Genomic DNA, 57,671 nt, shown 5'->3' with positions numbered 1-57,671 from the left:
AGTTAATAAATATAAATATAAATATGCACAGTTCGTATACACTATGCTTGATCCTAAGCTAAAGCACCCGTTTGTTTAAGTACAATTTATCACAATGTGAGTCTGTATAATTCATTTATTAGTGAATTATACTTTCAGTTCTGATTATAAAGTCTATTTTGTTAAGTAGAAGTGACACTTCACAACTTTAGTGAAGAATAGTTCTTTTAAAATTAAATAACTTTATTGTCTTTTTACAATTTTCTCGGTATTGTAAGCGAGAAATTAGCTTTTTCTTCAAAATGCCAGTCAGTGGTCGGTGTATACTATAATAAATTATAGTCTAACCTTAACCTCAGTGCCGTCCTTAGCTTTGACATCTACTAGCACGATCCCCTTATAATTTTTCAGCTCCTTGACGATAGGCTTTAGCGTTTCTTTTTCTATTAGTGGAAAGGTAAAGTCCATTTTTTTTCTTTCGAAGTGCTCTTTTGTCCATTTGTTTGCATGTTGCTGAATGAATTTTGAAGACAAAATTGAAATAACAATGTTTAAAATAGCATACGGAATTGGAATGGTAAACCGAACGCCTTTCGCTTTCACTTTTACATGCATCATAAGCAAATCACTAATCAATGATGACCGAAACGGTATCCCCGTTTGCCGATTTAATATCAACAATTTGGCCATCTAATTCGTTTTCGATTGCTTCAATAATAAGGCTTATGTCTATATCTTTAACGTATTTTTCCGATTGAGGGATACTCGCTGCGATGCTATGTCCAGCCACTAATACTGCCTTGACAAGTTTTATAGGCAAATTGACCGTAACGTTATCATTTTCGGCTGATACAACACGAACTTTTAATGTTTTATCTAAATATTTAGTCGGTTTTTCAAGAAGCTTATTACCTGTTTCTTCTTTCTCTTTTAATATTTGAATCAGTTCTGATCCCTTATCTGCATCAATCTTCCCTTCTTGAACCATTGTTAACACTCTTGTAATTTCCTCTTTCATGTTAAATTCCTCCCTATTCCTCTTTTAAGAGCTTAATGGCTTCTTCTGGTGTGATTTCGCCATTTTCCAACATGGTGACAATTTTTTTCTCGTCTACTTCATTTTTCTTCTTCTGCACATATCCAAGAGATGAAATGATGTCTGTTAGCTTGCCTCGAACAGTGGGATACGAAATGCCCAGCTCCTTTTCAACTTCTTTGATATTCCCCCTGCATGTTAAAAATACTTCCACAAAATGAAGCTGATCCTTTGATAAGGATGCCAGCTTAGATAATTCAAACTCATTTTCAATCGTAGTGTGACAATGAGAGCACTGCAACTTTGTAATTTTCAATGTTTTACTGCAGACAGGACACTCTGTGATTACTTTATAAGCCATAATGGAATGCAATTCCTCCCTTTTAGTTGACTCGATTATATAACAAGTAGTTAAAAATATAAATAGTGAAATTAATTTTTTTAAATTAAAAAATCAATAATGTTAATTTGTTATTTAATATTATTGATTTTCCGTTTTAATTATTCATTCAATTATAATCTTTACCATAATGGTTGGAATTGTAGACATTCCTCTTGGTGAAAATACCCAGTTACATAATGAGCACGATTACTTAGACTTTGAGATGCTGATTAATAATCCATGGATATTTGATATTAATATTCCAACTGATGATGATTCAGCAGTCGTTAGCTTGATGTAGTATGAAATGATTTAGAACTTGAAAATTATTAAGCTAACGGGTTGATTAATCTCCGATTATGCATTGATTTGAGAATTAGTCTATATTTTAGTTATTCCAAAATAGGGCGCTATTGTTGAATAAAACTTAGGTTTTCAAACGACTTTATTGTTATATTTTTAAGTACAGTGAAGTATCTTATAGCGAAAATTAAAGAACTATATTTTTACCCCCGTCCTAAATTTAGAACGGGGGTATGCTTGTTTTAGGTTTTAAAATTAAATAACTTTATTGTCTTTTTACACTAAGAAGAACTTTATATTGTTATACATTGCAATTTATTCTATTCAACTATCCTCCCTCAATAAACTAAACACAATCTCACGATTGCTCTAGAATTCTTAGGATTTCATAGTCATATCATTAACCGTTATCTATGTAAGCTCGGCATTACTCCTCAAGGATAGGGATTTATCGAAAAAAGTGTATGCTAAACTAGCCAATTATAGGAAAAAATTGGTTTAAGCAATGTTATGATCGCACTTTTGGATATCCACATGTCTCATGGAGGTCAACCCTCCCATGTCTCACAGAGTCGATGCTCCTACATTCCTTCGTTCAACCTTTCCATGAGGTGGATGTCGGTCATGCTGCCCCACAGGATCTAAGTCCTCACGTTAGTTGCTTTGCCGACTAATCCGTGCTTCACTTTTAAATGAGTGTTAATTAAATGACCGTGTAACCTTAAAATTCAATGAACTATGCGACTGTTTGATGTACTACAAATGTTGCCATATGAGGGATATCCTTTAACATCTTGTCTTCTTGAAACGTAAATTGTTTTTTACCGATTGAAAACAGAATTCGAATAAGCTTGTTACACAAGGCTATCAGAGATTGCATTTTCTTTAAGGGATTGTGAGAACGTGTTGTGTAATATATATGAAGAGCTTTAAAAGCCTTGTTCTTTGCCACCAGTATCATGGCTGCCCGGAATAAGAGAGCCCTCAATTTCTTTCGTCCCCGTTTGGTAATCTTGGTCTGTCCTTTGTGCTTTCCGGATGTGTTTTCTTTTAAACTTAAACCTGCTAATTTTACGATTTGGCGAGGATGTTGATAGTCTCTGAGGTCGCCGACCTCTGCGAAAAACCCTGCTACTGTATCTCGACCGATTCCTGACACCTCTAACATCTGTGTGACACCTGGGATATGTTCTAATAACTGATCTAATTGATGATCTAATTCTTCGAATTTCACTTGAATAAAATCATACTTCTCTAGTAAAGCTCTCAACTCTAATTTTGCCATAGCTGCCCCTTGACGAATACCAATCGAACGATTGGCTGCTTCTTTGAGTGCTCGTATCTTCTTTAAGCCTATACTGCGTTTTACCACTTGTCTTAAGGAAAGTAAGAGCTCTTCATCCGTATAATTTACAAGTTGATGTGGCAAGGCTTCTAGCTTTAGAAAATGAATAGCTGCCTTGCCTTCCCAACTTTTGAACACTGTCAAAAATTCGGGAAAGTAACGATCAAGCCAGTTATGAACTTGTCCCTGAACGACCTGTAAGTCAACGTTGAGAAGATCGCGAAGTTTTTTGGCCACTCGGAGTTCTGCATAAATTCCTTGTGGAATTGTTGGTTCGGCATATCTTCCGTCTTTGACTAATTGTGCGATGACTTTTGCATCTTTCACGTCATTCTTTGTAGGTGAATTATCGTCTAATTCTTTACTTCGTTTAACATGTAGTGGATTGACAGATACGAACTTAATATTATTCTCTTTTAGAAGATGAGCTAGATTTAACCAGTAGTGACCGGTTGGCTCCATGCCTACAATCACTTGATTTAACTTACACTCTTTAACAAGTTGGTTAATCCAATCTAGAAACGAATGAAATCCTGCTTTCGTATTTTCAAAGAAACACGTTTTACCCAGTTCCAATCCTCTAAAATCCTGTGCTCTCGCGACATGATTGTGCTTGGCTATATCTACTCCGACAATTAAGGTTTCAGAAGTAATTTGAGTGATTTTATGATTTTGGTTATAATTCATTGTGAGACCTCCAAATAGATGTTTTTGTCCTTTTTTAGCTGGCCAGCTTAGGACACATTCATCTTATCAAGAGGTCTTTTTTCGTTCAAACCTCATTTTCAGTTATTACAGGAATGCTGCCCCTTAAGTTCATTAAGAAATTCAACAACACCACTAACATGGCCTTCAAAAAATAGCCCCTACTCAATACGAGAAAGGGCTATTGATTATTCAGCAAACAATTTAGTGGAAGTTGCCTTACCTGCTTTCTTAACTGCAGAAACTCCTCGTGCCTGTTCACATGAACTTGGCTGTTTTTTGTTTGTTTAACTTCGTTATTACTCTTGTTTGACTAATTGTCTGTTTTTATTTTTCAATTGACGATTTTCAATTGCTACTCTAACAACATGTTCCCAAGAATTTGCATAAATTTCTTGGTTGAATTTTCTTTCTACCTTTTTTAGAGCAGCCTTACCCATCTTTATGGTTGTATTCGGATGATTGAACATTGAAATCATCGCTTCTGCTAGCTTATCTATATTATTTTTTTGAACTAAAACTCCATTTTCTCCATCGTCAATTAATTCATTAGGGCCATATCTTATATCATAACTCACTACAGCTGTAGCATTAGACATGCTCTCTAATACAGAAAGAGAAAACCCTTCCGTTTTTGAAGCTAAGATACTGAAAAGTGCACTTTGATAAATTTTAGATGGTTCTTGGGTGTATCCATTTAATTTAATGTGATTTGTAAGATTAGCATTATTGATTATCTTTTGTAGCTTATCTTTTTCAGTACCTTCTCCCCAAAACTCTAACTTCGCATCTGGAACTTTCTTTACAACGATTTCAAATGCCTTAATAATATGATCTAAATTTTTAATGGCTGAGTACCTACTAATAACCACTGCTAGTCTTTCTTCTTTAACTAAACCATGGCGGCCAAACCATCCAGTTTTTATATTTGTCTTCATCGCATGAGGAATAACATGCAAATTCGTTCTTTTTCCAAATCTATTTTCAATATCTATCTTTTGTTGTTCTGTAAGAACTAAAGCAGCATCAAGAGTATCCAAATGATCAATACCTGTTTGAACAGTTGAAGCAATATCAGAATCAGATTCCCATGGTGCTGTAAGGTGACTACTGTGTAATCGCCAAATTTTAGCAGCATTCTTATTCTTTACATTTATCATTAATAAGTCAGTTTTTCGAGCATCTGCAACTAATACTGGGTTATCCACATCTTTTATAACTCGTTCTATCCAATCTAATTTTAGTTGATCATCATTGCTATAAATAACCTTAATATCTCCATTTTTCTCGTGCCAATTTACTCGAATGGCCTTGCCGTTTTCGGGATTGACCCACTTTGATAAGTAAGCTTGAGAGCTGCTATTGTAAAAAATCATTTGTCTTGGTTTATTAGAAGCAAAATCCATAAAAGAAACTTTTCTTATCAAGCCAAACTCATCATACACTTCTTTTTTGATTCGATATCTATGTTCATTAAAATAATCAATGAAGTCTAAAAGGCCGTCTTTATGAAACTTTTTATATTTAGTGTAAAGTCCATTTTCGTATACTCTAAAAGCATTATGTCCAACGTGGGGATCTAAATATCCGGTTTCAGGCGTAACTTGTGTAATTGTTGAATCTTCTTCACTTCCACAAAGCTCTTCATAGAGATTTAAAACTTTAACTTTTTCGTTTAGTTGTCCAAGCTCTATTAATTTTTCTCGAATTCTTTCGTATCTAGTATCAAAATTGAATGTGAGTATATGCGTTTCATAGCCCATTTCTGCAAATGTATTGGCTTGAGCTAACGAAGCCTTCGTTAACCCACCGCGCTGCACATCCAAAGAACCTATTAGAAAAAACATTGTTGCTTTCATTTTTTTTTTTTCTCCCGTCAATTATAAAGAATTTTATCCGTTTACATTATATAACAACTTTCTCATTCATACCTACCAAATAGGTTTCTTTACACTCAAATAAATGAGATTTTAGTACTACAAGAATGATAAAGAGATATACAACAAAAGTTTGATTCAATAAAAAAAGCCCTCTCCATTTGGAGAAGGCCTTTTTATTATGCTGAAAACAATATGGTACAGTTTAATTTAGAAAGTCGACTTTAATTCATCCTATTAATATATAGCGCCAGCTTATTTCAATAATTTATCTTTCGGATTTAAATCTATTCTCTATTTCTTTAAACTCCTCACTATCAATATCTGGTGGTTCATCCTCGTCTTTGTTTAATTTCCAACCAATAAATCCAGTAACCAATGCAAATATGAGTGTACCTTGCCATTTGATATCAATATTTACCATAAAGGTATCGATTGCCTCGATCAACAAAAAGGTGAGGACTGTATTTAAAATAAAGGGTAGCCATCCTTTACTCGTTTGAAGTATACCAACAGATTTTAAAGCTTTTGGTATTGCTTCTGTAATAAACGCAAGAGGTATTTCAAGGAATAAATACATAATAAAGAACAATAATAAATCCAATAAGGAATTATATTGAAATCCCATTATTTTCAAAAAGATGTATTCAAACAAAGCAATAAAGAGTAATACTATCAGGACGATAGATATAGAGACACCTATAGTTTTAAATTTATTGATATGAAATGCCTCCTTCACAATATTCTCCCTAATACTCGAATAAGAACAGAGAATTATTAAAGGAGATTACTCGTTCCTACACAGGCAACCTAAAAAAAGGTTCCCTGCTTGTTTTTATTACTAATCATCATTAACGAACTTATATGCATTCACTTTTCCTTCTCCGAAATAATTATACGCTTACTGAACTAAACTGCCCCGTTAGCTGATTAAGGAACACTATTTTTCATTTATTAGTATTCCGCCTTTTGACTGATAAACTCTCAATGACTTTCCTTGTTCAGTTTGTGGATAATACTCCACTTCACAGTAGTAGTTACCTTCTTTTACACCCTGATAATTCTTAGGAAACATAATGCTATGCTTTCCAAAGTTAGCCTCTGTATGTCCCCCTCTTGTAATATCGAATATGACGATCTCACAATCCCCTTTATATTGTTTCTTCTTATCAGCTAAAACGTTAGGCAGGTCTAACAAAGAATAAACAAACAGGAATCCTGATAGGAGAAATAAAAAGGCGACTCCAAGAATGTCCTTGATCGGTGTCTTATACGAATCTCCGTTTTTCTTTTTCAATTTATAAAAATGCCAAAAATAAGCCGACATCCCCACAAGCATTACAAATGACAAGATTAGTAAAGAGAAATACTGTGCCAATTTCCTTCAATCCCTTTTTTATAGTTTCTTCTTATACATTTCCCGAATCAATGATGTTTCAATTAACCCGTTGCCAATAACCAAAAAAAGGAATGAAACCTTATGGAACTATACTGCCCCGTTAGTCCATAATAAAAAGGCTGCCTCAGCCCCCCTAATTGAAGTAAAGCAACCAGTTAGTTTGATTTGTTTTACTGAAAAACAGTTTTATTGAAAACATTATACCCTTTCAAGAGGGCTATGAGGTAAAGGTGGTAATTGAATTCTAACCAGGTCTCCGGGGTGAACCTCACCACTTTCCAAAACTATGCTCATTATTCCTGCTTTACGTATCAAGTTCCCATGCTTATCCCGGTCTAAAACAGCGTTCATAAGTCCTGATTTAAATTGATCAATTTGGACACATGGATTTCGTAAGCCCGTTACTTTAATAACTGCTGTATCCCCAATATATAGTAACGAATCCCTCGGTAATCCAAGCAGATCAATACCTTTTGTGGTAATATTTTCACCCATTTGTCCAGCTGTAACATTAAACCTATCTTTCAATTCATCTAATAATTCTGAGTGGATTAGGTGAACTTGTCGCAGGTTAGGTTTATTTGGGTTAGCCGCTACACGTGAACGATGCTTAACTGTTTTACCTAAATGGGCATCTCCTTCAACGCCTAAACCTTTCAACAGTTTTATACTATTGCAATTTTCCTTACTGAATGTGTGTTTATCACTTTTACTTACAGCTATTACTACTCCACTGGCTGAGCCAATTTTTTCTTCATTCATTTTCATTCATCTCCTCCTAACGCTTATATTTAACATATTTATCCAAATAACATCCCCTTTAGTATAAGTACATTCCTTCACAATCTCAATAGTGTAGAGCCTTTTGAGACACAATCCAATCACCTACAAAATAGAGTTCATAATGTCTCATATGACTTGTATCAGAATGCTTATCTTTGTAAATACGCATTTCCTGATGCTGCCCCTTATTCAAGAATATGGCCCTAAAATGAAAAATAAGCGCTTATCCTTGTTCCAGAATAGCGTCCTTTAATGGAATAGCTTGAATTTATCCTCATTCTTATAAAATTCAATTATTTTAGTTCCACTAACGGACTCCTTTCGTTTAATTACGCTCGTGCGGAAATTGGTGCAATTCCATATCAGTTTCCCGGCCTAATTTGGTACTAATAGACGGTTCTAATCATATTCTTATAAGAAAACAATAAGAGGGAGTGCAAAGTCAGTTGATAAAAGTTAAGGTTGGTTTACGGCCCATTGTAAGTAATATAAACTTACCTACTGTTTTAAAGACAACCATACTTCCAGGTGACTCAATTGAAAGATTATTTATTGCAACTCAGGTAGGAGAGATCTTTTACATAGGAAACGGAGTTATAAGGACTTTTTTGGATATTCGCCCGCGAATCATGAAACTAGGTGCTTCTAGCGGCGGATATGATGAACGGGGATTGCTGGGGCTAGCGTTTCATCCCGAATTTTATTATAACGGTCTGTTTTATCTTCATTATTCAGTAGCTGGAACACAAGGACCAGGTGCTCTTCCTGAATCTTTTAATCCTGACCCGTGTGATCCTAAAACTTTAAACCTAAGGTGGATAAATAGAGAAACTCAATATGATCATATTGATACAATTGAAGAATGGATTTTACAATCGAATGGTCAACCCCAAAAACGGCGGACATTACTTAACTTAAGAAGACCATTTTCAAATCATAATGGGGTCAATAGTTTAAACTTTTCACCTGAAACAGGAAAACTTGTTTTAACAACCGGGGATGGTGGATCAGGCCATGATCCATTTAACTTAAGCCAGGACGATTTGGAAATCGCCGGTAAAATAATTGAAATTGATGTAGATAAGAATATATCCTTCAATAATCCACCCATTGTCACACGTTTTAATGAACTTCCCACAACTATTCAGGAAACGCTCATGGTAATGGCCAAAGGGGTTCGCAATATACCAGGCATTTCATTTCAAAGGTTTTATAATCAGTATATTAAATATGCGGGAAATGTCGGCCAGAATTTGGTCGAGTCGATATTTTCATTCGTTCAATATAAACCAATATCGGTTACTCAGCTTGTTCAAGTTTCTTTCATGAATTCTGAACCTGACAAAGAAGGATTCATTAACTTTGGCTGGCGAGGTTGGGAAGGTGCTTTTCCTACTTCTATTATAAGTGGCTGCACTGAAAATCAGACTTTGGATGAGAAAACGATTGCTTATTACAATGAAGCAGTAACACTTTCAGGGAGTCGTCTTCAGCCTTTAACCAGTTATTTTCATAAAGATACCAGACCCGATAAGTTTGGAGGAACTGCACTTACAGGAGTGCAAGCCTATATGGGGAATACAATCCCTGGTTTAACAGGAAGCGTTGTGTTTACCGATCTTGCCCGGAAAGATTCTCAACCTCAGGTTAGAGGGGCTTTAGCTTATACCACCGTAAGACCAAATGGTGAACAAAATGATTTTAGTGTGATACAAACCGATTATGATTTTGGGTCTCAATCAGCCTATTATGTTAGTTTGGGAACGAATCTGAATCAAACCAGATTATATTTAGCGGTTTATGGCTCTATGAAAGTGACTGATTATAACCAAGGCACTGTTTTTGAAATAGTCCCATGAATCATAACTATAAAATTATACTTAATCTTGATAAATCTCTTACATGGATTTAATGAATCGAAATGATAACCATGTGATGGAGAATCACTAAATTATAATCATTTTTAATCTTTTAAAAATGATTAAAGCAATTTCAACCCATAACCAGCTATAAAGGAAGGTAAGTAAAAAGCCAATTGTAAGAAATGAAAAGGAAACAGAGACGGCTGGACCTAAAACTGGAAAGTGAAAAATAGATATTAGACTCATAATTCCTAACATTAAAAGAATGGCACTAGTTGCAATAATACTTAACCTCTTCCTAAAAAGGTAAAAGGATGCCCCTATGCCAAGTCCTAACAATCCTGTAGTAAAAGGAAATACAATTAGTTCAGTTGGCTGTAGGATGAATAACAGCATAATTGTCAGAAAGTAGGACATTGCTCCAAATGGAATGGAAAACATGGAACATAACAGGATAGGTGCAGTGGCAAGCGGGCTTATAAAATATCCTATCCCTGGTAAAACTCCAGCTGCCTGCAGTATAGCAGCAATACAGGAAAAAATAGACACTAAAATGAGTTTCTTCGTTTTTTTATGTTTATTGAATATTATTTGAGATAAACGAACCTCATCAGAAATAGGTTTTAAAAAATACAACTTTCCACCTCATTCTAAATGGTTTATACGTTACGATACATTATATTACCATTTATTAGAGGTGGAACAATTATTAATAATCTAAACATCAATACCCTGTGTAATGAAAAATCTCTTCAAGACTTAACCGATAATATAAAAGAAAGAACAAATGTTCAACAAGGGAATTCAGCTGTTATGATGAGGTCTGGGGAATTAAAATAATTTTCCTTTGCCTAATAAAAAAACAAGGCCTTATTTGGCCCTGCCTCTTATTTGACTATTACTTTTCCAACCATTCCTTCCTGGAAATGGAACCGGCATATCAGTTCATATGTACCGGGCTGTTTCGGATTCACGGTAATGTTTTTTTCTGTACCTGGCTGGACCTCGGCGTCAATTCCGAGCTTTTCCACTGTGAAGGTGTGCTCTTTTGTACCTTTGTTTTTCAATATCAACGTTGTGGCTGTTCCATTCGGAATAGTGATGACTTTCGGATTAAAGAAATCATCGTTCAACTCGACCTCAATCGATTTCACCGTCTCGATAGGTTGAGTTACAACACCGGATTCGGCAAATACGCCGAGTGAGCCTAGAGATGTCACAACTACAACCATTGCAAGCGCAACGACCAATCCTGTTACCCACTTTTTCACAGACATTCGCAATTCCTCCTTTCCTAACTACTATTTTTTTCTAATTCATAAAATATTATTACTATTAATTTTGTTGCAACGTGTTTTCAAATAGTAACTTTTTTATCTGAAACATCGAAAAGAAAAAGATCGCCTCTAATGACGATCTTCTGGAATCTATTCTTATTCAACTAAACTGCCCAGTTAGTTCCGTAAGAAAAAGAGCTGCCAAAGCAACTCCCTTATTTAAGTGGGTTGATGTGGGATACACCAATCGAATCCTTCTTTTTTTAAATGCGAGTTATATGTTACTCCATTTATGTTTCCTACTCGGTAAGCGAACTACTTATATTAATACGAGTCTTTTCCGTCTATACTTGAATTAAAGTGTGACAATAATCGGACCATTTTTAGTAAGGATAATCGTATGTTCCAATTGAGCCACATAGCTTTTTTCTGTAGCATAGGTCCAACCGTCTTCTTTTTGGAATACTTCTTCTTCAAAGGTTGAGATAAATGGTTCGAATGCGATAACCATCCCTTCCTTTAATATTTCATTATCCCATGGATCATAATAATTACAAATATGGTCAGGTGCTTCGTGTATTCTACGTCCAACACCATGTCCTGTAAGGTTTTTGATAACAGTGAATCCATGCTGTCTCGCTGTTTCGAATACTGCTTTTCCGATTCTACTTTTTTTGGAACCGGGTTTTGCTTTCTTAAGACCTGCTTCAAATGCCTTTTTAGCAACGTCGCATAATTTCGTTAATACTTCTTCTCCTTCTCCTACTACAAATGAGATTCCTGTATCTGCAAAATAACCATTCTTTGAAGCAGATACATCTATATTTACTAAATCCCCTTCCTGAATAACCCGATGACCCGGAATACCATGTGCCACTTCTTCATTAAGACTAATGCAAGTATAGCCAGGAAAATCATATTCACCTTTTGGAGCTGAAACTGCACCTGCTTTTTCTAAAAGTTCTCCGGCTATATCATCAAGTTCTTTGGTCGTTATGCCAGGAATTGTTCTTTGTACCAATTCATCTCTAATGGAGGCAATAATTTTGCCAATTTCCTTCAAACCATTAAAATCTTCTTCTGTTTTTGCAATCATTTTTTTCCTACCTCATTATCTTTTATCATCAATAAACTATATAAGTATTAATTGTACCTTTATTTTCTCGAAAAATAAAAGCAATGTAAATTATTTGGTACAATACCCATCAGCTGAATTTTTCTTCGATCATGAAATAGACCACAAAAAGGATCTAGTACATATGACTATACTATTAATTGGATTTAACTTCCACTTTTCTTATAGAGCTAACCAGCCCCTTTAGCTTCATAAAAAAAAGAGCTGCCACTTATGCAAGTCCTTGTATTTTCCTCTTCATTCTTTCAATGAATGGAGAAAAATTTCGTGGGGATACTTCTGTTGGATATAGCGTATAAGTGCAGTGACGACTTGCGGACCGGATTCTACAAGTCTACCTTGTTCAAATGCAGAGAAGTTATCCCCGCCTGAAGCTAAATAATTACTAACCGCTACTTCATATTCGTTGTTTGGCTGAATCTCTTGACCCTTCATGTCTTTCAGCGAAACAATGCGGTTGCCAATTGGAGCATTTGGGTCCCAATTATACGTTAAACCAACCGTTTGTAACCTATTTTCATAATCTTTCGCCCACTGCTGTTCTAAAGCAAGTTTTATTTGGTCTCCTGTTAAGATTAACTTACTGACACTATGACCAAAAGGCAAGTCTGTATAAAGGTCTTCTACAGTGATATCCCCTTTTTTTAAACTTTTCCGCATTTCGCCTTGGTGGACAAAAGCTATATCTACCCCCATGGCTTCCCGCTCAGATTCTGCAATCATTTTCGCTAATGGGGATTCACCGTTCGCATCTTGTTTTCGTGTGATTTCTTCAGGCATTTCTCCTATTATCTGATTAAAGTAGCTCCCCAACCTTTTTCTATATTTATTTAGAAGAGCAACCGTTTCTTTATCTGGTTTTATTTGATGATGTGAAGTGACAATAACCTTTGCTTGTTTCTTAACAATATTTTTAGTATGTGGGTCAATTTCAAGATTTACTTGAGAAAAGGCTTTCCCATTAGAATAAGCTTGAACGATCAGTTTACCGGCTACAACAGTATTGGCATATTCATGGCTGTGACCGGCAAAAATGACATCGACCTCATCATCGATTTTTGGAGCCATCTCCACTAAAGCTCCACTGGAATTTGCCCCTGTCTGATCTGATTTAGCTGCATCATGTGCCAGTACAACAATTACTTTGATCCCTTTTTCCTTTAAAAGCTTAACGGTTCGGTTAATAGCTGAAACTTCATCCGTAATTTCTACTTCTTTTCGATTTTCAGGTGCCACATATAGATTGGTCTCTTTTGTGACCACACCGATAAATCCAATATTAATTCCGTCAATTTGTTTAATAACATACGGTGATAACAAGGGAGTACCCGACTTTCTATCGATGATATTTGCAGAAATGTAAGAAGTATTGGCACCTTGAAAATAACCTGTTTTTTTATTGAATCCTCCATAAATAAGACGTTTCATTTCATTTACGCCTTGGTCTAATTCATGATTTCCAGGTGTCCCGACATCAAAGTGCAGGAGGTTTAAAAATTCAATCGTGGGTTCGTCATTAAATTGAGAAGAGATTGGAGGACTCCCTCCTACCATATCACCAGCATGAACAAGTAGTGTATTTGAGTTTTTTTGTATATATTTTTTTAAATAGGCAGCCAGGTATTCAGCCCCCCCTGCCATGGTTCCTGAAACCATTTGATATTTGTTTAGTTGGCCGTGAAAATCATTAACGCCTAACAATTGTACTTGAATGTAGCGGTTGGATGTGGAATGATTCGTTGTGGAATGATTGGATGAGAATGCTGTGATTTTATAAGTTACGAAAATGATGATAAATACCAAGATGAACAAAGAAGATATGGCCTGAAATTTTGACAACTCCCGATCCCTCCCTCTAGATGTAAATTAAGAATAACTCTGGAATTTTATATCCGTATAAAGGGACCGTGATTTTTTGTTATATTTTATATATCAATTATTAAATTAATCCAGTGCATGCATATCTTTTTAAAAATACTCATACGGCTTAACATTTAGAAACCTGTTAAGATTTTGACTAGCTTAATTGAAAATATAATGCAGCGTTATATAAAAAGGCTCCAATTTTTCTTCCATTAACCTGATAGTGAAAAAACGTTGCTGTTAATGACAGAATCGCACCCGCTAGCCAACCATGAAGCGCAAAACCGGCGCTTCACCACAGAGAATGAAATTAGGTTTGAAATCTGCTCCATTAGTAAAAGAAGTTCAACAAAAAGAGTGTAAATCCTTATTGGATCAACACTCCCGTTAGTGCAGTAACATTCAACGTTTTTTTAGGTTTGCCTTCATTAAAAAGGAAATTTTTTGCTCATCTGTATTTTGGATCTGTTCCAGGTGATTAATAACTAGCTCTTGTCGATGTAATGAATGGTTTTGACTTAACTTCGCTTTTCCCTCTATCTTGTTGATTTTTATTTTGAAGCCTTGAATTCCTTTGCTCATCCCAGCGAGAAAATCAGCGTCTAAATCTTGCAATTCGTATGAGCTATCAGGGGCTTCATACTTCAATACCATGTCATGCAAGGAATCCGTTAACTCCTGTTCATCCTCAATAAGTTCGGCTTCGCCGTATACATGAACAGTCTCATAATTCCATGTTGGTACTGCTTGATTCGTCTCATACCAAGAGGAAGAGATATAACAGTGAGGACCATGAAAAACTGCTAAGACTGTTTGATTTTTAATATCTTTCCATTGAGGGTTCGAACGAGCAAAATGACCATACAAATAGTTTTTCTCCTTATTCAAAAGCAGTGGTAAATGTGTAGCAAAAGGTATGCCTTCATGCATTGAACACAATGTTGCAAAACCATTCTCCTCTATTACATCGTAGGCTACTGCTAATTCTTTTATTTCAAATTGCTTAGGGATATACATAAAAAATCTCCTTTCCACCTGATATAAACTTTTAAACATTGATTCGTAAATATTATTTAATCGAGTACCTCATCTAAGAAATATAGTATTATACAAACTGACATACAAAAAGGTACAATTGTAAATAAATAAACATGTCAAAGGAGGGCGTAAATGATAAATACCATTTTTGCTTTTAAAGATGATTCTCCCAAATACAAACAAATTTACGAGCAGTTTAAGTTATTTATTGATCGGGGTGACATACTTGCTGATGAACAATTGCCTTCCATTCGTCAACTTGCAGATTCCCTTCAAGTAAGTCGCAATACGACATTAATGGCTTATGATCAACTTGTAGCTGAAGGATATATTCGTGGAGAAGGGAGAAAAGGTTATTTTGTAAATGAATTAGAGCCTCTTTTATCCCAAGAAGAGTTAATTCCTCATAATAAAAAGCAAAGAGAGTCAGTTACACCTACCCTCATTGATTTCCGAGCAGGTGCCGTAGATCAAACACATTTCCCTCTAAAAATTTGGAGGAGGATTGCCAATCACGTATTAACGTTGCAGGAGAGCTTTCAATATGGGGAACCCTTTGGTGAGGTGTGCCTACGTGAACAAATTGCCACATACTTACTCCAATCCCGTGGGGTGAAAACAGATGAAAATGCCATTATTATCGGCAGTAGTACTCAACAAATGCTTATCAATCTTGGACATATACTGAAAGATGATTTTCCAAGCGTTACAGTAGAAGACCCTGGATATGATGGCGCTAGGGAAGCTTTTCAATTCCATTGTTTTACGATTGATACTTTACCAGTTTATGAAGCAGGTGCTGATTTTTCACAATTGGAACAAATGAAATCACGATTAATCTATGTAACACCATCCCATCACAGTCCATATGGGGTAAGCATGTCCATTCAACAACGGCAAACGCTTATTCATTGGGCTAACAAGATGCAAGGGTATATTATCGAAGACGATTATGATAGTGAATTTCGCTATACGCAACAACCATTTCCAGCTCTCGCTTCCATTGATTCTGCAAGAGTCATTTATCTAGGAAACTTCTCAAAGTCCTTTCTTCCAGGAATTCGTTTAAGTTATATGGTATTGCCAGAACCACTTTTAAACCGTTATAAAAACCAATTTCTTCATTTCGAGAGTACCACTTCACTTCTAAGCCAATTCACAATGGCTAAATTTATGGAAGAGGGAGAATGGAATCGCCATATTAAACGTATGCGTCTTGTTTATAAACGAAAAATGCAGCACTTTGTATCAGTATTAAAAGAGCAATTCGATCAAAATATATCCATTATTGGTGAGCAGTCCGGTTTGTATTTATTAATCAAAGTACATCTGAAACGATCAGAAGAATGGCTAATAGAGCGTGCTTCCTTTCATGGTGTTAAAGTGTATCCTACCTCACTCTACTTTATTAAAAATAATACCGATAAACCCATTATTAAACTTGGTTTTAGTAATCTATCTTGTGAGGAAATCAAGCTTGGCGTGGAGCTCCTAAAGAAGGCTTGGTTATAAAAACACCCCGTAATTGTAGCTTATGTCTCTTTTACTAAATGGGGTAGCTTCAGGAAATGCGGATTTACCACGTTAACCAGGAAATCACAATATTAAAAAGCCCAATTTCTCAGCATTAAAATTGAGAAATTGGACTTTTAGTTATTCCAGAGGAACGCTCGATTAAATGGAAAATATGAAAAAGCTACAAAATGGCACCTCAGCTATTTTACTAAGCACCTAGTTAAGGAAAGTATAAAGAATTTAAAGTATTACACCTGAAAAATCCCCTTTTAATACTTCTTTTTCATGCTGATTTTTACATAAAAAGAATGCAATAATAGCTGTTCTATTATTTTCTTGCCTTTCATATTTTTCAATTTTAACCTCACAAATTATTGTATCCCCCGTAAACACAGGTCTTAAAAACTCAAAATTCATAGTACGAGCCATTACGTGATGATCTCCACCTACTTTTGTTGGTAGAGTTGCCGTTAATAACCCTTGAATTACAAGTCTTCCCTGTTCATCTGGGGTTATATGATGCTTCCCTTCATCACCTGAAATCTCTGTAAATAATTCAACATCCCTTACTGTAAAAGTCCGTTCAAACGTAATGATATCTCCTACTTTTAATGACATATAAATCCCTCCTGAAGGTTTTATGAAGTTGATTAATACCCGCGGACAAAACGCGAATTTTATATCTTAATAACTAACAGCGTCATTGAAGTATTGTTTTGGTAATTTGTTTTCGGCTTTTGGATATAAGATATTTATCTGAGGAAAGGGAGATAACTACGCTACATAGAAACCAGAAGCGTTTTTCAGATATCCTTATGTGAGAAAATCTTGAGGTTTCCAATCTTTCGGCTTTATGTTCTTATTCATCCATTTCTTTTGTGGTGCTTGGTATGGGGTGGAGGCAATTAAATGATTATTGTGCCAGCTTGCTGCTCCGGAACGAATCATTTCATCGAGCAGGATTGGGATAAATTCTTCTGGCTGAAGTTGGAAAGAGTAGCGTGCAAAATCTTGGAACCAACCACACTTTAGTAGGTAGTTATCGAGTTCTTCTTTTGTCAATCCGTTTTTAATGATTAATGTGAATGAAAAAATCCTTTTGCAGGCATGCCATGCAACTTTTTCTGGCATTCTGAGCCACTTTTCAAACCGTTCCCTTGCTGCATCAATTGCAGCTAGAGGATTCTCTATTTGTGGTCCATGTCCTGAATATGCCTGTTGAATTCGAAGCATGGACAAACGATCCAAACTTTCTATCGATCGTTGGATAGATGAAACACCCTCTCGAAAGATATTTAACCATCCGATATCACCTTTGTGGAAGAGATCCCCGCAAATTAATACTTCTTCTTCCGGTTCATATAAAGAAATATGTCCTAACGTATGTCCTGGTGTGTGCAAGATTTTTAACGTTCTGCTTCCTGTATTAATATCATCGTTATCTGAGAACTTTAGATCGACTCGATAAGGTTCTACAGGCTGATCTAACCATTCTGAACTACAGGCTTCTGAGTCGCAAGAATTAATTAATTCTGCTTCCCATTTATGAGCACCAATCCTTACTCCATAATTTTTTTGAAAATGAAAATTGCCTCCTACATGGTCACTATGATAGTGCGTGTTCACAATAAGGTGTAATTCTTCTGGTGAAATGCCTACTTCTTTAATTAATTGCTCTGTATCTTTCGCATCACTTCCAAAACCAGTATCAATAAGGACCGGGAGCTGATCCTTAATAAGGATCATGTTTGCACTTGGAAATTTTCTTTCAAAGAAAATAATACTGGATTTTTTAATAAGCCATTCCTCCTTAAATTCAAATAGACTAACCAATAATAATCCAACAAACTACTAATCAATTTAAATGTGAAATATATTCAAAGGCTGTTGTTCCGTATACGCTTTTAAAGTGTTTATTTAAATGGGTTAAATCAACAAAACCACATTCAGCTACAGCTGAATGAATATCTCTATTTTTTTCTATTAACTGCTTTGCATATTCTATCTTGCAGTTAAGAAAGTATTGATATGGTGAAATGCCAGTATGAGTCTTGAATAACCGGATAAACTTAAATTTCGATAAATCAAGCTCTTTACATATCTCGTCAAGTTTAGGTATAGTTTCTAAGTTGTTGTGAAGCATATCCTTCGCTTTTCTAATTAGAGTGTTATCTTTCTTATAGTCTGTAGAAAGATCAGTTTGAATAAGGTTATCTGTGAGGGATAACAGTAATTCACTGCACAATGCCTCACCTTTTCCGCTTAATATTGCATTAGAAAGACTTAGTATTCCTTGTTTAAGCCTATAATCATACACAATGGGATTTGAAAAGCGTATGATATCCTTCTTCTCAATAACCTCTAGAAGCAATTGTGGCTCAATATATAGCATCACATAATCAAGGCCTGTCTCATCATGTGCCATTCCGTCATGTGCCTGTTCCGGATTAAAAAGCATAACGCCATTTTGATAAGACAAGTGTAAACTGCCATCCAAGTTATAGTGTTGAATACCACGCAATGTGACTCCTATTGCATACTCTTTATGAGAGTGCTTCTTATATGTGAAATCAGTAATACTTGCTGCCAAAGCCGTAATACCTGCCGATTTTTTATAGATAAATTTATCCATTTAATTCACCTCTTAAGTAGCTTACCTACATCCAGATCATGATTGCAGCATAAACTAAAAACAATGCCATCAATATATTAACAATCTTTTTATGCTTCTGTAAAAACTCCTTGAAGATTGCACCAAAAAGTACCCATGTAATAAATGCTAAGAATCCTATAACAGTTATAGCGATAACGCTTATTGTAACCGCAGGCATTGAGACGTAATAGGGCATAATATAGGTAGGAATGACAGTCATTGTAAATAGTACTACCTTTGGATTTAAAAACTGCGTAAGAAATCCAGACATAAAGGTACCCGTTTGGTTTACAGTTGGTTTTGATGAATCCATTTTGTAAACTTGATAAGCAAGATACAACATATAAAAGCTTCCGATTATCTGCATAACAATTAAAATTTTTGGTATGATCGTTGCAAGTATCGTATTTAACATAGCAGAAATAGCAAGTAAGAAACCAAAAGCAATCGTTGCTCCATACGTATATTGCATTGCCTTTTTTGTCCCAGAGTTATGCACGGTGGATAATATGACGATATTAGTAGGTCCTGGTGTAAATGTAACAATAAAACAGTAAAATACAAAGGATGTAATATTCATGAGGTAAACTCCTTTCAAGATATCCTCATGCAATTGTACATCCTAACTTTAAAAGCTTATAGTATGTTATTGCAGGGTTATATATTGCTTCTGTAAAGATAACTCTATAAATTCAGGGTGCTGATACGTCAAAACCCTGACTTCCTTACGTAAGCAGGAAACCAGGGTCTTTATACAATTTCTATGAGATGAACTGAAAATTTACAACCATCAAACTTTAATCTGAAAGTATTTTTGTTGCAGCCTTTCTTTACATAATGGGGGACTGTCTAAATAGTTGATTTGAAGATAAAAATTTCCTTGTGATATTGCAAAATTTTAAAATTCCATTTTCTAATTCACTATCCGATAAATAAGAAAAGTTTAACCTTAAATGATGGTTTTCGGGTTCTCCTGCGAAACAAGCTGAACCAGGAAGAAAGTAAATATTCTCTTTTTGACATTCGATTAATAAATGGTTCGTGTTCCACTCTGATGGAATGGATACCCATATATTTAATCCACCTGTTGGTTCAATCCATTGAACTTCATTCGGCATATGGGAATTGAAGAGTTCTAAAACTTTATCCCTTCTTAATTTCAAAGCAAATCTCAGCTTTTCCATATGGTCCTCCATCCTTTTCGAATGAAAAAATGGGAGAATTGCCTTTTGTGTTAATAATGGACTACCAAGGTCCGTATTCACTTTAGATGCCACTAAACGATTAAACAGAGTTCCATTTGCGGTTAGTAGTCCTATCCGGCAACCAGGAACCAATGTCTTGCTTAGCCCCTTTAGATAAATGACGAAACCGTTTGTATCAAGACTTTTTATAGGTGATGGAGGTTTCTTGTCAAAAAATATCTCACTCCAGGGTTCGTCTTCTACAATGATTATTTGATGTTCTTGGGCAAATATTAATAATTGCTCCCTTCTTTTTCGACTTAAAACCCTTCCAGTTGGATTCTGAAAGTTAGGGATGGTATATATCATTTTGGGTTTATATATTTCGCAAACTCTTTGTAAAAGGTCCATTCTCATTCCTTCTTTATCTAATGGAACAGGAATAATAGTAGCCCCACGAGCACGAAATGTATCAATTGCATTAGGATAAGTGGGTGCTTCTGTAACCACCACATCACCTGGTCCTATAAAAGTTTTCGCCACCAAATCTATTCCTTGTTGAGTGCCATTAGTTACCAATATATCTTTATGGTCAATATTTAAATCTTGTTTGCGAAGATACTCGCTCATAGCTTTTCTAAGTTCCTCATCCCCTTGTACAGGTCCATAACTTGATAAAATACTGGGATTCTTTTCTAAAGTTGAATGGATTTCTTTCTCCAGATAATGATTCGGAAGTAAAGATGGACAAATCGCTGCAACAGAAAACTGAATACAGTTTTCAAATGAACCATAATGGGTACCAAATTGAGTTCGGGGAAGATAATCTAAAACGGATAATTGCCACTCGAAATTGTTCTTTTTATTATTTTCTTTATCTTCTGATGTAATATTAGCTTTAACAAATGTCCCCTTTCCTTGTATCCGTTCAATTAACTCATTTTTTTCTAACAATGCATACACTCTTACAACTGTAAGTACACTTACCCCTAATTGTTTTGCTAACGCTCTAACGGAAGGCAAACGTTCATCTTCCGATAACCCCCCTGACCTTATTCTATCTGCTATATTCTCATAAATTTGTTGATTAATCGGGATATTGGAGTTCCTGTTTATTTCAATCTTCATAATAAAGCCTCCATCAGCACTGTGTTGAAAATTAAGTGTTATATGATCAAGTTGACTGTTATACATATATACCCATTAATATAAGGATATTCAAGTATAACACCTGAACATTTTACGTTCAATTTGATTAATCTAGGAGGAAAAAATTATGAAGTATTATGTGGTTGATGCATTTGCAGAAAAAGTCTTTGAAGGAAATCCTGCTGGGGTTTGTGTTATGAATGAATGGATTTCTGATGATATTATGCAAAAGATTGCTATTGAAAATAACCTTTCTGAAACGGCATTTGCAGTAAAAGGTGCGGAAAACTATAAACTTAGATGGTTTACGCCTGGAGGAGAAATCAACCTTTGTGGTCACGCAACTTTAGCAACTGCTTTTGTCATTATGAACTATGTTGAAAAGCAATTGAAAACCATTCAATTCGACACGATGAGTGGGGTACTTACAGTAAATAGAAAAGATGATTTGTATGAACTTGATTTCCCAACTGTCCCTTCAAAGGAGATACCTCTTACTGAACAAATGATTGATGCTTTGGGAACCACACCGATAGAAGCATATCTAAATAGAGATTTGTTATTTGTATTAGAGTCAGAAGAAGCAGTGAAAAATCTAAGTCCTGACTTTTCAAAACTAGAACAGTTGCCAGAGTGTCTTGGAGTTATTGTTTCTGCCAAAGGAAATGATTATGATTTTGTTTCAAGAGCATTTTTCCCAAAGTTAAAGGTAAATGAGGACCCAGTATGCGGTTCTGCCCACTGCGGTTTAGTGCACTTTTGGGCAGAGAAACTAAAGAAACGTGAAATGGTAGCAAGACAGTTATCCAATAGAGGCGGTACACTTTTTTGTAAGCACGAGGACACACGGGTAAAGATGGCTGGAAAAGCAGCACTCTACTTAATAGGGGATATTAATATTGGGTAATGACTATGGAAGATATGAAATATAGTCAAACCAACGTTCTAACCAAACAAATAATAATAGCTTGGCGTTTTTGCCAAGCTATTATTTTAGCTGCAAATCAACATAGTTATTTAACAGGGCCTTGTAAAGTTATTTCTTATTCAACTCTACTGCTTCGTTTGTTGAAGAAGGAAAAGAGATGCCGCAGCACCTCCCGTTATTTAAACAAAAGCATCTGAACAGATTATTAAAAGTGTGTAACACCAACGCAAGAGAAGCTGTTCATGTCATAGATGGTCTGTTACATCATGAGACCGATTTACATATTTAAGAACATTATACAGACACGGCTGGTTATACGGATCAAATATTTGGGTTAATAATATTTTGGAATATACATAATAATCCACCTTTCAAAAAAAGTTATATGAGTGTTTTGGTCATTATAAAGTCTATTTGTTCTTCATCACCCATATAAAAAGAGTGGGCTCCAGTTTGAACAAACCCCAGTTTCTTATAAAAAGAAATAGCATTTTCATTTTTTTCCCATACGCCTAGCCAGATTTTCTTTTTATTACGTTCCATCGCAATTTCCATAGCTATATTTAGCAGATATTTACCAAGCCCATGTTTTTGAAATTTTTTCTTTATATAAATCCTCTCGATTTCAAGTGATTCAGCACCCATCTCTTCAGACTGAGCATCATTGGTATTGACCTTTAAATATCCAGCGACTTCATTATCAAAATAAACAAAAAAGAATTGCGAAGAAATATTGGATAATTCTTTTTCTAATTGTTTTAAGTTAAATGCCTTTTCCAAATAGGCATTCATATTTTCGGGTGAATTCTGATGCTTAAATGTCTCATTAAATGTTTCATAACTAATTTCTTGAAGTTTGCGTGAATCTACAAGGGTACACTTTTTTATATTTATAGTCATATATGTCGCTCCTTTATATAATCAATAATTTCTCTTGTTTCCCTTTTTTACAAATTCCCAGTCTTTTTCTATATTTTTTCTTACTCTTTGAAGAAGATTGAAAATGGTTTCTACTTCTCTTTCGGAAAATCCCTCTAATGAAACGAAATTGGAATAATCATTTTCTCTTTTTATAAAAGGATAAACATTTTTCCCTTTCTCTGTTGGAAAAAGTTTTTTAATTTTTTTGTTATGTTTATCTTCCTTCTTTTCAATAAAGCCACTAATTTCAAGTTTTTTTATAGCACGAGCTGCTGTTGTTCGATCTACTTTTATCATCTCAGTTAACTTTTCTTGAAAGATTCCTGGGTTTTCACATATTCGCACAAGGTACAAATACTGCCCTTTTGTAAGGTCATATTCTTGAAATTCTATATTACTTATAGAATCTAATGCCCTTGCAATCATTCCAATTTCACGAAGAACTTCATTCATAATTAACTCCTCAGCACGTATTTTTGTTGCAAATGCAATAAAAATGACATATATTAAATCTAACCTAACTTTGTTGCATTTGCAATAAAAAATAATGATAAAGAGGTCGAGTAAAGTGAAATATGTTTTTTATGTATTAGGAATTTTAATATTAACCCTTGGTATTTCTTTCACTATACAATCAGACCTCGGAACTTCACCTTTTGATGCACTATTGGTAGGACTGTCTATAAATGTGGGGCTTACTGTGGGAAGTTGGGAAATAATAATAGCTTTAATATTGATATGTTGTAATTCATTTTTAAAAAGACAAAGACCAGAGGTTTTGGGGTTGTTAACAGCATTTATAACGGGTATTGGTATTGATATGTGGCTTTTTTTATTGCACAATTTGATAACACCTGAACTATGGTACAGCAAAGTTGTTTGTTTTGGAATCGGCTTAGTTCTTGTAGGATTAGGAACTGCAACATATTTACACACAAATTTTGCACCGATTCCAGTTGACCGATTAACATTAATCATACAAGAATTAACTAGAACAAATATATTTTTTTCGAGAACATTCATTTACCTAATATTCTTGATAATGGCAATGATTTTAAATGGACCAATTGGCGTTGGAACTCTATTAACCGTTTGTTTAGGGGGGCTAATACTTAATTACTTTATGCCATTTACTGAAAAAGTATTAGACCGCATATTAACACACTCTAGTACATCACCAAATTATGATAAAGATAAAAAGCATTCAATATAGAATGCTTTTTATCTTTCTTGTCCAACTAACCTGCCCCGTTAGTCGCATAAGAAAAGGAGCTGCTGATCAGCTCCTGGTAATGAAGTAAAGCACCCGTTAGCCATCCATGCAGCACAAAATCAGTGCTGCACCACAGAGAATGAAAATGGTTAGGAAGTGTCAATACTGATACTGACCTTAATCCAGTCACCCCTAATCCATAGACTTATTAATTATCGCTCTCCTCTTTTTTTTAACGATTGAGCAGGGTCTTATTAAGTATTGTCATTTTTCTAATCTTGAAGAAACTTATTTTCATGGTAGTTCATTAAGAAAAGTACCTCTTCTTTTTTCTATTTCTAAAATAGCCTCCTATTGTCGCTCCAAGACCCGCAAGTAAAACAACGAGTATTAATTCGCCAATATAATTAGAAGGGTTAATTATATTAAAAATAATTGTGCAAAGTGCTCCCCATAGAAGAAAAAGTAGCAAATCTCCAATTGTAAATTTCATAGTAATTCTCCTTTGTTTGTTATAAATCTTTGTTTTTCGATATATAAATTCTAATTCATTCATCACTCTTTTGGTTCAATTATTTCATACTAAACAGTTGCATAAAGAAAAAGCTGCCTTAAAGACAGCTCCGATCTTCAGCTAACGCACCCGTTAGTTAAATTAGAATAGTGGCATTTCAATTCCCATTTATGTCATTGAAGATATATAAACCTACACCCAATATAAAAATAAGAATAAACACAATCCACTTTGTATAATACCAGCCCTTTATTCTATCAATAACCACAAAAAGAGTAATAATAATAATAAGAGATATACCCAGGGATACACCCAATACTGTCCATATGTTCCTATATTGGATAGGAAGTAATTCAGTTAATAGATAAAAACTTCCAAAAAAAAACAAAATGCCTGGAGGCTGTTTCCTTTTATATTTCTCAGTTCGTTTGGGATATAATTCCATTTATTCTCGGACACCTCAACTATAATTCCTAAAGTGATAAAGCTTAATTAAATCATATATTCTTCAACTCTTGAAGCTGTTAGTGGAACAAGGTACTTACATTTAATCCCTGTAATTTTATTATATCATCTAAATAAACTAAACTGCCCCTTTAGTTCCATTAGAAAAAGATGCCTTAAAGACAGCTCTGATTTTCAGCTAATGCACCCTTTAGTTCAACAAAATCACTTAGCCTTATTATGCAGTTCAAATGACTCTTCAGAGCCATCCCATTTTACATTTACTTTTATAACTTCGCCTTCACCTATTATTGCTCCATTTTCTGATCCACCTCTAATTGTAAATACTTTTTCACTAGGTGGTTCTTTGTATGCCTCAGTTTTAGTTCCGCTTGAAGTGGTTGTTTCATAAGTATATTCAAGGTTTTTCATGGAAGATAACTCTTTCAAAGACCCCTTATATTTTAATACAAGTTCATAGCTATCTTTGCTAGAATGAGTGGTTTGTTCGTCATTCTCTCCCCATAATTCAGTTCCTTCATAAGAATATACAGCTTCCCAATGTTCGCTTTCTCCTGTAAATTGATAATTATGTTCAGTCTTTTCCTCCGAATTAGTATCTTTTTTAGTGGTTTCCAAGTTAGTGGTATCCGAATTAAAATCTTTGTTAGTGCTGTTGGAACCACAAGCTGTTAAAACCATCATTAAAAATAATACAGTAAAAATTTTCTTCAACTTAACTCCTCCTCAATAATAAAATTGCATTTCTTTTCAATTTTACCATTTAAAGGTTTTTGATTGAGTTTCGATTGAAAATCTTTTATTCCACTAACCTGCCCCTTTCGTATTATAAGGTCAGCCAGAAAATATTTCTGGTTGACCATTTTTTATATGGTTTTATTATAACGGTAGCCGGGGCAAAACGTACCTGCTCGTGGGGATAGACCCCGTCAACTAAACAGTTTGCCCCCTACTTGTAGAAACATGATTAGGCTGGTTGGGACGTAGATCTCGTATAACAAGCGAAGCTGTGACACTGCAAGGAGAAATAGGGGTACCGGTAATCCACTAGATTAGGAGGAGATTTAGAATGAATCCAGTCGTTGGTCTGGATATTTCAAAAGGGGAAAGTCAGGTTCAAGCATTTTTGGATAAGGGGAAACCTTATCAAAAGAGTTTTAAAATAACTCATACTGTTGAGGGGCTTAATTTACTTGTAGCGTTTCTTGAGGATGTAAAGAAAGTGTCTGGTCAGAAGCCTTCAGTCGTTTTAGAAGCCACTGGACATTATCAAACTCCAGTCGTTCATTACTTGGAAGAACGAGGATATTTATTGATTATCATTAATCCATTGATTTCATATAAGGCAAGAGGATCAAGCTTAAGAAAGGTAAAAACAGATGCCATTGATGCCTATCTTCTCTGTGAGTTGTTTTATAAAGAAGAGTTAGAGCCATATAAAAAGCGTGGAGTCCAGTTATTGAACCTTCGTAATCTCACAAGACAACATGAAAACATAACTGGCGTTATGATTCAAACAAAGCTTCAATTTCAGGCAGTGCTTGAACAAGTGTTTCCTGAATATAAAGGAGTTTTTGGAGATTTATATTCTGTGGTGTCACTCTTAACTCTTTCAGAGTTTCCCTCTTCAGAGGACATTTTGAAGGCAAGTGAAGAAGCAATTACAGCAAGGATATTTGAGTTATGCAAGAGTAGATCAATTAAATGGGCAAATGAAAAAGCGATTCAGCTTAAAGCTGCGGCAGCTCGTAACCCTTTTGAAAAGACAGTCTATCAGAGTCATATTTTAAGCCTTGGTATGTATATAAATATTCTTCTTCAGTACAAAGAGCATCTATCAAAGTTAGAGGCAGAGATAGACGCCCTCGCTAAAGAAATTGAAGAATATACGATCCTCAAATCTATCCCAGGTATCGGAGAAAAGATCGCGGCAACGATTATTTCTGAAATTGGTGAGATAGATCGATTTAATAATCCTAAAAAACTTGTAGCTTTCTCTGGAGTTGATCCTAGTGTATTCGAATCCGGTAAGTTTACAGCTACCAAAAATAGAATCACTAAAAGAGGTTCTAGCAGACTTCGACATGCCTTATATATGGCGGTTCGTTGTGCTATTCGTGATTGCCGGAAGTCTAAGACAACTGATGAAATTATCCCTCGAAATAAGAAGCTACGCGTGTTTTATGACAAGAAACGCGAGGAAGGAAAGCCTTATAAGGTAGCCGTCATAGCCTGTGTAAATAAGCTCTTACACTGGATTTTCGCTCTATTAAAGAACAAAATGACTTTCCAAGATATTGTTTAAAATTTATATTTAACTAAAAAGAACAAAACCTTCCAAATGAGAGTCTGAAGGAAGGTTATTTGGTATGCCTATTATTAGTATATCACGTATGTTTTTATCTTTTTATTGAAAAATGTTGACAAACTATTAGCTGGTTTAGTTCCATAAGAAAAGGAGCTGCTGATCAGCTCCTGGTAATGAAGTAAAGCACCCATTAATTTAATAAAATAAACTTACGAACTAATTTGTAAAACATAAAAAATTGAATAAGCAAATAAATAACTAACACCAGTCCAAATGATATTCCATTCATTCCTGTATACTATTTTCTCTAGACACACTAGTATGTACTCTCCAAAGGTTGTAACTAAAGTAAAAACTAAAAATGTAATAAGAATAGGCATTTTTTTATAGTGAATAACGCAAATAAATAAACAACCAAGTATAGGATAAAGACCTAAATCATACGGAATTCCAGTTAAAGATGATTCTTGAAATACTATATCCATCCTCCAAAAGTAGTTAAATCCAATTTCATTTATTAAAAAGCTAGTAGCTGTACCAATCGGATAAAAAATAATGAACAATTTCTTCTGATTTCTAAATAAATATACCCCTACAATCCAAGGGAGGATAAATCCAATAATAATATGAAAAAGCATATTTAACCTTCCTTTTTTTAGGATCGCATATATAGCTATTCTGCCCCGTTAGTTCCATAAAGAGCTGCCAAAGCAACTCCCTTATTGAAGTAAAGCACCCGTTACTTGAATTAGAAATTTAATTAGCTTTTCTTGGTCCTCTTAAAAAATAAATAACCTAATACACCTAAAATTAATGATATACCTCCGAAAACAATAACTTGATATATAATATCCCCTAACATTACCTGATCCTCCTATTCAAAAAACATTTCCCTAATCTATATACTAGATATTTCCTAAAAAGGTTTCAACTGATAGTTTGATTCTAAAAGTCTTATTAAACTAAACTCCCTCTATAAACATTGATGTATCAACGGTTTGCACCACTCGGTGTATTAGGGGAATTATTTTTTTATTCTACTTTTAAACAGAGTATTGAAATTCTGGTTTTTATTACTAAATTGAGCGTACGCTTCGCTAAAACTAATGGAAATCATTAGCTATTTTCTCCACTATGTGATGCACAATAGATCTCTGCGAAACTTATGATGACGTACCCTCCCATGTCTCTTAGCGTCATTTGCGCTTACATTCCTTCGTTCGGTCTATTCATAAGGCAGAGGCCTGCTAAGCTGCCCCGGGGACTCTTGGTCTTAGTTTAGTAATGTTGCTGGCTTCTCCGTGTCATCCTTCTTGTTATAAATCGATAGTTAGAAATGCTTACACTGCCTCTGAGAGGCAGTAGAGATCCTTCATCATATTCTGCTCATTAAAATGGACTTTCTTTTTACAAATACCATGCAATACTTTCAACAATTTACCACAGAGTACCACCATCGATTGCTTTCCGCGTAAGGGATTTTGCTGGCGTGTTGTGTAATATTCATGAAGCTGTTTAAACCCCTCGTTGTGACGAATGAGAGGTACTATTACTTTGAAAAGAATATATCTAAGTCGCTTTCTTCCTCGTTTGGAGATATGTTTTTGTCCCTTATGTTGACCAGATGAGTTTTCACGTAATGTTAATCCCGCTAGTTTAATCAATTGGCGTGGATTTTCATAAAGTGAAAAGCTTCCGACTTCTGAAAGCAAATCAACAATGGTTGCATCTCCTAATCCAGGAACTGAAGCCAGCAGCTCATATTCCATAGTTGTTTGGGCCATTTCGGATAATTGGCTATTCACAGATTCAATTTCGTTTTCTAGTAAGCGATACTGACGCAGGAGCGTGGCAATTTCATGTCGGGCCATCTGTGTCCCTTCTGTCAGTCCAATTGAGTTCGTCGCTGCTTCAATGAGTAGCTTTGCTTTTGGTAGCTGTGGGGCTCTCATTCCCTTTACCTTACGGTAAAGAAAGACAAGCTCCTCAGCACTTTTTCCATCGATATCCTGTGGCAACGGAGTCATTTCCAATGTAGCTAGAGCCATCTTTCCGAAAGCCGGAAAGACTTGAGTAAACTCGGGAAAATAACGATCAAGCCAACGAATGATTCGGTTTTTAATACTCGCTAAATCTTCCGTTAACTTTGAACGAAGAGTAGATCCGATACGAAGTTCTGCTTCTACTTCTTTTAATAAACGTGGATAGCTAAAACGCCCATCTTTCAATAAACGAGCGATGACTAATGCATCTTTTTTATCGTTCTTTGTCGGTAAATTATCGTCCAGTTCCTTCGATCGTTTGACATGCATTGGATTCACCATGACTAGTGGTATGCCGTAATGATCTAAGAAATTAGCTAAGTTCATCCAGTAGTGGCCTGTTGGCTCAATTCCAACAATTACTTCTGTTTTCTTAGCTTCCTTCATCGTTTGACGAATCTTTTCATACAGGTGTTCAAAGCCCTCTTTTGATTGATGTACTGCGAAGGCTTTTTCTATCACGCGCCCTCGTTCATCAACAAAACAAGCGTAATGAACACGCTTGGCAATATCCATACCAACAACGAGTGTATTTTCAGTAACTTGATTAATTTTTTCATTCCATTTAAACTGCATAGAGAAGTCCTCCTTGTTTGATGCTGAGTCAATGGTCGTTGACACTCATGCATCATACAAGAGGGCTCTTTTTCTTTCAAGACTTCGAACATCCTTCTAACAGGAATGCTGCCCCTATAGTTGCATAAGAAAAAGCTGCCTTAAAGACAACTCTGATCTTCAGCTAAAGCACTTGTTAGTTTAAGAGCATTCTTACACAAACTCTTTTCCAACTTAGTAACGATTACGAAACATTCATTAGAAATATAAATAAGATTGCCTAATGGAAGGACGGATACGATAAAGGCAGAGAATTTAGTATATTTGTACAAGCATGTTTTTTTTTATCTCATATATATAGTAGAAAAAGGAGTGATATATATATATGAAATCTTGTCAAAATATATTATGCCGTCATAACCCATTCTGTGATCATAATCCATTCAGCGGTGATAAATCATCTCGCTGTGATAAATCATCCCGCTGTCATAAATGTAAGGATAAGAGTCATAAAACAACATTAGCGCCTATCGGACAAGCATGTCAGACTCGACGAGAAATAAGTGAGTTTTTAAGGACTTCTATCATAGGTTCAATCATTGGATTTACTACAACCGCTGAACCTTTTAAACCTATATTTGTAGAGTTACGAAGTTTTGATCCTGTTACGGGACAAGTGATAGTTAATGACAGAGCAATGGGTAATTTCACTATTAACCTTTCATCTATTTGTTCCGTTAAAACTGTTTGTTCCGTTACAACGCAACGGATATTGAATGCTTAAAAAGACTTTATAGCGGATTGAGAAAAAAATAAAAAACTTCCTAAATGGGAGATGGGGGACAGGAAATTCTAAATTTCTACAAATCCTAGAATCCTTTCATATTCTTCTCCATTCCAAGTAGGATAAAAAAGACAATTAATTTAATTAATTGTCTTTTTGCTCTGTTGTTACTGCCATAAATGCACGCCCCCTTCTATTTCGTGTGGGATCTCTACTGATAAATGGGAACAGCTAATGCTTTACTTTATTCCAAATATGTTTACTGAATCTAATTCACCTTACTTGGAAAAACCATCTACGTTTCCCACCTATATTCTTATTCAACTATCCTGCCCCTTAAACTCCATAAGAAAAAGGCTGCATCAGCAACCGAGTCTTTAACAAGAATTATAAATCCCTTTCATTATTTGAATTTGTCAGGTTGTTCTACATAGAACTCTAAATACCCACAGTTAGAACAAACATAAGGAGATACTTTGCTATAAATCGGACTATCCGTGAAAAAACCTCTTGGTTCTTTATTTATCTGAAATTCTCCTTGAATTCCAGATATATAGGCTCTCGTAAGTTCGTTGCCGCATTTGCTACAAGTTTCCATTTTTTATCATCCCTTATCGTTATCGTTTCCTACCCGTAATACTCTCTTTTATACGATTCCTAAATTAATAAAGTTTCAATCCTTGTTCAACAAACCTGCCCCTTTAGTTCCATAAGAAAAAGAGCTGGTGGACAGCTCCTAATAATGAAGTAAAGCACCCATTAGTTCAACAAGAGTGTAGTGTATGTAGTAAGTTAAGTTCTCATTATATGTAATCGATGTCGAAATGAGAGGATATTAATTCCATCCTTTGTAAATCCCATTCAAAAGTAAGTATAGCTGATTGTTTTGATTTATGTGTTAAGAGGCGTACACCATTTTTTATGATCATGCTTTCTGCATCCCAAAAACGGACAGTTTCGTCTTCGCCAGTACGATTACAGACAATTACGGGCAGTCCTGTATCCAATGACCTTTGTTCCCATTCTCCCTCTGGACCATGTAATCCGGGACCCCAGGAAGATGGCGCAATTAATATTTCTGCTCCTTTTTCAAATAAGTTGTAAGCAATATCTTTTGTATATGCGTCTGCACAAATCATAATGCCAACATCAACATTGTCCGTTTTTATTGGCTCTATTACATCCCCTGAAGCTGACCAATCATCAATAACACTGATTTTTCTCTGTTTACCTAATAAATGACCTTTTTTATCTATGACAAACACAGAATTATACAACTCTCCGTTACTGCCTTTTTCAGGGCAACCCAAAAATACAGTGCTCTTCAAATTCTTTAGTTTACGGCTCAAATTACTCATCCAAGTATCAGGTTGCCTGTTAATCCATCCAGTCCCAATCTTATGATTGAATTGAAGTCCGCTGACACATAGTTCGGGTGTTATAATCCAATCGGCATTATTATTTGATGCTATATGAATGGCTTGTTCAATAAGTTTTTGGTTATACTCCACATCACCAGCAATAGGCAATAGGTGTAATAAAGCTATTTTTATTTTTCCCATAATGATCTCCCAAACATTAACTTATATTACTGGCTATGCTAGTAATGATTGTAGCATAGACATTGATTCGCTTGTTCAACTATCCTGCCCCTTTAGTTCCGTAAGAAAAAAGATTGCCGCAGCAATCTCCCTTTTTGAAGTAAAAGCACCCTGTTAGTTTAACAAACTTAAAATACTTCATTTATTAATTGTTCTGTTGTAAGTATAGTAGCGAACTCGTCATTTAAGGTTGCTAAAGAAATATTATGTATAGTCTCGGCATCATAATAGTTATCATTTTGGTCTTTTATGCCAAATGCTGCTGTCGCATCTGAAATAAGGTAAGTATTAAAACCTAAATTCCCACTCATTCTTGTGGTTGTAGACACACAGTGAGGCGTAGTCAAACCTGTTATTACTACTGTTGTGATATCATTTAATTTCAGAAATTCTTCTAATTTTGTACCGATAAAACTACTATTTACTTTCTTTGTTATAATTACTTCTTCTCCAAGAGGCTTAACCAATTCTTTAATAGCGAATCCTTCATTCTTTGGATGGAATACGGAACTAGGGTTATCGGACATTTGTTGAATATGTATTACTTGCCAGCACTTTTCCCTCCATAATGTTAGTATCTTTTTAATATTTTCTTCTGCACTTAGATTGTTTCGCTCTCCCCATTTTTTATCCTCAAAAGCTTTTTGTACATCTACTATAATTAAAACAATTATTACATTTAATATTCAGACTCTAATTGGTACAACTTTATTGTTATTGAGCTAAACTGCCCCTTTAGTTCCATAAGAAAAAGGCTGCCTCAGCAACCTCCCTTATAGAAGTAAAGCACCCGTTAATTCATTAAGAAATACTGTATGGAAGCCAAGAAAACAAATAAAGAGATAGCAATATTCATATACCCCCAAAATCCTTTTCTGTCTTTTTGAAGTTCGGCTAATCCTGTCACCAATATTAGTGCCCCAAGGAAAAACATATAATACGGCATTAACTCCAAGGTTTGAGTTATTAGACTATAACCTGATAGAACAATAACCACTATTACTAAGATAATTCTAACTATTTTCAAGAAAATATTTCCCCCTAAAATTTCTGTACAATTTCTTTTTCAATCATACCATTTGACACCTTTTCATTTGTGTAAAAAATGGAAACTCCTTCTTTCACTAACCTTCCCCGTTAGTTCCATAAAAAAAGGAGCTGTTGATCAGCTGTAGAGTGACAATAAAGTTATTTAATTTTAAAACCTCAAACAAGCATAACCCTGTTCTAAAATTAGGACAGGGTTAAAATAAAGTTGTTTAATTTTCGATAAAAAAACACTTCACCAAACTTAAAAATTACAAAAAAAGTCGTTTAGAAACTAGGGTATTTCGTCATAAAGTTACTTCTGCACTATCTGAATAAGGTTTCCGCATGTATCGTCGAAGACAGCTATTGTTAATTCGCCCATTTTTGTCGGTTCCATGGTAAACTTCACGCCTATTTCGCTTAATCGTTTGTACTCTACGTGAATATCTGCAACCCCAAACATGGTTACTGGGATGCCTTCAGCAAATAACTTCTCTTGATACTCCTTTGCGGCAGGATGCTCATTCGGTTCGAGTAAAAGCTCGGTACCGTCATGATCATCTGGAGAAACAAGCGTAATCCACCTAAATTTCCCCATGGGAACGTCATGCTTTTTTACAAATCCCAGCTTTTCTGAATAAAATTCCAATGCCTTGTCTTGATCTTGAACGAAGATACTGGTAACAATGATTTTCATAATGTTTATGCCTCCTTTGATATTTGCGACGTATGGTACTCTGCTAACAATCTGGCTCCAAGCAGAAAAACCCATACATTCGTCAGAAGTTTTTTTAACAAAATTACTCTATCCATCCTTTCAGTAAATTTTTAAGTGGTTCGTTGTTGAATATAAGTACTCGATATTTTCCCTTTCGTTTTGATTTTACGAGCCCTGCATCTTCCAATGCAGAAAGATGTTTAGCTATCGCCTGTCGCGAAATGGAAAGGTCGTGCTTCATAATGAGACGTACCGTAAGTTCATACAACGTCAGTTCGTTGCGTTCGGATAGTTCGTCTAATATAAGCCGACGAGTCGAATCGCCAAGTGCTTTGAATATAGCGTCTTTGTCCCAATTCATATATCGAGTATAAGCAACTCTACGGTTGCTTGTCAATAATAAGCAACTGTATAGTTGCATGATAAAGAACCCGGATCATGCAATCTTAACAAGTTAAAGTAACATAATAGTAGTTTGAACCATTATAGAAATTTAATCTGTATTCTAACAAAAAAGTGCATTAATCCTCCTTGGATTAACACACTAGTTAAACAGCAATTACAATATTTCGATATACCCTTCTGTTCCATGCACGCGAATTCGTTGCCCGTCTCTTATCAGTTTGGCAGCATTTTCCACCCCAACAACGGCAGGTAAGCCATATTCACGTGCGATGACTGCTCCATGGGTCATCAGTCCGCCAACTTCGGTGACTAGGCCTTTTATGGATACAAACAATGGTGTCCAGCTAGGGTCAGTAAAGGAGGTGACTAATATATCTCCATCTTCTAGATCAGCATCTTCCATGTTTAAGATGACACGTGCTCGTCCCTCTATAACTCCGGAAGAAACAGGTAGACCTACAATAGCTTCGGCTGGGAGATTTTCTCGCTTGTACTCACCTACAATGATTTCACCATCAGACGTGATAACACGTGGTGGAGTTAGTTTTTCATATAATTTGTACTCGTCTTTTCGTTTGCTGATGATCTGGTAATCCAATTTATTTGTGCGTATGACTTCATGAAGTTCTTCAAAAGTGAGGTAGTATATATCTTCTTTTTCACGAATGACTTTGGCTTGTACGAGCTGTTCGGCTTCTTTCATCAAAGCCTGCTTATAAACGAAGTAGCGATTAACCATGCCGTATTTTGGATATTCCCGATAACCGATGAAATTCCGGATTAGGCTTATCATTCGTTTTGTTTCTTTGGCTTTTTGTTCACCATCCGGTAATTGCTTCAATCGATCTAATAACTCTTGTTCTTTTTTCAAAGCTTCCTGTCGCCCCTGCTCAAATTTCCGATCGCTGGCATTAGGCTCAAAGTTTTTGATATTACTGAGAATCATAGGGATGAGGGTAGTTGGTTTTTCGCTCCAACGAGTTTTAGTAATATCGATTTCTCCGGTACATCGCATTCCGTATTTGCGGAGATAATCATAGATAGCGTCTTGGGTTTCCTGTCCACCATCAAACTTAACCAGTTCATCCAAAAAGTTATCATCATTTACATGTTGTAAATAATCAATTACTTCTGGATAAGGCCGAATCACATCTGCGAGCTCCAATAGCGCCAGACCCATTTCCGAAGTAATATTGTTTGGTACAGATTGAGAAAGGGTGTCGGCTGCGTTTTTTTCACCTAACCACTCGTTCATATTTTCATTGATCCATGATGAGGCATCTATAGCAGCCATAAACACAGCTGAACTTTGTGGGTCAAATAAAATCTTCTTTAATATCTGGATATCTTCCAGAATAAAATCAAATAAATCCGATCCTAATTTCGTTTGGATGTTTTGTTTTAACTCTTCTACCGATGTTTGACTACTCTTAATCAAATCAGAAACGATGGTCGGGTCGTTTTCGATTTGTGCCCTAGAATCCGCAGACGACACACTTTTATTGCTTTTACCGGAACTCTGTTCTTGCTTATCATTTGGTAAAGATTTTATGAAATCTCCTCGCTCTATTATGGTAAGGAGTGCGTCTTTCATGAGCGGATCGTGTTGTCCCATGGCATCTAATAACATTTTTCTGCTGTCAGGTGAAGCCAGATTATGTGTGACATCAACAAACAACCTTCCACCAGCTTTAAACCTGGGTCCAAAAGATGTTAACTGGAATAAAGACATTCCAAGTGGTTTCATGGGATCGGTCATCATTTGTTGATGACCGACAGATACATAAACGTGATTTTCTTGATCATTCGCTTCAGGGATCGGGTATAAAGTAGTGATTGGCCGACTCTGGACAATATAAAATGTATCATCAACCAAACACCATTCGATATCTTGTGGGTAACCAAAATAAGCTTCGATCTGTCTTCCTGTGCGTGCTAATTGTAAAATTTGTTGATCAGTAAGTGTTTGAGTCTTTTGCTGATCAGGATTGATCTGTTGTGTCTCTGTTCCGCCTTCTTTTAGTCCATAGATTGCCAATTTTTTGGTTGCAATCATCTTATCGACGATTTCCTCTTCCTGTACTTTATAACAATCGGCAGATACCAAGCCGGAGACAAGGGCCTCTCCTAGTCCAAAGCTAGCATCGATCGATAGTAGCTTTCGATTGGAAGTAATCGGATCAGCGGTAAATAAAATCCCTGAAGCCTGTGGGAAAACCATCCTTTGAACGATAACGGATAAATAAACTTGACTGTGGTCAAATCCATTTTGTATACGGTAGATTACCGCGCGATCCGTAAATAGGGAAGCCCAACATTTGCTGATATGCTGCAAGATTGCTTCTTTTCCGATGATATTTAAATAGGTATCTTGTTGACCAGCAAAAGAGGCATGTGGTAAATCTTCAGCAGTCGCACTAGAACGCACTGCATAAGCATGTTCATCGCCAAACCGGGAGAGATAATGAGCAACTGCATTCACAACATCGGAGGGAATTTCTATTTCCATAATGATTTCTCGAATCTTCCTGCTGATTTCACCAATTTGACCTCGATCCTCTACTTTTAGCAGTGTTAGTTGATCCAACAATGCTTGAAACGTTTCGTTTTGTTCGATGGCTTTTTGAAATCCCACTGTTGTAACACAAAAACCTTCTGGTACTTGTATTCCTTGAATTTTTGATAATTCCCCTAATTTTAACCCTTTTCCGCCAACGAGCAAAAGCTGTGTTTTTTCCATTTCCTGAAAACCGAGAACCAAAGAACTCATTATACATCTCTCCTAACTCTTTGATATATTTATCCCTCTCAACAAATCTCATTAAAGTTCTATTGTATTTTAGCAGTAGCAAACGAGAATAAATAGTCTATATTTACCATTTTCCATATGCTATAATTAACTTAGGAAGAGTTAGAGTTCAATTTTCAAAAAATAGCTAGATCTTACCATACAGTAACCTGATAACCCGGTTCATCCCCTCGAAAGCAGCTCATATACCTATTAACCCACAATGAATATGGTTAAATTTAACTTTTTTCCATCTAATCTGTTTATTTTCCCCAAAATACCTTGTATTAATATGAGATATCAAGCTCTTATTAACTAACCTACGCCGTTAGTTCAACAAGAATGATTGATTTAACAAAATTTAAAAACAACAACATTTTGGAATTCGTTCGACAAGTGTTCAGAATAGTCCCGGATGACGGAAAAAGAGGTTTAGTTTTTTTACACTGTATTGGAAACCCCTTCATTGATTGTCTTTAAAAATTCTTGTTCCCACTTCCAATTTTAAGTTTTATTAATAAGCTCTATATATTGTAAATCTCCATAGCCTACTGTTGGGAACAGAGCAAATAACCTATTAATTAATTCTGATGTTGCTAAATCTTTATTTTTGGAAATATACTTTACTACTGCATTATCTTCTTTTAGCATATCTAAATATATGTCTATTGCCTGATACATGACCGGAAGTAGTTCATTTGATGGTTTATTATGATTGACCAATACTTCCTTGTATACAGAATAATAATGACCTAATTTAAGTTCAGTTTGGTTAACTTTAAATTCATCCTCTTTGAAGCAATTTAAGAAAACTTTTCCTTCATATCCGGACTGTTCAAGATAGGAAAGTATGGTAAGTAGGTTCATTTGACAAAACATGTCTTCACCAAACCATAAAACGATACATTTATACTCTTTATTAAAAAGATTGTCTAATGGAACAATGACCTTTTTGATATAATTCTCTACCGACTCATGATGTCCAGAAGCTCGTGTGTTTATAAATTCTTTATCAAATACTTGTTTAGTAGTCGCGTTTACACACATCGCTTCATTAAATGGAGCGTAATCAGAATCTCCCATTAGTCTGTTATCTTTAAACTCCTCATACATAACTTGACCATTCAATATGTTGAGCACGTATTTGTCAAACAATTCACTCTTCTCATTTTGTAACTGTTCAACCTCAATTTTTCTAGAAACATTCATTCTACACCATTCCCCGTCTTTATTAATAGTGAGCTTAACAATTGACTGGACAGGCAACTTGTTAAGTTGATATTCTCTAGGATTGATACCAAAAACAGTTTTAAAGGCTCTGCTATATGCTTCTTGCGAAGAATAATCGTAATCAAAGGCGACGTCAATTATCTTCCTGTTATTTGCTAAATCTTCCGTGGATAAATACAATCTTCTAAGAAGAATATAGCGCCTAATACTTATACCTGTTACTTGGTGAAATTTAAACGAACAATAATAATGGGAATATCCCATATAATTAGATAGTTCATCTAATGATAATTGATTTTTTAAATTGTCTTCAATCCAATCAATCATAAGCTGTATCTGTTCATTCATTTATCTCACTCCTTAATAAAATTATAAGAGGTATCAATTTCTTTTATTTGATATTTCTTGTGATATATAAAATTAAAGCTACAATAAAAGCCGACACTATTAAAGTATAGTGTCGGCTTTTCATATACATAATCTGCCTTACAGATTGGAAAACGATCACATGAATGTCTTAAGGTTATTAATTATCAATATACCGATGCAATAATAACCGGATTAAGAAAAGACGAATTTGGTTTGCTTCTAAGAATTGAAGAAAATAACCGGATAAAGCCAGCCGGCATAATGGAGTTTGTCACTCCTGCAGCCAGGAAACAATTCTATAGCCAGTATCAGGATTTAATTGTTGGTGAAATTCATTTATAGATCCGAAGATTAGGTGCAAGGTAAGGTTCAGAAATTATACAACGGCGGTGCTATTGCGTATTCCGTCCATATTGTTGGATTGAAAATGAATTTTACAGAAATATTATAGTAGGTGATTTTATAAAAAAACAATCCGTTCTTTTGATATCTGATTTGAAGCAGCGGGCACTTTTCGTGTCTTATAATTTATCATATCTGAAGAGTAAACCATGATACTTACCATTCCTCCTTGCGTTGTAGCTCGGATTAGGATAGGTTGATTGTACTTGTTTTTAAAACTAAAATCAGGACCATACCAGCTTACTGTAGCATCGCGGCCAGATGGAACATACGGAACGCTCCTAGTATGGGAATAGCGTTGAATAGTTTGCAACCCTGCATTGTCGATAGCATTAAACAGGGTGGATGACACCTGACATATTCCTCCACCAACCCCTTCAGAAAACTCTCCTTTAACGATAACTCGAGCGAGCATATATCCTTTATCTACTGATCTCTTGCCAACGGCTTGATTAAAAGAAAACACCTCTCCTGGAAACACGACATAATTATTAATGGCTTCTGTAGCAAGCGAGATATTATTTGTACGATTTTTGTTGTTCACATTAAAATAAGTTCTATATTCACCTATCTTTTTTTCACGAATCTCCGCAAGTAATTCGCTGTCAACTTTTGGATGAATAGCAAGCAAAGGTACTTCTATTTTGTATGCTCCACTACTGTACAAAAAGGAATAAAATTGCTCTTTAAATGCTTGATGGTATAGCTTGTAACCTACCCGCCCAGGAAGAATATTACCTTGTTTGTCTATTGTGGCATTTACAGGTTTTTGGTACACTTGTCGGTCTATTTTTTCGACAAATTGATTGAATTTATCCACGTCCATGATAGGAACATCCAGTAAGGGCATAGTAATATCAGCATGGTTGACACTAGCAATCGTTTGTCCTTGGTGGGTTACCGATAAGCTTTCAGAAATATTCACTGGTTGAACGAATAGTAAAAGTCCGGCAATCCATGATAATCGCATCGAATGCACCCCCACACTGGATTGGAATTTATTTTTTCGAATCTTCACAAATCTTATTTTAAGTCTTCATAGATCGCATCTTGATCAATGAACCAACGATCAGTCAGACTCTCCCTTCGGATCATAAAATGGATGATCTTGTTTTCACTCCCTTCTCTCTCTTTATAAATCTTCACTTGAACCGGTACATCCACGAGTATTAACCCGTTTGCGTCTTCAAGTGGTTGTCCTGAAAAATCTCTAACCCCAAAGTATGTAATACTTTCAGCAAGCTTAATGAAACGATTGGAATGATCCGGATTTGATAAAGTCATTGATAATAATTTTCTATCTCCTTGATTCATGGCAATGGTGAAAATATGGATAAGTTCGTAGGGACTTACCGTGCCTAAATATTCATCAAGCTTACCGGCCGCTTTCAATATCATTAATTTATGAGCGGGATCTTCGTTTTTTAAACGATGTGTTAAACTTCCATAGAAATGAATACAGAAGTGACCTGAAAAACCATTTTGAAGAGCACCGGCACCATGTGGCATTCCATTCATAGAGGCAGCGATCATTTGATTATTAATTAATACAATAATCGCTCTTCTTTTCCAACTCCATTGATTATGATAAATTTTCTTCATAATCTGAGTATCATCCTTGGTTAGTGGCTGAGCATCGGCATGATGACTACCTGCTCTTCGTTGAACCTTAAATGATAATCCCGTTTCAATGTCTATAATGGTGAAATTTGTTCTATTAGGAATAGTGTTGTTTACTATCTCCCAAGGTAATATCTCAATTTTAAAGTTAATTGGTACTTCTTTATCTTCCCATTCAATTGCATAGACCGAATGATTCACCATTAAGACAAATATAAAAGTAAAAATAGCGATAAATTCTTTATAACATTTTTTTCTGATCATATGGTTTCTTCTCCTGTGTTTTTCTTATTATTTCAGGACATGATCATTTGAATACCTTTGAAAATTTGGAAATTTTTCAAATAAAACTCCGAAATGTTAATTTATATTGTAAAGGTTTGGGGGAATCAGCTTAAAGGTATAAAATGGCTCAATCAAAAAAGTTCATTTGAAATTGGAGTGACACGAAGTAAAACACATCTTAAGTTGTATAACTTCACATTTGAAAAAAAGAACCAACTTCGACAGTCTCCCCTGATCTTTCTCCTCTGATTAGGGGGCAAAAAGTTAAATGGTCATATTTCAATACTCTCAATCATAAGGAACAAGGAGAACATTTATTAGGGGGGTGTCTTTATGAGAACAAGTTATAGAAGATGGACAGAATATCCTTACCCAGGGGAGAGTATCCCACCTAAAGGTTCTCCAGAAGCAAGAAATTGGCCGATGTTTTTTATTTCAAGGGGAAGAGACAATGATTTCCTAGACCCCTTTCATCAACGTATTATTTGGCGAATTAACAACCCTGAAAATATTGATTGGGAAACAGAGTTATTCATTGTAGAGGAAACATTAAAGTCATTAACTTCCCCGCAAATACGAATCGCACAATATTGGGGAACAGGTGAATTAACCGCGAAAATTACCACTCTAATTTTCAAGTTAGCTGAAAAGCATAAGCTAGGATCACCGAGTGTTGCCAGGGTGCAGGGATATTTCCACGCTGCTATGAATGATACATTTGTTATGACGTGGTTTTTTAAATATCATTGGGATGTTGCACGTCCAAATCAATATGGCAGAAATCTATCTACTGTGTTGTTTACCCCACGTTTTCCAGCTTACCCTTCTGCACACGCTACTGTGGCGGGATGCGCAGAGGCAGTATTAAGTTATATTTTCCCTCAAGAGTCATCCGAAATAAAAAAATTAATGGAAGAAAGTGCTCAATCTCGTTTGTACGCTGGCGTACATTTTAACGTAGATAACAATGAAGGCTTAAGGTTAGGCAGACAAATTGGAGATGTAGTTGTAAGTTTATTAAGTGCACAAAATCTAAATACGCTTCAATAATATTTTTGGTTCAGGTTAAGGCTAACCTGAACCTTTAGTTACATAAAGAAAGAGCTGCATTAAAGTCAGCCCCGATCTTCAGCTAAAGCACCCCGAAAGTTAAACAAGGGCCATCCTATTTATTACCACAATTTTTTCGAACTGCGACACAATAACTTTCCCTAGGCTGATTTAGTAAAGATTGTTGCTTTTTAGAAGGAGTGTCATTGACAAATTTGTTGCATAAATTGAAACTTGGGGTGGTTCTGGAGAGCTTTAAGGTTAACTAGCTTTAGCTTATTAGGGATAGTAGGGGTAGGTCCTGCAAATGAATCATCGCCAATAATTGTGTTTCTCGTATCCTTTAGTAATTGTTCATATAAATGTGATACGATAAACCCTGCAGCACCAGTGACCTTCATGTACGAGCAACTCCAATATAGTGTCATCCATGTTCATATACACTTTTCTTGGTCTATACAGTTATTTTTTCCAAACTTCAAGTATTTCAGATCCTACTCGATTCCATTCATATAAGGAAAGGGCAAGTTCTCTGCCTCGTTCGCCCATTTTTTTCATTAGTGATTTGTTTGTTAGAATTTCTGTAATCTTTTCTGTAAAACATCCAGGATCTTCTGGATTCTCTACTACAAGCCCATTCTCTCCTATACGAATAACCTCTGGATTTCCGCCTCTTGCAGTTGTTACGATTGGAAGTCCTGCAGCCATTGCTTCATAATGGACGCGTGCAAGTGGTTCTTGCCATATTGATGTACATACGAATAAATCAGCAGCAGTAAACCAATTTTGTATTTCACTAGGTGATACAAAACCTGTTGAAACAACTGGGATAGGTAGCTTTTTTGCCAATGCTCTTACATAAGCTACATAATCAGTAACATCATTTTGGCTGAACCATTTACTTCCGACAATAACTAAAGCTAAATCCTTAAATTTACTTGAAAGCTCAGGTAATGCTCGAATTAGCCTATCGACTCCTTTATTATTTGATAGCCTTCCTGCAAATAATATGACCGTTTTGTTTTCAAGACCGTTTGTTTTTCGTATTTCATTACGAATTTTTTGCATTTTCGAGTGACTACCGGGTAGAAATCGATTGGTGTCTACACCAGAATAGATTGTGCGAATCTTTGATGAAGCTTGTGGATATAACTCTTTTATGACATTGCCTATATAATCACTGACAGTTACAATATTTGTAACTTCGTCTATGGCTGCTTTTGCTTCTTCCGGATTGATTTTCTCTGGATTAAACATATCATTATGCATGCTGAGGATAATTTTTGAATTAGGTGCTGCTTGTCGGACTGGCAGGACTAGTCGAGGTCGATTAAATATATGAATTAGATCGAAATGATTTGCTTCAAGATAGCTAATAACCTCTTCTCGATATACTTCGAATATTTTTCCAGGTACACGTACATACTGGTTTCCATCAATCGTTTCTTGATCAGGGAGTGATGGGTCATTAATTCCTAAAACCGTAATATTATGGACTTTACTTAAATATGGCAGGATGCCTGAGATGTAGGTTTGAATGGCACCACCTAGTACTGGAGGAACAGGAAGCTTTTCGGTACAAATCATTAAAATTTTCATGTTTGTTCTATTCCCTTCCAATCACCTTTAATTTCTTCTAAAACTGGCCATTTTGTCTGATCGGTATCAACAATTGTTTGAATCATAGTTGTTGTTTGATCATTTAGAAATAATTCAGGATCATATACTACTTCTTTAATATTCTTGTAAAATTCATTTGGAGAAGATAAATCGATCATTAAGATATCGTATAGTTGCGATGAAATTGGATTTGCCTCGTGATAGGACTGGATCATTTCTCTTACCCAAGTTGCATCCCATCTATATAAATCTGCCATTGTGCCGGTAATCAATTTTCTCAAATCTCGAATAGGAAGGTCATATGCAACACCGTCAAGGTCAATAATCCACATTCCATTAGAGCCCATTTGCCCATTTGACCAGCCATAATCTTGATGCACTAATCCCCAATATTCATTTCCTTGTTGTGCTAACTCTAAATAGCTTGATTCATTTAATTTCTCTAAACTTCTTATTGCTTGTTCTTCAAATTGATTTAAAACATTCAGTAAATAGGGGCTTGCAGGCATTTCTTCATATGCGTTAGCAATGTTTCGAAACCAATCCATTTTATTAATAACTTTTTGATAAGTCATTGGCCATTTATATAATCTAGATGCAACTTCAGCTTGTTGAGGTGGAACATAACCTTTGCTTAAAAGGTGGAATTCGCCGAGAGCATTACAAAGGTGTTTGGCTCCTTCCAAATCTTTTGTTACAGGTGCCAATGATTCGATCCACTCAGCGACGAACCATAATTTTTCTCCAGCCTCAACATAATCATTTCCATCTTTAGTTTTTACGATGGGCGGTACTCTTGCTTCCTTAACATTAACTAAATATTCTTGAGCTCCTAAGCTAAACATACTTCTTGTAGGTCTTCTGTGTAAAAGTTTTAAACTCTTTGGCCCTGAACTTGTTTCTAATTTCCATATAGAGCCACCTTTATCTGGTTTTGTTGTGACAACTTGCATGCTCTGAACGGAGAAACCGTAATGTTCAAGAACTTCTAGTGCCATTTTTTCAATATATTCAGGAACAAAAAACTCATGAGTAAGTTCATCTTCTTCCCAAGGCACAATTATAATTTTCTCCATGAAAACCCCTCCTATGATATATAAAAGTATTTTCCGCCAAAATAAGGGTAAGGTCACGACAGATTCATTATGTTCCAATATCAGGTCGTATCCCTATACAATCATAATTTTTACTCTAATGTTGAATATGTTCTTTATTTATCCGTGATTAATCGACACCACTGGAGTAATCATACTTTTTATTAACCTATGTAAAAAAAAAACTTTTGTATCGGACAATTCGCCCAAATTGTTAGGTAATTGTAGAACGATTAGGTTATAAAATGGTCTAAAGCTGATACTTATTTATAAATCGTTGTTCTGTTGCAAATATGACCTGTTAGAAACATAGAATCTCAATATCCTTTTCATCTATGAATGATGAGGCTACTCCAAATAATTTATTGGTGAATTCAATCTCGCCTTGGACAGACTTCACCCCTTGTTGAAGTTGTCCTTTTTTCAGCATATGCATCACCTCCACTTCAAAGTTGATTTGTTTGTCGGTTCGAAACGTTTTTAATCCTAGCATAGAACGACTCGTTTCTTTATAATGTGATGATCTTGCTCCAATAGGTTATTCCGGTACTTCTGTTGTCTAAGTTACATACCATCAGCTCTTTTTTAAAATCTTCAATTGCTATTGGATAAGCCGGATTCTTATCGACCGTCATGACACGAGGCTTAGAAACATGAAAAGACCGCAAAGCTTTCTTGAAGAAGCGCTTTGCAGCCTTTTTGTCTCTTGTTTTACTGAGATAAAAATCAATCGTGTTTCCTTTGGAATCCACTGCACGATACAGATACATTCATTGACCTATTACTTTGATATACGTTTCATCGACTCTCCAGGAGTCATTTGTAGATCATACAACTGAAGGTATACATCGCAAACCTCTCTTGCCCGTAGTTAATCAACCATTAGTTCTAAATTATTCCTCAATCTTAAACCATGGGCCTGAAGCTTGAATGATGCCCCAAAGTTTTTCTGGAAGCTCAAGCTCACTAACCTTTGAAGCCTTTATCGCTGTTTGGATCTCAGACACTTGTCCATTTTGAACCTTTTCAACCCAGTCTGGATTCATAATTAACGCGTGGCCAATTGCAGCTAGGGTAAGTCCCTTATCCAATGCTTTGGCAACATCATCCGGAGTTACCATAGAACCAGCAGCCAGTACAGGAACTCGTCCGTTTACATGGTCGACAACTAACTCAAGATATGTCTTTTCATCTTGACTGTCGACTGGCTTTGAAGAAAGAGCATCAGCCAATGAAGCATGCACATAATCAACATCCTCTTCAATCAAGCTTTCAATCAATGCATAGGTATCCTTCATTCTCAAACCGCCTTCTTGGTGTTCGTCAGGAGATATTCTGTATCCTAAAATAAACGGTTTTGTTGCATGCTTTTCAATGACATTTTTTACTTCCTGAACGATTGCCAGTGGGAAACGCATGCGATTTTCTAATGATCCTCCCCATTGATCTTCTCGTCTGTTGAAGAAAGGTGAGAAGAAGTTTTGTATTAAAAACCCATGAGCCCCATGAAGTTCAACACCGTCAAAACCTGCTTCAATTGCTCTTCTTGTTGTTTCTCCAAATGCATGAATCACTTCCATTATCTCGACATGGGAAAGCTCTCTAGGTAGCACTGAAGGTGCAAATCCAGTAGCTTCAGTCTCTAAAGCGCTGGAACTAACAACCTCACCATTTGGTGTCAAGTCCGGTAGTGCTTTGTTACCTGCATGGAAAATTTGAAGGATTGCAGGAGCTCCGCCACTTTTCGCGGCTTCAGCTAATTTACGTAAGCCCGGCGTAAATGTATCGTCATAAGCTGCAAATTCATTTGTAAAACCGATCCCGTTTGGAGTCACATGTGTACAACCTGTAATCACAAGTCCTACTCCGTTTACTCTTTTTTTGTAATAGGTTAATTCCTCATCCGAAACCGTGTAATCATCATTACTGGACCAAGTTGTCATTGGTGCCATAACCACTCTATTATTAAGGGTAATCCCGTTTTTAAATGTAAAAGATTTAAATAAGTTGCTATATTTTCCGTTCATTTTTTAACCTCTTTCTGAATAGTATCGATCTAACATTGTTAGTTTTTGTAAAGGTTGATTAATCCTTCATGTATTAAATGGTGCAAGAATAGGTTAATCCTTAGAGAGCACTCTAACGCAAGTGTTTTTTATTTTCGATAAAAACACGATGTAGAAAGCTGTCTGTACGAGGGTTATCAAATGATGCAAATGAAAAAAAACAACCAGCTGCTTAATTTCTAAGAGAAACAGTCTCCTACTTCATTTTCATAAAAATTTATTTTATTATCCAAATGCTCTAAACTTTGACGAATCTTCTCCAATTCTTCCACTACTTTTATGCGATGCTTTTTAAGCAGAGCTAATCTTTCTTCCATTGTTTTATCCCCCATATGCCCCCACATGGCAAATCGTTTCATGTCTTTTAGTGACATCCCTGTATTTTTTAGGTGGAGCAAGGATTCAATCCATAATTTATTTTCATCCGAGTAAATTCTGACATTGTTATTGTCTCTATTTACTTTTATTAACCCTTCTTTTTCATAAAACCTCAATGTATGTTCGCTTAGCCCAACTATTTTAGAAAATTCTCCAATAGAATATGTCAATATAACCGCCTCCATTAAATCTGATATGTCTATTTCTTCTTTTTTTTAATTTGTGTTATAAAGAAAGAATAATGCTTAGAGTTTACTCTAAGTCAAGAAATTGTAATTCTTCTGCATATGAAGATTAATGATCTATTTTTGATTTATTTCGTTAGGAAAACTTTAAAAAGGAGACTTAAAGAGTAGAGTAAAAAAAGTCACTTATTTATAAAGGGTTCCGTTTTGAAGTTCTTTTCCGAAATTTTGAACCAAAATGACAGTTGTTTTGACCTCGTTATTTTCAAATAAAAAAGCAAACTCGCCTTAGTTTTGGAGAGTTTGCTTTTTTATAGCTATCCGGTTCCTTATGCAACTAACCTGCCCCGTTCGTATTATAAGGTCAGCCAGAAAATATTTCTGGTTGACCATTTTTTATATGGTTTTATTATAACGGTAGCCGGGGCAAAACGTACCTGCTCGTGGGGATAGACCCCGTCAACTAAACAGTTTGCCCCCTACTTGTAGAAACATGATTAGGCTGGTTGGGACGTAGATCTCGTATAACAAGCGAAGCTGTGACACTGCAAGGAGAAATAGGGGTACCGGTAATCCACTAGATCAGGAGGAGATTTAGAATGAATCCAGTCGTTGGTCTGGATATTTCAAAAGGGGAAAGTCAGGTTCAAGCATTTTTGGATAAGGGTAAACCTTATCAAAGGAGTTTTAAAATAACTCATACTGTTGAGGGGCTTAATTTACTTGTAGCGTTTCTTGAGGATGTAAAGAAAGAGTCTGGTCAGAAGCCTTCAGTCGTTTTAGAAGCCACTGGACATTATCAAGCTCCAGTCGTTCATTACTTGGAAGAACAAGGATATTTATTGATTATCATTAATCCATTGATTTCATATAAGGCAAGAGGATCAAGCTTAAGAAAGGTAAAAACAGATGCCATTGATGCCTATCTTCTCTGTGAGTTGTTTTATAAAGAAGAATTAGAGCCATATAAAAAGCGTGGAGTCCAGTTATTGAACCTTCGTAATCTCACAAGACAACATGAAAACATAACTGGCGTTATGGTTCAAACAAAGCTTCAATTTCAGGCAGTGCTTGAACAAGTGTTTCCTGAATATAAAGGAGTTTTTGGAGATTTATATTCTGTGGTGTCACTCTTAACTCTTTCAGAGTTCCCCTCTTCAGAGGACATTTTGAAGGCAAGTGAAGAAGCAATGACAGCAAGGATATTTGAGTTATGCAAGAGTAGATCAATTAAATGGGCAAATGAAAAAGCGATTCAGCTTAAAGCTGCGGCAGCTCGTAACCCTTTTGAAAAGACAGTCTATCAGAGTCATATTTTAAGCCTTGGTATGTATATAAATATTCTTCTTCAGTACAAAGAGCATCTATCAAAGTTAGAGGCAGAGATAGACGCCCTCGCTAAAGAAATTGAAGAATATACGATCCTCAAATCTATCCCAGGTATCGGAGAAAAGATCGCGGCAACGATTATTTCTGAAATTGGTGAGATAGATCGATTTAATAATCCTAAAAAACTTGTAGCTTTCTCTGGAGTTGATCCTAGTGTATTCGAATCCGGTAAGTTTACAGCTACCAAAAATAGAATCACTAAAAGAGGTTCTAGCAGACTTCGACATGCCTTATATATGGCGGTTCGTTGTGCTATTCGTGATTGCCGGAAGTCTAAGACAACTGATGAAATTATCCCTCGAAATAAGAAGCTACGCGTGTTTTATGACAAGAAACGTGAGGAAGGAAAGCCTTATAAGGTAGCCGTCATAGCCTGTGTAAATAAGCTCTTACACTGGATTTTCGCTCTATTAAAGAACAAAATGACTTTCCAAGATATTGTTTAAAATTTATATTTAACTAAAAAGAACAAAACCTTCCAAATGAGAGTCTGAAGGAAGGTTATTTGGTATGCCTATTATTAGTATATCACGTATGTTTTTATCTTTTTATTGAAAAATGTTGACAAACTATTAGCTGGTTTAGTTCCATAAGAAACTCCTATGACGGCGCTCCTCGCCGCCACCATCTACTACGAAAATCTAAACTCAAAATAGAGTCTAACCCTTTAACTCCTTGACGATAATGGATGATAACAATACAACCAGGCTGAACTTTTTTTGGTGGATCTTAAGGAAGATACCCTGTATAAGAAACTGGTTGTGACAGTATTGAAGAACCATTTAGTGTACTGCTAGTACGTATACAAAAATTTTTGTAACAAATCTCCTGTCATATGTATTGTTAATTTTTTTTGAGGTGATTCTCCTATGGAAGCAATGATTGAACGGTGTGCTGGCCTAGATGTACACCAAGAAACAGTAGTAGCCTGTGTATTATTTGGTCCATTAGATAAAAAGCCAAAAACCTCTATTGAAACGTTTTCAACTACAACAACGGGACTCTTGGCTTTAAGTGATTGGCTAGCTACCCTTCAGGTATCCGATATTGTGATGGAAAGTACCGGAGTCTATTGGAAACCAATATGGAATATACTTGAGGGTTCTTTTCACCTTGTTCTTGCCAATGCCAGACATGTCAAAAATGTTCCAGGTCGTAAAACTGATGTGAAAGATGCCGAATGGCTTGCCAAGCTTCTAAGATGTGGACTTATTGAAAGTAATTTTGTTCCACCGGAGGATATTCGTGATTTACGAGATCTTACTCGTTATCGAAAAAAATTGATTCATCATCGCACTTCAGAGCAGAATCGCATTCACAAAATTCTTCAAGATGCTAATATCAAGCTAACATCCGTATTATCAGACATTTTTGGTGTATCGGGACGCCGTATCCTTGAAGCGATTCTAAACGGTGAAAAAATAGAGACCGATGGTCTTCGAAAAATGGTGGATTGGCGAACAAAAGCAAGTATTACTGACATTGCAAATGCAATTAATGGTCGTATTCGCCGTCATCACCGTGATATGTTGCGTTACCATTGGGAGCATATGAGTTATTTAGAAAAAGCCATAGAAGAATTGGAAAAACAAATCGATCAACTCCTGTCCCCATATCGTAAGGAAGTAGAATTATTGGATGGTATACCTGGTGTTAACAAAGCTGCCGCAGCTACTTTTATTGCAGAGATGGGCGTTGATATGTCCGTATTTAAGTCGGCTAAACATCTTGCCTCTTGGGCTGGTGTGAGTCCCGGAAATTACGAAAGTGCTGGTAAAAAAAAACGAGTAAAACCACACAAGGTAACAAAGCTTTGAAAACGATGGCTGTAGAGTGTGTACTAGCGACATCAAGGCAAAATAATCGAATTGCTTCACATCGAAAAAGGATTACCAAACGCCAGGGAAAAATGAAGGGACGAATCGCTTCTGCTCATTTACTATTAACGATCGCTTATAACATCTTAAAAACAGGAGAACCCTATCATGAACTAGGTTCAAATTACCTTGAAGAAAAACAAAATAACAAAGAATTAAAAATGATCGAATACCTAAAAAAGAAAGGCTATACAATCGCTCCATCTGAACAACAAACTGCATAACCAGTTAATATAACGATATGGCACATTTACGTCCTTCAAAAAATTAGAATATGGTGGGCTTATTTTGTATGGCCTTTTACGAATATATTTTCATACAAAAAAGCTGCCTTAAAGACAGCTCCGATCTTCAGCTAACGCACCATTTCTTGAATAAGAAAAATTGCTTATGTGTTTATTTTCCACCTAAATCATTGAGTTGTTTTTTTATTTCTTTAAGTTCGGACCGAAAAGCCTTAACTTCTTTAGAATTGTCAATCCCACTATTAATGGCATATTGAACAATAAAAAATAGAATAACTAAACCAACAAAGCCGTAAAAGATTGAAACTATAATACCCATAATTTTAGCTCCCCTAATAAAATTCATTAATTTAACGTTACCATAAATTAGTGAATTTAGTTGAACTTTTAACATAGCTCTTCTTCAAGTAACCTGCCCCGTTAGTTGCATAAAGAAAAAGCTGCCTTAAAGACAGCTCTGATCTTCAGCTAATGCACCTGCTAGTTCATTAAGAAAAGCGATTCTTATCGGAACAACTTTATCGACGTGATTACATATTTCACTGGCGGTATGTCAAAATCCATCAATTATTGGTGTTGGTTTTGAATAAAGATTGATTAAAAATTTTCTGTAAACCCACAAGCTATGGCTAATAATAGGAAACCATTTTGAATGGACTCTCCGTTTTCTCAAAAAGTTTAATCAAAACTCATTTAGAAATCTTTGATTGAAAAGATAAAGTATCACAACTTTAATCAATACTTCGCATCTTTCTTACAAACATCGCATCTTTTTTATAAACATCGTGACTTTATTTTAAATCCACAATTGGCCCAACAACTATAAATTCCCTTAATTTATTTGATTTGCTCCGCCAACTCTAAAATAATTCCCTCTGGTCCACGACAGTAGCATAACTTATAACTTTCTTCATAGTGTTGTATCTCACTAAAGATTTCCGTACCTTTCTTTTTCAATTTGGCAACAACAGCTTCAATATCTTCAACAGCAAATGCAATATGCCGGATACCCAGGGTATTTGCAAAAGGTTGCTGAATATCTTTTTCATCTGACGGCGTATAAAATTTAATTAGCTCTATCCATGCCTGACCGTCTGGCTTCCCCAATCCTACACATGCTACTTTAACGTCATTAAGCCCACTCATCTGATCCATCAACTCTCCTTCCAATTCCCATTCCCCTTGCACTTCAAGTCCAAAATCGAGAAAAAACTCTTTAGCAGCAGAGAGATCATTAACGATTACACCTACATGATCTATTCTGAGGATCTTCATATCTCATACCTCCTATGTTCCTGTTATTTTGCAATAACCTGTATTCTTAAATTCTAATTCTCTTAAAACAGAAAATATCCTTCTTCAACAAACAGGCCCAATTGTTGAATAAAAGTCAAAGAGCACTCTTCAACTATCCTGCCCCGATAGTTCCATAAGAAAAAGAGCTGCCAATTTCAATAATATGAGATTTATTAGGAAAACTTGGAATTTAAGTTGTTGTATATTAAGATAGTATACGATGAATATTTTCCATATATAGGAGGAGACATATGAAAAAGAAAATTCTACATACGGTACTTTCGATTGCAGTAGGAGCAGGGATACTGTCCGTTGGTGGTGTTCCTACCCAAGCTAAGAGTCAATATCAGGAGATGAATGACACATACGCAATAGCTTTTAAAAGTGGATTACCAGAGAATTATCAAGAGGTAATACGGAAAGCTGGTGGTAAAGTAACCAAAGTTCTTCCCGAAGTTGGAGGAATAGAAGCTCAATCTGACGAGCCTTCTTTTCTTAAAAACCTAAAAGGTAATTCTTCAATAGAAGCTGCTAACAGAGAAATTCCCCTAACCTTAGACAAAACAGCAGTCAGCCCTTATAACTATGAGTCTAGTATCATCAGCCAGCAAAATTCAGAGAGTTATTGGGACTCCCAATGGGATATTCAAAGGGTGACCAACGACGGGAAATCATATGATTTAGAAACAGGCGGATATAAAAATAAAGATGGTAGTATTACTCATAAAGCAGTGGTGGGAGTGATTGATACTGGAATTGATGAGTCTCATCCTGACTTAAAGAATAATATAATAGGTGGACGTAATCTTGTTCCTGCTGGAATGGATGAATCTGAAACCGGTGATCCTACTGATATAAAAGATCGCAATGGGCACGGTACTCACGTTGCCGGGATCATTGGAGCAAATGGTAAAGTAAACGGTGTAGGACCAGATTTAGGAATCCGATCCTATCGCGTATTATACTCAGAGCAAGCCCTTGGATTACCAGCTTGGATTATAGATGGAATTATTGCAGCAACAAATGACAAGGTAGATGTTATTAATATGTCTCTTCGTTTCTATAATAATACCAAAATGACAATTGAGGGAGAAAGTTATAAATCAGTCGCTGAAACGTTACTTTGGAAGAGAGCAATTCAATATGCAGTAAAGAATGGAGTAACTGTAGTAGCCGGTAGTGGTAATGAAAGTTTAAATTTGGATGACAAGAAGGAAGTAAACGAATTTTTAAATAAAATGTATGAACCATATGGAATGAGCGTGAAAGGGCCTGCAACTGTAGTACCAGCACAAATGCCAGGAGTTATTAATGTGTCTGCCTCCACAAAATGGTCAACTCAACAGCTTGCTTTCTACTCTAATTATGGAAACAGTATTGACGTGGCAGCTCCTGGAGGAGATTATGGGCCTAAATATGCAGAAACCAATGATCCTGCTGCGGCTGATCCAAGTAACTTAATCCTAAGTACTTGGCCTACCTATTTAGGTACTTCATATGAGTTTAATGCTGGTACTTCTATGGCCACTCCTCAAGTAGCTGGAATTGCAGGAGTCATTAAGGCAGCTCATCCGGAGTATAAACCTGCCCAAGTAACAGCACGTATTAAGCAAACAGCTCTTGACTATGGAAAGAATGGACAAGATGCTTCATTTGGTTCAGGAGAAGCAAATGCTTATAGAGCATTAGAAAATATAAAGAAGTAGCTAATGTTTCTAAATAAGATGAAATATTATAAGATGAAATATTAAAAGTACAAGGAAAGATTCTTGTTCAGAATCTGTAACACGAACAGTAATTGGACAAAAATATATCCATAACAAAAAAAGGCTTCTTTGCTCAACAAAGAAACTATATGCCCGAAATATAAAAAACAGAAACACATAAAATGCGTGAAGCCATATTCTAATTAACACAACTCACCAGTTAAAATTCATTCCCTACTTAATTGTTGGGATTTTTTTGTTTTATCTCTTAATTATAACTTCTAGTCCAAATAAAAAAACATTTTCCAATTTGTGTTATGAACTATCCTGCCCCGGTAGTTCCATAAGGGGTCTTGCCGCATGCCCATCAAGTTAAAATTTCTTTATACCCCAAAACGAAAAAAGCTATCTTCTGCAGTATTTACAGAAAGAATAGCTTATCTTTTCGTTATGGGTATAATCCTTTTTCTTAGCTTGATGGCGATAGGCGGTACCCCAATAAACAGACAAATTCGTCTGAAATTTCTTTAGTTTTTGGTTTAAAATAGGAATAATGTAAGATAAATCTATTTTTATTGTATGATAATGTAGAATAGTAGGAAAATGAATCGAAGGATGTGAAATTATTTGATGTTAAATGTAAAAAAAATATCGTTTGTTGTTTTTATTTGTTTCATGTTTTTTATACCAAATTCAATCTTTGCTCAAGAAATTTTACACAATGGAAGTCAAGGACAAGCGGTTTATGGCTTACAAGAAAATTTAAAGAAAATGGGTTACTTTAACAGTCAACCAACAGGGTATTATGGTTCAATTACTGATCATGCAGTGAAACAACTTCAACTAGATTCTGGACTATTACCAGATGGAGTTTTTGGATTCCAAACACAACAAAAATTAAATAGTATTGAAATGATGGCCAGGGTTGTTCATGGAGAAGCTCGAGGAGAAACTTATGAAGGAAAAGTAGCTGTCGCTGCAGTAATTTTGAACCGAATGTCAACGCCAGGTTTCCCTAAAAATACTTACGATGTTATTTTCCAGACAAATGCTTTTACAGCTGTACATGATGGGCAATATTATTTGACCCCAAATAGCTATTCTTATCGAGCTGTTATTGATGCATTACAAGGTTGGGATCCTACTGATGGTTCTGTTTATTATTATAATCCGGTCTCGGCAACAGATGAATGGATTTTCACTAGGGAAACAGTCATTAGAATAGGCAACCACTTATTTGCAAAGTAAAACTAATCTACATACATATTGAGGAATGATATTTTTATAGTTTCGTATTATAAATATCCCATTAACTATGTAGTCGGGTATAGTTGAAAGGTCGGGCAGTATTTGCCCGACCTTTTTGGCGGTACTCTTGGCGGCACCCCCATAAGAAAAAGCTGCCTTAGAGACAGCTCCGATCTTCAGCTAACGCACCCGTTAGTGAAGTAACTCTTTTTTTAATTTCACTTCGTATAGTCGCATTGCACTTAAATCCCCTCGATATTCAAATATTTCTTTTGAAATTAAATCACGGAGTCGATATTCTATCCATTCATCTCCAGTGTATTGCTGCATATGACCAATGACTTCACCAATCAAACGTGCCGACTTCATATAATCATATGTACCTTGTTCTTTATGTAATTTCTTTGCACAATGAATGATAAAATCATCACCTCGTTCAATATTTGAATCCCTAAGCTCACCATGCTCCCATGTTCTCAAATGATTTTCAATCAGCATTAAATTCTGTCCTTCGTCACTGAGAGCATTACGTTTTGCAAAATTCATTGGTCTAAGCTCAAATTGTTCATAAAATTGAAGCAGTTTTTCGGGAGTCAATTCTCCTGATGAACGAGGAAACTGTTCCTCTTCTAACATAGGATATGTAAAGAACTCGTGAAATGCTTTAAACGTATTGAGTTCGAACACATCATTGACTTTATTTTGCAATATATAAAGGACAATACGCAGACCTGTTTGCTCAGCAGCGTTCTCACATGTCCAAATAATCACCTTTTGATAAGGTGGTATCGCTTTTATTTTCTCGATTGCTTTTAACATACCCTGTTTATATTCTTCAAGATTTTTGAAGTCATCACGATAGTTTTCCTTAAACCATTGAAAACGATTTTCTATCCCTTCTTTTGTTTGAAGTGATTCAATTGGACCAACCGATAAAATATCGGGTAACACAATGATTTCTTCTGTTTTTGCATAAGTAGTTTTACGAAATGCGAATTTTAAGCTACCTGCAGTCGAATCACCAAATACAATATGTACCGTTTGTGGATGTTCTTTTTTCTCTTCATTTCTCGAAACTTGAATCAATGATTTTTTCATTGATTGTAGAATTCGAATCATTTCATCTTCTTCACATTGTTCAGAACGTATAAATATTAAATTTAGAAGAGCCTTTACCTCACGTTCATCAAGTTTTGAAATAGCTCGTTTTAACTGATTAATATTCTCCATTATCTGTCCCCTTTTTACCTTAATGACAGCTCATTATTTTAATAAACAATCGGAAAACTTTGGATATTTGTAACCTTATTCAAGTAAACTGCCCCGTTAATTTAAGATTTGCTTTCACAATCTACCAAGTTTATTTTAACAGAAAAACCCAATTTTGCGATTACAAAGCACAATAGACTTGCCTGTGCTTTCCAAAGTTATTTTTATTGTTTGCGTTCCTAAAGTAAACCCATTAAGTTCCGCTACAGTGTTTTATACTGTCCTAGACCAATGACCCTCTTGTAGAGTTAAATCTTCAAATTCGAAGTGCTAGTTAAGTTCCCTCATGGTGGAACAGAGTGTCTCCCACACGACACTTCATGGTACTATAAAAAGGGCAACAAGAGAGAAGAAGAGAGAAATAATGTCCCCCCACACGCATGCGATGGGGAGAGCAAGGGATCGGTTCGCTTCGATACCTCTATATGCGAAAATTTTGAAGTAATTGAGAACGAGCTTCTATGAAAAAGGTGATACATTTTGTTGTAGCAGACTATATAAAAGACGAGTTTTATTAGCTTGCGTTATCATGTCTTGAAATCTGCCCCAATGTCCAATCCCACGCTCCAACATTAACCTAATTCAC

General features: G+C 35.6%; 52 protein-coding genes and 2 pseudogenes. 11 read left to right on the top strand and 43 right to left on the bottom strand.

Features of this window, described 5'->3' with window-relative positions:
* Positions 1 to 315 precede the first annotated feature (315 nt).
* The 8 genes from BS1321_RS16480 to BS1321_RS16445 all read right to left on the bottom strand — a co-directional run bounded on the left by BS1321_RS16480 (position 316) and on the right by BS1321_RS16445 (position 7,794).
* Entirely contained in the window at positions 316 to 597 is a 282-nt protein-coding gene (locus tag BS1321_RS16480; RefSeq protein ID WP_063236562.1) for a hypothetical protein, read from the bottom strand.
* Between the two features lie 10 nt (positions 598 to 607).
* On the bottom strand, positions 608 to 997 hold the full coding sequence (locus BS1321_RS16475) for an SHOCT-like domain-containing protein (protein ID WP_063236560.1): 390 nt from the start codon (positions 995 to 997) through the stop codon (positions 608 to 610).
* A 13-nt stretch (positions 998 to 1,010) separates the two neighbouring features.
* Positions 1,011 to 1,376 carry a DUF2089 domain-containing protein gene (locus BS1321_RS16470; RefSeq protein WP_063236559.1) on the bottom strand — a complete coding sequence of 122 codons (366 nt, stop codon included), beginning with the start codon at positions 1,374 to 1,376 and terminating at the stop codon, positions 1,011 to 1,013.
* 1,060 nt (positions 1,377 to 2,436) lie between these two features.
* Positions 2,437 to 3,732 carry an IS110 family RNA-guided transposase gene (locus tag BS1321_RS16465; protein WP_094246622.1) on the bottom strand — a complete coding sequence of 432 codons (1,296 nt, stop codon included), beginning with the start codon at positions 3,730 to 3,732 and terminating at the stop codon, positions 2,437 to 2,439.
* A 317-nt stretch (positions 3,733 to 4,049) separates the two neighbouring features.
* Positions 4,050 to 5,609, bottom strand: coding sequence for a glycosyltransferase (locus BS1321_RS16460; protein ID WP_063236381.1), 1,560 nt, complete (start codon positions 5,607 to 5,609; stop codon positions 4,050 to 4,052).
* Positions 5,610 to 5,895: 286 nt separating this feature from the next.
* Positions 5,896 to 6,366, bottom strand: coding sequence for a YrvL family regulatory protein (locus BS1321_RS16455; protein ID WP_232522700.1), 471 nt, complete (start codon positions 6,364 to 6,366; stop codon positions 5,896 to 5,898).
* Positions 6,367 to 6,567: 201 nt separating this feature from the next.
* On the bottom strand, positions 6,568 to 7,005 hold the full coding sequence (locus BS1321_RS16450; RefSeq protein ID WP_063236379.1) for a hypothetical protein: 438 nt from the start codon (positions 7,003 to 7,005) through the stop codon (positions 6,568 to 6,570).
* 219 nt (positions 7,006 to 7,224) lie between these two features.
* Positions 7,225 to 7,794: an MOSC domain-containing protein gene (locus BS1321_RS16445; RefSeq protein ID WP_063236378.1), complete on the bottom strand. Its 570-nt coding sequence runs from the start codon at positions 7,792 to 7,794 to the stop codon at positions 7,225 to 7,227.
* 461 nt (positions 7,795 to 8,255) lie between these two features.
* On the opposite strand from BS1321_RS16445, the gene BS1321_RS16440 reads away from it, so the two are divergent.
* Positions 8,256 to 9,668, top strand: coding sequence for a PQQ-dependent sugar dehydrogenase (locus BS1321_RS16440; protein WP_063236377.1), 1,413 nt, complete (start codon positions 8,256 to 8,258; stop codon positions 9,666 to 9,668).
* 87 nt (positions 9,669 to 9,755) lie between these two features.
* On the opposite strand, the gene BS1321_RS16435 is transcribed toward BS1321_RS16440, so the two are convergent.
* The 5 genes from BS1321_RS16435 to BS1321_RS16415 form a co-directional block, all read right to left on the bottom strand.
* Positions 9,756 to 10,307 carry a hypothetical protein gene (locus BS1321_RS16435; protein ID WP_063236376.1) on the bottom strand — a complete coding sequence of 184 codons (552 nt, stop codon included), beginning with the start codon at positions 10,305 to 10,307 and terminating at the stop codon, positions 9,756 to 9,758.
* A 251-nt stretch (positions 10,308 to 10,558) separates the two neighbouring features.
* The gene (locus BS1321_RS16430; protein WP_063236375.1) at positions 10,559 to 10,948 is read right to left on the bottom strand and encodes a cupredoxin domain-containing protein; all 390 of its coding nucleotides are present in this window, start codon (positions 10,946 to 10,948) and stop codon (positions 10,559 to 10,561) included.
* Between the two features lie 355 nt (positions 10,949 to 11,303).
* Positions 11,304 to 12,044, bottom strand: coding sequence for a type I methionyl aminopeptidase (gene map, locus BS1321_RS16425; protein ID WP_063236374.1), 741 nt, complete (start codon positions 12,042 to 12,044; stop codon positions 11,304 to 11,306).
* Between the two features lie 276 nt (positions 12,045 to 12,320).
* A complete protein-coding gene (locus tag BS1321_RS16420; protein ID WP_063236373.1) occupies positions 12,321 to 13,922 on the bottom strand; it encodes a bifunctional metallophosphatase/5'-nucleotidase in 1,602 nt (533 codons plus the stop codon).
* A gap of 426 nt (positions 13,923 to 14,348) precedes the next feature.
* A complete protein-coding gene (locus tag BS1321_RS16415; RefSeq protein ID WP_063236372.1) occupies positions 14,349 to 14,963 on the bottom strand; it encodes an FMN-binding negative transcriptional regulator in 615 nt (204 codons plus the stop codon).
* Between the two features lie 153 nt (positions 14,964 to 15,116).
* Here BS1321_RS16415 and pdxR (BS1321_RS16410) point away from each other — a divergent pair, with 153 nt between their 5' ends.
* The gene (pdxR, locus tag BS1321_RS16410) at positions 15,117 to 16,496 is read left to right on the top strand and encodes a MocR-like pyridoxine biosynthesis transcription factor PdxR (RefSeq protein WP_063236371.1); all 1,380 of its coding nucleotides are present in this window, start codon (positions 15,117 to 15,119) and stop codon (positions 16,494 to 16,496) included.
* 243 nt (positions 16,497 to 16,739) lie between these two features.
* Here the strand turns inward: pdxR (BS1321_RS16410) and BS1321_RS16405 are convergent, their stop codons facing one another.
* The 5 genes from BS1321_RS16405 to pdxR (BS1321_RS16385) all read right to left on the bottom strand — a co-directional run bounded on the left by BS1321_RS16405 (position 16,740) and on the right by pdxR (BS1321_RS16385) (position 21,464).
* A complete protein-coding gene (locus BS1321_RS16405) occupies positions 16,740 to 17,117 on the bottom strand; it encodes a hotdog domain-containing protein (protein ID WP_063236370.1) in 378 nt (125 codons plus the stop codon).
* Between the two features lie 195 nt (positions 17,118 to 17,312).
* Complete coding sequence (locus tag BS1321_RS16400; RefSeq protein WP_232522699.1) at positions 17,313 to 18,332, bottom strand: MBL fold metallo-hydrolase; 1,020 nt, start codon at positions 18,330 to 18,332, stop codon at positions 17,313 to 17,315.
* Positions 18,333 to 18,354: 22 nt separating this feature from the next.
* Positions 18,355 to 19,131, bottom strand: a complete 777-nt coding sequence (locus BS1321_RS16395; RefSeq protein ID WP_063236369.1) for an AraC family transcriptional regulator — start codon at positions 19,129 to 19,131, stop codon at positions 18,355 to 18,357.
* Between the two features lie 25 nt (positions 19,132 to 19,156).
* Positions 19,157 to 19,732: a LysE family translocator gene (locus BS1321_RS16390; protein ID WP_063236368.1), complete on the bottom strand. Its 576-nt coding sequence runs from the start codon at positions 19,730 to 19,732 to the stop codon at positions 19,157 to 19,159.
* 250 nt (positions 19,733 to 19,982) lie between these two features.
* Entirely contained in the window at positions 19,983 to 21,464 is a 1,482-nt protein-coding gene (gene pdxR, locus BS1321_RS16385) for a MocR-like pyridoxine biosynthesis transcription factor PdxR (protein WP_063236367.1), read from the bottom strand.
* 148 nt (positions 21,465 to 21,612) lie between these two features.
* Between pdxR (BS1321_RS16385) and BS1321_RS16380 the strand changes: the two genes are divergently transcribed.
* Positions 21,613 to 22,392: a PhzF family phenazine biosynthesis protein gene (locus BS1321_RS16380; protein WP_063236366.1), complete on the top strand. Its 780-nt coding sequence runs from the start codon at positions 21,613 to 21,615 to the stop codon at positions 22,390 to 22,392.
* Between the two features lie 402 nt (positions 22,393 to 22,794).
* On the opposite strand, the gene paiA is transcribed toward BS1321_RS16380, so the two are convergent.
* Together paiA and BS1321_RS16370 are read right to left on the bottom strand one after the other, a co-directional pair.
* On the bottom strand, positions 22,795 to 23,313 hold the full coding sequence (gene paiA, locus BS1321_RS16375) for a spermidine/spermine N(1)-acetyltransferase (protein WP_063236365.1): 519 nt from the start codon (positions 23,311 to 23,313) through the stop codon (positions 22,795 to 22,797).
* A gap of 21 nt (positions 23,314 to 23,334) precedes the next feature.
* Entirely contained in the window at positions 23,335 to 23,787 is a 453-nt protein-coding gene (locus tag BS1321_RS16370) for a MarR family winged helix-turn-helix transcriptional regulator (protein ID WP_063236364.1), read from the bottom strand.
* A 115-nt stretch (positions 23,788 to 23,902) separates the two neighbouring features.
* On the opposite strand from BS1321_RS16370, the gene BS1321_RS16365 reads away from it, so the two are divergent.
* Positions 23,903 to 24,547, top strand: a complete 645-nt coding sequence (locus BS1321_RS16365) for a YczE/YyaS/YitT family protein (RefSeq protein ID WP_063236363.1) — start codon at positions 23,903 to 23,905, stop codon at positions 24,545 to 24,547.
* A gap of 307 nt (positions 24,548 to 24,854) precedes the next feature.
* Here the strand turns inward: BS1321_RS16365 and BS1321_RS16360 are convergent, their stop codons facing one another.
* Positions 24,855 to 25,040: a hypothetical protein gene (locus BS1321_RS16360; protein WP_057219901.1), complete on the bottom strand. Its 186-nt coding sequence runs from the start codon at positions 25,038 to 25,040 to the stop codon at positions 24,855 to 24,857.
* A 690-nt stretch (positions 25,041 to 25,730) separates the two neighbouring features.
* Positions 25,731 to 26,240 carry a putative periplasmic lipoprotein gene (locus tag BS1321_RS16350; protein WP_063236585.1) on the bottom strand — a complete coding sequence of 170 codons (510 nt, stop codon included), beginning with the start codon at positions 26,238 to 26,240 and terminating at the stop codon, positions 25,731 to 25,733.
* A 355-nt stretch (positions 26,241 to 26,595) separates the two neighbouring features.
* On the opposite strand from BS1321_RS16350, the gene BS1321_RS16345 reads away from it, so the two are divergent.
* Entirely contained in the window at positions 26,596 to 27,831 is a 1,236-nt protein-coding gene (locus BS1321_RS16345; RefSeq protein ID WP_094246592.1) for an IS110 family RNA-guided transposase, read from the top strand.
* Between the two features lie 212 nt (positions 27,832 to 28,043).
* Here the strand turns inward: BS1321_RS16345 and BS1321_RS16340 are convergent, their stop codons facing one another.
* The 12 genes from BS1321_RS16340 to BS1321_RS16285 form a co-directional block, all read right to left on the bottom strand.
* On the bottom strand, positions 28,044 to 28,472 hold the full coding sequence (locus BS1321_RS16340; protein ID WP_063236592.1) for a CBO0543 family protein: 429 nt from the start codon (positions 28,470 to 28,472) through the stop codon (positions 28,044 to 28,046).
* 122 nt (positions 28,473 to 28,594) lie between these two features.
* On the bottom strand, positions 28,595 to 28,696 hold the full coding sequence (locus tag BS1321_RS28765; protein WP_081113119.1) for an LPXTG cell wall anchor domain-containing protein: 102 nt from the start codon (positions 28,694 to 28,696) through the stop codon (positions 28,595 to 28,597).
* 478 nt (positions 28,697 to 29,174) lie between these two features.
* The gene (locus tag BS1321_RS16330) at positions 29,175 to 30,452 is read right to left on the bottom strand and encodes an IS110 family RNA-guided transposase (protein WP_094246621.1); all 1,278 of its coding nucleotides are present in this window, start codon (positions 30,450 to 30,452) and stop codon (positions 29,175 to 29,177) included.
* A 1,566-nt stretch (positions 30,453 to 32,018) separates the two neighbouring features.
* Complete coding sequence (locus BS1321_RS16325; RefSeq protein WP_063236427.1) at positions 32,019 to 32,777, bottom strand: carbon-nitrogen hydrolase family protein; 759 nt, start codon at positions 32,775 to 32,777, stop codon at positions 32,019 to 32,021.
* A gap of 167 nt (positions 32,778 to 32,944) precedes the next feature.
* On the bottom strand, positions 32,945 to 33,490 hold the full coding sequence (locus BS1321_RS16320) for a cysteine hydrolase family protein (RefSeq protein ID WP_094246620.1): 546 nt from the start codon (positions 33,488 to 33,490) through the stop codon (positions 32,945 to 32,947).
* Positions 33,491 to 33,609: 119 nt separating this feature from the next.
* Entirely contained in the window at positions 33,610 to 33,843 is a 234-nt protein-coding gene (locus BS1321_RS16315) for a DUF3953 domain-containing protein (protein ID WP_063236425.1), read from the bottom strand.
* Positions 33,844 to 34,158: 315 nt separating this feature from the next.
* Entirely contained in the window at positions 34,159 to 34,542 is a 384-nt protein-coding gene (locus BS1321_RS16310; protein ID WP_063236424.1) for a VOC family protein, read from the bottom strand.
* Positions 34,543 to 34,645: 103 nt separating this feature from the next.
* Positions 34,646 to 34,924, bottom strand: a complete 279-nt coding sequence (locus BS1321_RS16305) for an ArsR/SmtB family transcription factor (protein ID WP_063236423.1) — start codon at positions 34,922 to 34,924, stop codon at positions 34,646 to 34,648.
* Between the two features lie 198 nt (positions 34,925 to 35,122).
* Positions 35,123 to 37,738 carry a phosphoenolpyruvate synthase gene (gene ppsA, locus BS1321_RS16300; RefSeq protein ID WP_063236422.1) on the bottom strand — a complete coding sequence of 872 codons (2,616 nt, stop codon included), beginning with the start codon at positions 37,736 to 37,738 and terminating at the stop codon, positions 35,123 to 35,125.
* A gap of 522 nt (positions 37,739 to 38,260) precedes the next feature.
* Complete coding sequence (locus BS1321_RS16295; protein ID WP_063236421.1) at positions 38,261 to 39,334, bottom strand: helix-turn-helix domain-containing protein; 1,074 nt, start codon at positions 39,332 to 39,334, stop codon at positions 38,261 to 38,263.
* Positions 39,335 to 39,815: 481 nt separating this feature from the next.
* Entirely contained in the window at positions 39,816 to 40,727 is a 912-nt protein-coding gene (locus BS1321_RS16290) for a VanW family protein (RefSeq protein WP_063236420.1), read from the bottom strand.
* Between the two features lie 53 nt (positions 40,728 to 40,780).
* Positions 40,781 to 41,641 carry a hypothetical protein gene (locus BS1321_RS16285; protein ID WP_063236419.1) on the bottom strand — a complete coding sequence of 287 codons (861 nt, stop codon included), beginning with the start codon at positions 41,639 to 41,641 and terminating at the stop codon, positions 40,781 to 40,783.
* Positions 41,642 to 41,995: 354 nt separating this feature from the next.
* On the opposite strand from BS1321_RS16285, the gene BS1321_RS16280 reads away from it, so the two are divergent.
* Positions 41,996 to 42,712, top strand: coding sequence for a vanadium-dependent haloperoxidase (locus BS1321_RS16280; protein WP_063236418.1), 717 nt, complete (start codon positions 41,996 to 41,998; stop codon positions 42,710 to 42,712).
* 203 nt (positions 42,713 to 42,915) lie between these two features.
* Here the strand turns inward: BS1321_RS16280 and BS1321_RS27855 are convergent, their stop codons facing one another.
* From BS1321_RS27855 to BS1321_RS16250, 6 genes and pseudogenes are all read right to left on the bottom strand, one after another.
* Positions 42,916 to 43,113, bottom strand: coding sequence for a hypothetical protein (locus BS1321_RS27855; protein ID WP_063236417.1), 198 nt, complete (start codon positions 43,111 to 43,113; stop codon positions 42,916 to 42,918).
* A 64-nt stretch (positions 43,114 to 43,177) separates the two neighbouring features.
* Positions 43,178 to 44,311: pseudogene (locus BS1321_RS16270) on the bottom strand (glycosyltransferase family 4 protein); the annotation flags it as partial.
* A complete protein-coding gene (locus BS1321_RS16265; RefSeq protein ID WP_063236415.1) occupies positions 44,308 to 45,408 on the bottom strand; it encodes a CotS family spore coat protein in 1,101 nt (366 codons plus the stop codon). The gene BS1321_RS16265 and the pseudogene BS1321_RS16270, both read right to left, overlap by 4 nt.
* Positions 45,409 to 45,727: 319 nt before the next feature.
* Positions 45,728 to 46,250 (bottom strand): annotated as a pseudogene (locus BS1321_RS16260) (IS6 family transposase); the annotation flags it as partial.
* A gap of 69 nt (positions 46,251 to 46,319) precedes the next feature.
* Positions 46,320 to 47,453 (bottom strand): NADH-dependent flavin oxidoreductase, encoded by a 1,134-nt coding sequence (locus tag BS1321_RS16255; protein WP_063236414.1) that lies wholly within the window; start codon positions 47,451 to 47,453, stop codon positions 46,320 to 46,322.
* A gap of 218 nt (positions 47,454 to 47,671) precedes the next feature.
* Positions 47,672 to 48,040, bottom strand: coding sequence for a MerR family transcriptional regulator (locus BS1321_RS16250; RefSeq protein ID WP_063236413.1), 369 nt, complete (start codon positions 48,038 to 48,040; stop codon positions 47,672 to 47,674).
* Positions 48,041 to 48,654: 614 nt separating this feature from the next.
* Here BS1321_RS16250 and BS1321_RS16245 point away from each other — a divergent pair.
* The 3 genes from BS1321_RS16245 to BS1321_RS28190 all read left to right on the top strand — a co-directional run bounded on the left by BS1321_RS16245 (position 48,655) and on the right by BS1321_RS28190 (position 51,545).
* Positions 48,655 to 49,890, top strand: coding sequence for an IS110 family RNA-guided transposase (locus BS1321_RS16245; protein ID WP_094246619.1), 1,236 nt, complete (start codon positions 48,655 to 48,657; stop codon positions 49,888 to 49,890).
* A gap of 423 nt (positions 49,891 to 50,313) precedes the next feature.
* Positions 50,314 to 51,261: an IS110 family RNA-guided transposase gene (locus tag BS1321_RS16240; protein ID WP_232522694.1), complete on the top strand. Its 948-nt coding sequence runs from the start codon at positions 50,314 to 50,316 to the stop codon at positions 51,259 to 51,261.
* The gene (locus BS1321_RS28190) at positions 51,258 to 51,545 is read left to right on the top strand and encodes a hypothetical protein (RefSeq protein ID WP_063236593.1); all 288 of its coding nucleotides are present in this window, start codon (positions 51,258 to 51,260) and stop codon (positions 51,543 to 51,545) included. The genes BS1321_RS16240 and BS1321_RS28190 overlap by 4 nt, the downstream gene beginning before the upstream one ends.
* A 172-nt stretch (positions 51,546 to 51,717) precedes the next feature.
* Here BS1321_RS28190 and BS1321_RS16235 read toward each other — a convergent pair whose 3' ends face one another.
* Together BS1321_RS16235 and BS1321_RS16230 are read right to left on the bottom strand one after the other, a co-directional pair.
* Complete coding sequence (locus BS1321_RS16235; RefSeq protein WP_155726554.1) at positions 51,718 to 51,885, bottom strand: hypothetical protein; 168 nt, start codon at positions 51,883 to 51,885, stop codon at positions 51,718 to 51,720.
* Between the two features lie 518 nt (positions 51,886 to 52,403).
* Entirely contained in the window at positions 52,404 to 52,841 is a 438-nt protein-coding gene (locus tag BS1321_RS16230) for a VOC family protein (RefSeq protein ID WP_063236537.1), read from the bottom strand.
* Positions 52,842 to 53,113: 272 nt separating this feature from the next.
* Between BS1321_RS16230 and BS1321_RS16225 the strand changes: the two genes are divergently transcribed.
* Both BS1321_RS16225 and BS1321_RS16220 read left to right on the top strand, forming a co-directional pair.
* Positions 53,114 to 54,568, top strand: a complete 1,455-nt coding sequence (locus BS1321_RS16225; protein ID WP_063236538.1) for a S8 family serine peptidase — start codon at positions 53,114 to 53,116, stop codon at positions 54,566 to 54,568.
* A 630-nt stretch (positions 54,569 to 55,198) separates the two neighbouring features.
* Positions 55,199 to 55,816: a cell wall hydrolase gene (locus BS1321_RS16220; RefSeq protein WP_063236539.1), complete on the top strand. Its 618-nt coding sequence runs from the start codon at positions 55,199 to 55,201 to the stop codon at positions 55,814 to 55,816.
* 192 nt (positions 55,817 to 56,008) lie between these two features.
* Here the strand turns inward: BS1321_RS16220 and BS1321_RS16215 are convergent, their stop codons facing one another.
* Complete coding sequence (locus BS1321_RS16215; RefSeq protein ID WP_063236577.1) at positions 56,009 to 57,046, bottom strand: DUF1835 domain-containing protein; 1,038 nt, start codon at positions 57,044 to 57,046, stop codon at positions 56,009 to 56,011.
* Between the last annotated feature and the right edge of the window lie 625 nt (positions 57,047 to 57,671).

The organism is Peribacillus simplex NBRC 15720 = DSM 1321, from assembly GCF_002243645.1.
GTDB classification, from domain to species: Bacteria; Bacillota; Bacilli; order Bacillales; family DSM-1321; genus Peribacillus; species Peribacillus simplex.
The sequence above is the reverse complement of the archived record's forward strand: the minus strand, read 5'-3'. Positions and strand labels throughout refer to the sequence as shown.

What these genes read in the sequence shown, in the direction of transcription:
- paiA (WP_063236365.1), bottom strand. Translation starts at nt 23,313, where the DNA reads ATGACTATAAATATAAAAAAGTGTACCCTTGTAGATTCACGCAAACTT.
- BS1321_RS16475 (WP_063236560.1), bottom strand. Translation starts at nt 997, where the DNA reads ATGAAAGAGGAAATTACAAGAGTGTTAACAATGGTTCAAGAAGGGAAG.
- BS1321_RS16345 (WP_094246592.1), top strand. Translation starts at nt 26,596, where the DNA reads ATGAATCCAGTCGTTGGTCTGGATATTTCAAAAGGGGAAAGTCAGGTT.
- BS1321_RS16395 (WP_063236369.1), bottom strand. Translation starts at nt 19,131, where the DNA reads ATGGATAAATTTATCTATAAAAAATCGGCAGGTATTACGGCTTTGGCA.
- BS1321_RS16225 (WP_063236538.1), top strand. Translation starts at nt 53,114, where the DNA reads ATGAAAAAGAAAATTCTACATACGGTACTTTCGATTGCAGTAGGAGCA.
- BS1321_RS16340 (WP_063236592.1), bottom strand. Translation starts at nt 28,472, where the DNA reads ATGCTTTTTCATATTATTATTGGATTTATCCTCCCTTGGATTGTAGGG.
- BS1321_RS16220 (WP_063236539.1), top strand. Translation starts at nt 55,199, where the DNA reads ATGTTAAATGTAAAAAAAATATCGTTTGTTGTTTTTATTTGTTTCATG.
- BS1321_RS27855 (WP_063236417.1), bottom strand. Translation starts at nt 43,113, where the DNA reads ATGAAGGTCACTGGTGCTGCAGGGTTTATCGTATCACATTTATATGAA.
- BS1321_RS16460 (WP_063236381.1), bottom strand. Translation starts at nt 5,609, where the DNA reads ATGAAAGCAACAATGTTTTTTCTAATAGGTTCTTTGGATGTGCAGCGC.
- BS1321_RS16305 (WP_063236423.1), bottom strand. Translation starts at nt 34,924, where the DNA reads ATGAATTGGGACAAAGACGCTATATTCAAAGCACTTGGCGATTCGACT.
- BS1321_RS16310 (WP_063236424.1), bottom strand. Translation starts at nt 34,542, where the DNA reads ATGAAAATCATTGTTACCAGTATCTTCGTTCAAGATCAAGACAAGGCA.
- BS1321_RS16360 (WP_057219901.1), bottom strand. Translation starts at nt 25,040, where the DNA reads ATGAAATTTACAATTGGAGATTTGCTACTTTTTCTTCTATGGGGAGCA.
- BS1321_RS16370 (WP_063236364.1), bottom strand. Translation starts at nt 23,787, where the DNA reads ATGAATGAAGTTCTTCGTGAAATTGGAATGATTGCAAGGGCATTAGAT.
- BS1321_RS16245 (WP_094246619.1), top strand. Translation starts at nt 48,655, where the DNA reads ATGAATCCAGTCGTTGGTCTGGATATTTCAAAAGGGGAAAGTCAGGTT.
- BS1321_RS28765 (WP_081113119.1), bottom strand. Translation starts at nt 28,696, where the DNA reads ATGTTAGGGGATATTATATATCAAGTTATTGTTTTCGGAGGTATATCA.
- map (WP_063236374.1), bottom strand. Translation starts at nt 12,044, where the DNA reads ATGATTGCAAAAACAGAAGAAGATTTTAATGGTTTGAAGGAAATTGGC.
- BS1321_RS16415 (WP_063236372.1), bottom strand. Translation starts at nt 14,963, where the DNA reads ATGTATATCCCTAAGCAATTTGAAATAAAAGAATTAGCAGTAGCCTAC.
- BS1321_RS16280 (WP_063236418.1), top strand. Translation starts at nt 41,996, where the DNA reads ATGAGAACAAGTTATAGAAGATGGACAGAATATCCTTACCCAGGGGAG.
- ppsA (WP_063236422.1), bottom strand. Translation starts at nt 37,738, where the DNA reads ATGAGTTCTTTGGTTCTCGGTTTTCAGGAAATGGAAAAAACACAGCTT.
- BS1321_RS16295 (WP_063236421.1), bottom strand. Translation starts at nt 39,334, where the DNA reads ATGAATGAACAGATACAGCTTATGATTGATTGGATTGAAGACAATTTA.
- BS1321_RS16240 (WP_232522694.1), top strand. Translation starts at nt 50,314, where the DNA reads ATGGAAGCAATGATTGAACGGTGTGCTGGCCTAGATGTACACCAAGAA.
- pdxR (WP_063236371.1), top strand. Translation starts at nt 15,117, where the DNA reads ATGATAAATACCATTTTTGCTTTTAAAGATGATTCTCCCAAATACAAA.
- BS1321_RS16255 (WP_063236414.1), bottom strand. Translation starts at nt 47,453, where the DNA reads ATGAACGGAAAATATAGCAACTTATTTAAATCTTTTACATTTAAAAAC.
- BS1321_RS16235 (WP_155726554.1), bottom strand. Translation starts at nt 51,885, where the DNA reads ATGGGTATTATAGTTTCAATCTTTTACGGCTTTGTTGGTTTAGTTATT.
- BS1321_RS16330 (WP_094246621.1), bottom strand. Translation starts at nt 30,452, where the DNA reads ATGCAGTTTAAATGGAATGAAAAAATTAATCAAGTTACTGAAAATACA.
- BS1321_RS16405 (WP_063236370.1), bottom strand. Translation starts at nt 17,117, where the DNA reads ATGTCATTAAAAGTAGGAGATATCATTACGTTTGAACGGACTTTTACA.
- pdxR (WP_063236367.1), bottom strand. Translation starts at nt 21,464, where the DNA reads ATGAAGATTGAAATAAACAGGAACTCCAATATCCCGATTAATCAACAA.
- BS1321_RS16380 (WP_063236366.1), top strand. Translation starts at nt 21,613, where the DNA reads ATGAAGTATTATGTGGTTGATGCATTTGCAGAAAAAGTCTTTGAAGGA.
- BS1321_RS16465 (WP_094246622.1), bottom strand. Translation starts at nt 3,732, where the DNA reads ATGAATTATAACCAAAATCATAAAATCACTCAAATTACTTCTGAAACC.
- BS1321_RS16285 (WP_063236419.1), bottom strand. Translation starts at nt 41,641, where the DNA reads ATGATCAGAAAAAAATGTTATAAAGAATTTATCGCTATTTTTACTTTT.
- BS1321_RS16230 (WP_063236537.1), bottom strand. Translation starts at nt 52,841, where the DNA reads ATGAAGATCCTCAGAATAGATCATGTAGGTGTAATCGTTAATGATCTC.
- BS1321_RS16215 (WP_063236577.1), bottom strand. Translation starts at nt 57,046, where the DNA reads ATGGAGAATATTAATCAGTTAAAACGAGCTATTTCAAAACTTGATGAA.
- BS1321_RS16445 (WP_063236378.1), bottom strand. Translation starts at nt 7,794, where the DNA reads ATGAAAATGAATGAAGAAAAAATTGGCTCAGCCAGTGGAGTAGTAATA.
- BS1321_RS16470 (WP_063236559.1), bottom strand. Translation starts at nt 1,376, where the DNA reads ATGGCTTATAAAGTAATCACAGAGTGTCCTGTCTGCAGTAAAACATTG.
- BS1321_RS16265 (WP_063236415.1), bottom strand. Translation starts at nt 45,408, where the DNA reads ATGGAGAAAATTATAATTGTGCCTTGGGAAGAAGATGAACTTACTCAT.
- BS1321_RS16325 (WP_063236427.1), bottom strand. Translation starts at nt 32,777, where the DNA reads ATGGGAAAAATAAAAATAGCTTTATTACACCTATTGCCTATTGCTGGT.
- BS1321_RS16390 (WP_063236368.1), bottom strand. Translation starts at nt 19,732, where the DNA reads ATGAATATTACATCCTTTGTATTTTACTGTTTTATTGTTACATTTACA.
- BS1321_RS16480 (WP_063236562.1), bottom strand. Translation starts at nt 597, where the DNA reads ATGATGCATGTAAAAGTGAAAGCGAAAGGCGTTCGGTTTACCATTCCA.
- BS1321_RS16430 (WP_063236375.1), bottom strand. Translation starts at nt 10,948, where the DNA reads ATGTCTGTGAAAAAGTGGGTAACAGGATTGGTCGTTGCGCTTGCAATG.
- BS1321_RS16290 (WP_063236420.1), bottom strand. Translation starts at nt 40,727, where the DNA reads ATGCGATTATCATGGATTGCCGGACTTTTACTATTCGTTCAACCAGTG.